This is a genomic window from Parabacteroides sp. AD58 (assembly GCF_023744375.2).
Classification (GTDB): Bacteria; Bacteroidota; Bacteroidia; order Bacteroidales; family Tannerellaceae; genus Parabacteroides; species Parabacteroides absconsus.
Genome location: NZ_CP146284.1, coordinates 1,842,353 through 1,900,023, shown reverse-complemented (window position 1 = coordinate 1,900,023; position 57,671 = coordinate 1,842,353). Strand labels below are relative to the sequence as shown.

Genomic DNA, 57,671 nt, shown 5'->3' with positions numbered 1-57,671 from the left:
GTAGCATGTAGCGTAGGTTTGCGTTTCGCTATCCGTGAAGGTGGCCGTACAGTAGGTGCTGGTCAGATCACAGAATTGGAAAACTAATTTCCATTATATAGAGCCAGTCCTATCATAGGACTGGCTATTTACGGAACTAGCTCAGTTGGTAGAGCACTGGTCTCCAAAACCAGGTGTCGGGAGTTCGAGCCTCTCGTTCCGTGCTAAAAATAACTATTCAATGAAGAAGATATTTGAATATATTAAAGAATCTTATAACGAGCTTGTGTATAAGGTTTCTTGGCCTACAAGAGCAGAGTTGTCAAATAGCGCAGTAGTGGTTATGTTTGCTTCCCTTATCATTTCTGTCGTTATCTTTGTTATTGACATGAGCTTTGAAGGTGTGATGCGTTTCTTCTACGAAAAAATCTTTTAATTAGTGTAAGGGTATGTCTGACGTTCAAAAGAAATTTTATGTTCTTCGTGCTATCAGCGGGAAGGAAAACAAGGCGAAAGAGTATCTGGAAGCTGAAATAAAGAATACTGATTTAGGAGAGTACGTATCGCAGGTGTTGATCCCTACTGAAAAGACTTTTACAGTCCGTAACGGGAAGAAAGTAATGAAAGAACGTGCTTATCTGCCAGGTTATGTATTAGTAGAAGCTGCTTTGGTGGGAGAGGTAGCTCATCGATTGAGAAACATTCCCAATATCATCGGCTTTTTAGGTGGATCGGATAATCCGGTTCCTCTTCGTCCGGCAGAAGTTAATCGTATTTTAGGTACGGTTGATGAAATGCAGGAACAGCCCGAAGATATGGATATCCAATTTGTAGTGGGTGAGAATGTGAAGATCACTTTTGGTCCGTTTAACGGATTTAGTGGTATCATCGAAGAAGTCAATGCCGAGAAACGGAAGCTGAAGGTGATGGTTAAAGTCTTCGGACGGAAAACCCCTCTTGAGCTCGGTTATATGCAAGTGGAGAAAGAATAAGAGCTCTGGTTACGAAAAGTACTTATTCTTTCGGTTATTGATGTTATATATCTAAAATTTTTAGAAAATGGCTAAAGAAGTTGCTGGACAAATCAAATTGCAAATTAAAGGAGGAGCAGCAAACCCTTCTCCCCCAGTAGGACCGGCCTTAGGTTCTAAGGGTATTAATATTATGGAGTTTTGCAAGCAATTTAATGCCAGAACCCAAGACAAGGCTGGTAAGGTATTACCTGTAGTAATTACTTACTATGCTGATAAGTCTTTCGACTTTGTCGTTAAAACTCCTCCAGTAGCAGTTCAGTTGTTGGAAGCTACAAAAGTGAAGAGTGGTTCTGCTGAGCCGAATCGTAAGAAAGTTGCAGAAATTTCTTGGGATCAGGTAAAAACAATTGCAGAAGACAAGTTACAAGATTTAAACTGCTTTACTGTTGAATCAGCCATGAAGATGGTTGCCGGAACAGCTAGAAGTATGGGTATCACTGTTAAAGGGGCATTCCCGGGTAATAATTAATAAACTTCAATTGAAATGAGTAAACTTACAAAAAATCAAAAGTTGGCTTTAGGTAAGATTGAAGCTGGGAAGACTTATTCATTGAAAGAAGCTGCTGCTTTGGTAAAGGAAATTACTACTACCAAGTTTGATGCTTCTGTAGATGTAGACGTCCGTTTAGGAGTTGATCCCCGTAAGGCCAATCAAATGGTAAGAGGTGTTGTTTCATTGCCTCATGGAACTGGTAAGCAGATTCGGGTTCTTGCATTGTGTACTCCAGACAAGGAAGCAGAAGCTACTGCAGCAGGTGCTGACTATGTAGGTTTGGATGAATATATCAATAAGATCAAAGGTGGCTGGACTGATGTTGACGTAATCATCACTATGCCGTCAATCATGGGTAAAATTGGTGCTCTGGGTCGTGTATTAGGTCCTCGTGGTTTGATGCCTAACCCTAAGAGTGGTACAGTTACTAACGAAATCGGTAACGCTGTAAAAGAAGTTAAGCAGGGTAAGATCGATTTCAAGGTTGACAAAGCAGGTATTGTTCACACATCAATCGGTAAGGTTTCATTTAGTGCTGATCAGATTCGCGACAACGCAAAGGAATTTATTTCAGCTTTGATTAAATTGAAGCCGTCTGCTGCTAAAGGTACATATATAAAGAGCATTTATCTTTCAAGTACTATGAGTGCGGGTATTAAAATTGACCCAAAATCAGTTGATGAACTTTAAAAACAATTGAACAACAATGAGAAAGGAAGATAAAGGTGTAATTATAGAACAACTTACTGCTACATTGCAGGAGTATCCTAACTTCTATTTGACGGATATTGAAGCTATCGATGCTGAAACAACAAGCCGTCTGAGAAGAGAATGCTTCAAGAGTGATGTTAAGCTGGTGGTTGTTAAGAACAATTTGCTTAAGAAAGCACTTGAAAATGTAGAAGGTGATTTTTCACCTCTGTATACAGCATTAAAGGGCAATACAGCTGTGATGTTTTCACAAGTTGCTAATGCTCCCGCTCGCCTGATCAAAGAATTTACTAAGGATACAAAGGGTGAAGGTAAACCTCAGTTGAAAGCTGCATATGTACAGGAAAGCTTCTACGACGCTTCATCTTTGGAAGCTTTGGTAAATATCAAGAGCAAAAACGAACTTATTGCAGACGTTATCGCTTTGTTGGAATCTCCGGCAAAGAATGTTATCTCTGCTTTGCAGTCATCAGGACAAACTATCCACGGCTTGTTAAAGACCTTGGAAGAAAGAAAATAATAAATTAATCAAGTAAAAAATAATCATTTAAATCATACAAAAATGGCAGATTTGAAAGCTTTTGCAGAACAATTAGTAAACCTGACCGTAAAAGAAGTTAGTGAATTGGCAACAATTCTGAAAGAAGAATATGGTATCGAACCTGCTGCTGCAGCTGTAGCTGTTGCTGGTCCTGCTGCTGCAGGCGCTGCTGCTGTAGAAGAAAAAACTTCTTTCGATGTAATCCTGAAATCAGCTGGTGCAGCTAAATTACAGGTTGTTAAGGCCGTTAAGGAACACTGTGGTCTTGGTTTGAAGGAAGCTAAAGACTTAGTAGACGCAGCTCCTAGCAAAGTTAAAGAAGGCATTTCAAAAGAAGATGCTGAAGCTTTGAAGAAGGCTTTGGAAGACGCTGGCGCAGAAGTTGAGCTTAACTAATATTTCAAAAACCTGGTAATCAGGGAGTTGGTTAAGAATCTTCGGAGACGGAGATTCTTAACCTTTTTGTGTCTATAATTTCAATAAGTTCAATAAAATCGTTACTAGATGTCTTCAACAGATGTAAATCAAAGAGTTAATTTTGCTTCGATAAAGAATTCTTTACCATATCCAGATTTCCTCGAAGTGCAATTGAAGTCCTTTAGAGACTTCCTGCAACTCGACACGCCTCCAGAGAAAAGAAAGAAGGAGGGTTTGTATAAAGTATTTGCTGAAAATTTCCCTATTGCAGATACACGTAACAATTTCGTGTTGGAGTTCTTAGATTACTATATTGATCCGCCTCGCTATTCAATAGATGAATGTATTTCCCGGGGTTTAACATATAGTGTCCCATTAAAAGCGAAATTAAAATTGTATTGTACTGACCCGGATCATGAAGATTTTGATACGGTTATTCAGGATGTATATTTGGGACCGATCCCATATATGACTGAACGGGGTACTTTCGTAATTAATGGTGCAGAACGTGTTGTGGTATCGCAGTTGCATCGTTCGCCGGGCGTATTCTTTGGACAAAGTGTGCATGCTAACGGTACGAAGTTGTACTCTGCACGTATTATTCCTTTTAAAGGATCTTGGATTGAGTTTGCTACTGACATTAATAATGTGATGTACGCATACATCGATCGTAAAAAGAAATTGCCAGTAACCACTCTTTTAAGAGCTATCGGTTTCGAAAGCGATAAAGATATTCTTGAAATCTTTAACTTGGCTGAAGAAGTTAAAGTAACGAAAGCCAATTTGAAAAAACTGGTTGGCCGTAAGTTGGCTGCTCGTGTGTTGAAAACATGGGTAGAAGATTTTGCTGATGAAGATACGGGCGAGGTTGTTTCTATTGAACGTAATGATGTGATTGTTGATCGTGAATCTGTTCTCGACGACGATAACATAGACGCAATTCTTGAATCGGGTGCACAGAACATTCTGTTGCATCGCGAGGACCAGAACTTGTCTGACTATGCAATTATTTATAATACGTTACAGAAAGACCCAAGTAACTCTGAAAAGGAGGCTGTGCTTTATATTTATCGTCAGCTGCGTAATGCTGAACCGGCTGATGAAGCCAGTGCCCGTGAAGTCATTACGAATCTGTTCTTCTCTGAAAAGCGTTATGACTTGGGCGATGTAGGTCGTTATCGTATTAATAAGAAATTAAACCTTTCTATCAGTGAAGATATTAAGGTATTGACAAAAGAGGATATCATTGAAATCATTAAATATTTGATTGAACTGATCAATTCGAAAGCGATTGTAGATGATATCGACCATTTGAGCAACCGTCGTGTTCGTACAGTCGGTGAACAATTATACAATCAGTTCGGTATTGGTTTGGCTCGTATGTCACGTACAGTCCGTGAACGGATGAATGTGCGCGATAATGAAGTATTTACTCCGATTGACCTGATTAATGCTAAGACGATTTCTTCAGTTGTTAATTCATTCTTCGGAACCAATGCTCTGTCTCAATTTATGGACCAGACAAACCCGTTGGCTGAAATAACACATAAACGTCGTCTGTCAGCCTTAGGTCCTGGTGGTTTGTCAAGAGATCGTGCCGGATTTGAGGTACGTGACGTTCACTATACCCATTATGGCCGTTTGTGTCCTATTGAGACGCCTGAAGGTCCAAATATCGGATTGATTTCTTCTCTTTGCGTGTATGCAAAGATTAATGATCTTGGATTTATTGCAACGCCTTATCGCCGTGTAACCAATGCTCAGGTAGATTTCTCTGAAGAAGGATTACAATACTATACAGCGGAAGAAGAGGAAGGAAAGATTATCGCTCAAGGAAATGCTCCGCTTGATGATGAAGGTCATTTTGTACGCGATAAAGTTAAAGCCAGATTGGAAGCTGATTTCCCGGTAGTATCACCGGAAGAGGTAAATCTGATGGACGTTTCACCGACACAGATCGCTTCAATTGCAGCGTCCTTGATTCCTTTCTTGGAACATGATGACGCGAACCGTGCATTGATGGGTTCTAACATGATGCGCCAGGCAGTACCTTTGTTAAGAACGGATGCCCCTATTGTTGGTACGGGTATTGAAGCACAGGTTGCGCGTGATTCGCGTACGCAAATTATTGCAGAGCGTGAAGGTGAAGTCGTATTTGTGGATGCGACTTGCATTAAGATAAAATATGACCGTACAGAAGATGAAGAATTTGTCAGCTTCGAAGATGCGGTTAAAACATATAATATTCCGAAATGGCGTAAGACAAACCAGTCTACAACCGTTGACTTGCGCCCAATTTGTCATCGGGGTCAACGCGTGAAAGCGGGAGATATTCTGACTGAAGGTTATTCAACTGAAAATGGCGAATTAGCTTTGGGTAAGAATGTTAAAGTAGCATATATGCCTTGGAAGGGATATAACTACGAGGATGCCATTGTGTTGAACGAACGTATGGTTCGTGAAGACTTCTTTACTTCAGTCCACGTAGATGAATACATCCTGGAAGTGCGTGAGACTAAACGTGGTATGGAAGAGCTTACTTCTGATATACCGAATGTAAGTGAAGATGCCACTAAGGATTTGGATGAAAGAGGTATTGTCCGGGTAGGAGCACGAATCGAACCGGGTGATATCTTGATTGGTAAGATCACACCGAAGGGTGAATCAGATCCATCTCCAGAGGAAAAACTGTTGCGCGCTATCTTTGGTGATAAAGCTGGTGATGTTAAAGATGCATCTTTGAAAGCAACTCCTTCTTTGCGTGGTGTGGTTATTGACACTAAGTTGTTCTCTAAAGCCGTTAAAAAGCGTAAAACAAAGGCTACTGAAAAGGCTGTTTTACCGAAGTTGGATGAAGAATACGAAGCAAAGATGGCTGAACTGAAGACCATTTTGGTTAATAAGTTAATGACATTAACTGATGGTTTGACTTCTGTGGGTGTTAAAGATTATATGAATTCTGAAATCATAGCGAAAGGTGCTAAGTTCACTCGTCGCGTTTTGGAAGAATTGGACTTTAATGCTATTCAGGTAAGCGCATGGACAAATGATGATGCCAAGAATGAGCTGATAAAACAAGTAATCTTGAATTATCTGAAGAAATATAAGGAATTGGATGCTGAGTTGCGTCGTAAGAAGTTTGACTTGACTATCGGTGATGAATTGCCTACAGGTATCGTTCAGATGGCTAAAGTTTACATCGCAAAAAAACGTAAGATCCAGGTGGGTGATAAGATGGCCGGTCGTCACGGTAATAAAGGTATCGTATCAAAGATTGTACGACAGGAAGATATGCCATTCTTGGAAGACGGTACTCCTGTAGACATCTGTTTGAATCCGTTAGGTGTGCCTTCTCGTATGAACTTAGGACAGATCTTTGAAGCTGTATTGGGTTGGGCAGGCCGCAATCTGAATGTCAAATTTGCTACGCCTATCTTTGATGGTGCATCTTTGGACGACTTGAATGCTTGGACTGATAAGGCTGGTATTCCACGTTATGGTAAGACTTATTTGTATGATGGTGGTACGGGTGAGCGCTTTGACCAACCAGCAACAGTGGGTGTGACTTACTTCTTGAAGTTGGGACACATGGTTGACGATAAGATGCACGCACGTTCAATTGGTCCGTATTCATTAATTACTCAGCAGCCATTAGGTGGTAAGGCTCAGTTTGGTGGTCAGCGTTTCGGAGAAATGGAAGTTTGGGCACTTGAAGCCTTTGGAGCTGCTCATGTACTGCAGGAAATTTTGACAATCAAGTCTGATGATGTAGTAGGTCGTTCTAAAGCTTACGAAGCAATTGTTAAGGGTGATCCGATGCCACAGCCTGGTATTCCTGAATCTCTGAATGTATTGCTTCATGAATTGAGAGGTCTTGGTTTAAGCTTGACTTTGGAATAATAAATCACATAATATTAAAGTAGGCGAGTCGTATATTGACTTGTCTACTTTTATCAATTGATAACTCTTTATAAACACAAAATATGGCCTTTAGAAAAGATAACAAGATAAAGAGTAACTTTACTAAAATAACCATTGGTTTGGCTTCGCCTGAAGAAATTTTGGAAAATTCAAGTGGTGAAGTGCTCAAACCGGAAACGATTAACTATCGTACCTACAAACCGGAACGTGATGGTTTGTTCTGTGAACGTATTTTTGGTCCTATCAAGGATTATGAATGTCATTGCGGTAAATATAAGCGTATCCGTTACAAAGGTATTGTCTGTGATCGTTGTGGTGTGGAAGTTACTGAAAAGAAAGTCCGTCGTGAACGTATGGGACACATACATTTGGTTGTTCCTATTGCTCACATCTGGTACTTCCGTTCTCTTCCTAACAAGATCGGTTATTTGTTAGGTTTGCCAACCAAGAAACTGGATGCCATTATTTATTATGAACGTTATGTAGTCATCCAGCCAGGATGTGTAGATACCGTTTCTGAATTGGATTTGTTGTCTGAAGAAGAATATCTGGAAATTCTGGATAATCTGCCAAAAGAAAATCAGCTGTTGGAAGATTCTGATCCAAATAAGTTCATTGCGAAGATAGGAGCTGAAGCCGTATATGATTTATTGACACGGCTGGATTTGGATTCGTTATCGTATGAGTTGCGCCATCGTGCCAGCACAGACAGTTCTCAGCAGCGTAAGAATGAAGCGTTAAAACGTCTGCAGGTTGTAGAGTCTTTCCGTGCTTCTAAGGGTAAAAATAAACCGGAATGGATGATTATGAAAGTAATTCCGGTTATTCCGCCAGAGTTGCGTCCGTTGGTTCCGCTGGATGGAGGCCGTTTCGCCACTTCGGATTTGAATGATTTGTATCGTCGAGTAATTATACGTAATAATCGTCTGAAGCGATTGATTGATATCAAGGCTCCTGAAGTTATTTTACGTAATGAAAAGCGTATGCTTCAAGAAGCGGTCGACTCTTTGTTTGATAATTCACGTAAGTCGAGTGCCGTTAAGACAGATGCCAATCGTCCGTTGAAATCTTTATCTGATAGTTTGAAAGGAAAACAAGGACGTTTCCGTCAGAATTTGCTGGGTAAGCGTGTTGACTATTCGGCTCGTTCTGTAATCGTTGTTGGTCCTGAATTGAAAATGCACGAATGCGGTCTGCCTAAAGGCATGGCAGCCGAATTGTATAAGCCGTTTATTATCCGTAAATTGATTGAACGTGGTATTGTGAAAACGGTGAAGTCTGCAAAGAAAATTGTAGATAGAAAAGAGCCTGTTGTATGGGATATCCTTGAATATGTAATGAAAGGCCATCCGGTGTTGTTGAACCGTGCCCCGACATTGCACCGTTTAGGTATTCAGGCGTTCCAGCCTAAATTGATAGAAGGTAAGGCTATACAGTTGCACCCGTTGGCTTGTACAGCGTTCAATGCCGATTTCGATGGTGACCAGATGGCTGTCCATTTGCCGTTAGGAAATGAAGCCGTATTGGAAGCTCAGATGTTGATGCTGGCTTCTCATAATATCCTGAATCCGGCTAATGGTGCTCCTATTACTGTGCCTTCACAGGATATGGTGCTTGGTTTGTATTATATTACCAAGCTGAGAAAAGGCACAAAGGGTGAAGGTCTGATTTTCTATGGACCGGAAGAAGCTACTATTGCCTATAATGAAAAGAAACTGGATATCCATGCTCCAATTAAGGTTTATGTCGATGATTTGGATGAAAATGGTGTGCTGGTAAAGAAGATGGTCGAAACATCTGTGGGACGTTTGATGGTAAATGAGTTTGTTCCTAAAGAGGTCGGTTATCTGAATGAAGTTTTGGGTAAAAAAGCATTGCGTGATATTATCGGTAAAGTAATCAAAGCTTGTGGTGTTGCCCGTACTGCCCAGTTCTTGGATGATATTAAGAATTTGGGATATTATATGGCCTTTAAAGGTGGTTTGTCATTTAATTTGGCAGACGTTCTTATTCCGCCAGAGAAAGACGCTCTTGTAAAAGAAGGTTATGACGAGGTGGAACAGATTATGGCCAATTATAATATGGGTTTCATCACGAACAATGAACGATATAACCAGATTATCGATACATGGACACATGTCAACAGTAAATTGTCAAATATCTTGATTAAGCAGTTGACTGCTGATAATGACGGATTCAACTCTATTTTCATGATGATGGATTCTGGAGCCCGTGGTTCTAAAGAGCAGATTCGTCAGTTGTCTGGTATGCGTGGTTTGATGGCAAAACCGCAGAAGAGTGGTGCAGAAGGTGGACAGATCATTGAAAACCCAATCCTTTCAAACTTTAAGGAGGGTTTGTCTGTGCTGGAATACTTTATTTCTACTCACGGTGCTCGAAAAGGTTTGGCAGATACAGCCTTGAAGACTGCCGATGCCGGTTATTTGACTCGTCGTTTGGTGGATGTTTCACATGACGTGATAATTAACGAAGAAGATTGTGGTACATTGCGTGGCTTGGTTTGTACAGAACTTAAGAATAATGAAGAAGTAATTGCTTCCTTGTACGAGAGAATTCTGGGACGTGTTTCAGTCCATGATGTAATCCATCCACTGACAGGAGAAGTTATTGTAAAAGCAGGAGAAGAAATCCGTGAGGATGCAGCGAAGAAAATACAAGAATCTCCGATTGAGAGCGTAGAAATTCGTTCAGTGCTTACTTGTGAATCGAAGAAAGGTGTTTGCGCTAAGTGCTATGGTCGTAACTTGGCTACCAATCAAATGGTTCAGAAAGGTGAAGTTGTTGGTGTAATTGCTGCCCAGTCAATCGGTGAACCGGGTACACAGTTGACACTTCGTACCTTCCACGTCGGTGGTATTGCATCTAATGTCGCAACCGAGAATAGTGTAGCTTGTAAATATGATAGTGCTTTGTTGGACATTGAAGAGTTGCGTGCTGTTGATGCTGAAGACAATGGCAAGAAATATAAGGTCGTTGTAAGCCGTTTGGCTGAAATGCGTTTGATCGATCCGAATACAAAGATCGTTTTGATGACAAATAATATTCCTTATGGTTCTAAGTTGTTCTTCAATAGTGGCGATCTTATTAAGAAAGGAGATGTTATCATCGAATGGGACCCGTTCAATGCCGTGATTGTATCTGAAGTTTCTGGTAAGATTGAGTTTGAAAGTGTCATTGAAAATGTTACTTATAAAGTAGAAAGTGACGAAACAACTGGTCTGAAGGAAAAGATTATTATTGAATCAAAGGATAAGACAAAAGCTCCTGCTGCTCATATTGTTGATGAGAATGGTAATTATTTGAAGAATTATTCGTTGCCGTTGGGTGCTCACGTTGTTAAAGAAGAAGGTGATTCGATCAAGGCTGGTGAAGTATTGGTTAAGATACCGCGTGCTGTAAGTAAGGCAGGTGATATCACCGGTGGTTTGCCTCGAGTTACAGAATTGTTTGAAGCTCGTAATCCATCTAATCCGGCTGTCGTTTCTGAAATAGATGGTGAAGTTGGATTTGGTAAGATCAAGCGTGGTAATCGTGAAATTACGGTAACTTCTAAATTAGGTGAAGTTAAAAAGTATATGGTTCCGCTGTCTAAACAGCTGTTGGTTCAGGAGAACGATTATATTCGTGCTGGTATGCCGTTGTCTGATGGAGCTATTACGCCTTCAGATATTTTGGCAATCATGGGTCCGACTGCAGTACAGGAGTATATCGTAAACGAAATCCAGGATGTATACCGTCTGCAAGGTGTGAAGATCAATGATAAACACTTTGAGGTGATTGTCCGTCAGATGATGCGTAAGGTTGAAATCGTTGATCCGGGAGATACACGATTCTTGGAACAGCAAGTTGTCGATAAGCTGGAGGTAATGGATGAGAATGATCGTATCTGGGGTAAGAAAGTGGTAACTGATCCAGGTGATTCTCAGACATTGAAGGCAGGTCAGATTGTCACTGCTCGTAAGTTGAGAGATGAAAATAGTATGTTGAAACGTCGTGATATGAAGTTGGTAGAAGTTCGTGACGCTATTCCTGCCACTGCAAACCAGATACTTCAGGGTATTACGCGTGCAGCATTGCAGACTAATAGCTTTATGTCTGCAGCTTCATTCCAGGAAACAACAAAAGTCTTGAATGAAGCCGCTATCAATGGAAAGGTTGATTACTTGGAAGGCTTGAAGGAAAATGTTATTTGCGGACATTTGATTCCGGCTGGTACTGGTCAGCGTGAGTTTGATAAGTTAATAGTTGGTGCAAAAGATGATTTTGACCGGATTATGGCTAATCGAAAGAATGTTGTTGATTTCAATGAAATGGATAAAGACTAAAATTCGTTATTGAAATATTTAAATTAAGGACAGGCTAATTTTCTTTTTAGTCTGTCCTAATTTTTTTTGGAGTAGCCAGTTTTTAAGAATCAATAGTTGAATATTTATTTATTTCGCAAAAATTAGAATAAACTGTTTATTTTCTTTGCTTATAATTTGGTCACTATAAATAATCTCCTTATTTTTGCAGTACAATAAGATTTTGATTAGCACTAAACACTGTTTCGTATTGAGCGTTAAACGAAACAGAGAAAACACAAAGGTATTTTTACATTGGTCTAAAGAATTGAGAATTAAAAACACAACTGGAAAGCGGCTGCTTGTGAAAGTAGCCGCTTTTGATTTATAAGTTGCTGAGTACGAAAATAGAAATTCTGCAGTGTTATACAATTCTTGTTTTTTTGCGTATTATTCCAATTAAGTGTGTATATTTGCAGTGTATAACTTTTATATTTAACAATCATGGAAGAAAATAAAACAACAAACAATGAAATCCAGGTAGAGCTGTCTGATGAAATGGCTCAGGGAACTTATGCTAACTTAGCCATTATCTCACATTCTGCTTCAGAATTTATCTTAGACTTTATTCGTGTTGTTCCGGGTGCTCCGAAAGCTCAAGTTAAAAGTCGTATTATTTTAACTCCGGATAATGCTCACCGTTTATATTTAGCATTACAGGATAATCTGAGAAAATTCGAAGAAATGATGACTGCAGGTAAAGCTCAGGCTGAAAATAAAACAGCAAATTTTCAGGATTTCGTTCCTAAAGGAGATGCTTGAAGAATTAAATAAAAGCATATGAAGGGTATATCGGTCACGATATACCCTTTTTTGTGTTATAAATATTCCTATTTGCTAATTGTTTATTGATTTTGCTGGATTTTTGTTATTTTATTTTTTATCTTTGGAAATCATTACTATAAAGCATATATCATGGATGAACAAATTAAACAAATTGCTGAGCGTCTGATCGGCTTGCGTGAAGCACTGGAGTTAACGCCAGAAGAGGTTGCCAAGACTTGTCATATTTCTGTTGAAGAATATAATCGTATAGAAAGTGGACAGGTGGATATTTCTGTTAGTGTATTACACCAGATTGCCAAAGCTTATGGAGTAGAACTAACTACATTGATGTTTGGAGACGAACCAAAGATGAACTCTTATTTTATTACCCGTAAAAATAAGGGAGTAGCTGTAGAACGAGTTAAAGCTTACAAATATCAGTCGTTAGCAGCTGGTTTTGCTCAGAGAAAGTGTAATCCTTTTATGGTGACTGTTCATCCTAAGCCTGAAGATGAACCTATATATCGAAATTCTCATCCCGGTCAGGAATTCAATTATGTCGTAAGTGGTAGGATGATGATTGAAATTAATGGGAAACAGTTGATTTTAGAGGAAGGTGATAGTATTTATTTTGATTCACAACAGCCGCATGGAATGAAAGCTTTGGATGGAGAGAAAGTTTGCTTCCTTGCTGTTATTTTATAATGTAAAAGATTATGTTAGAAAGATTTGTCGGTCAGACTTCTTTTGTTTCACAAGAAGACTTTAAAAAGAATTTTAAGGTAAAAGTACCCGAAAACTTTAATTTCGGCTATGATGTAGTAGATGCTTGGGCCGAAGAGGAACCTGAGAAAAAAGCTTTATGTTGGACAAATGATAAAGGGGAACATGTTGACTTTACATTTGCCGAAATGAAAAAATATACTGATCAGACTGCTGCCTATTTTCAGTCATTAGGAATTGGGCGAGGTGATATGGTTATGCTGATCTTGAAACGCCGTTATGAGTTTTGGTTTTCTATCATAGCTTTGCATAAATTAGGTGCTGTGGTTATTCCAGCTACACATTTGCTGACAAAGAAAGATATCATCTATAGAGCGAATGCTGCTGATATAAAAATGGTGGTGTGTGCTGGGGAAGAAGTTATTACCAAACATATTCAAGATGCTTTGCCGGAATCACCTACCATTGAGCAGGTGGTTTCTGTGGGTCCGTTTGTCCCTCCAGGATTTCATGATTTTCATAAAGAGTGGGAACAGGTGCCTGCTTTTGTTCGTCCTGTGCATGCAAACAGCAATGATGATATTTCTTTGTTGTATTTTACTTCAGGCACCACAGGTAATCCTAAAATGGTAGCACATGATTTTACTTACCCGCTGGGACATATTACAACAGGTTGTTATTGGCACAATTTACATCGTGACAGCTTGCATTTGACAATTGCTGATACAGGCTGGGGTAAGGCTGTTTGGGGTAAATTATATGGACAGTGGATTGCTGGAGCAACGGTCTTTGTTTATGATCACGAAAAGTTTACACCTGCTGATATGCTTCGCATGATCCAGGATTATAAGATAACATCTCTTTGTGCTCCTCCAACTATTTTCCGCTTTTTGATTCGTGAAGATTTAACGAAATATGATTTATCTTCATTACAATATTGTACTATTGCTGGTGAGGCTTTGAATCCGGCTGTCTATGAGACTTTCTATAAATTGACAGGTATTAAGTTGATGGAAGGATTTGGACAAACCGAAACGACACTAACGATTGCCACTTTCCCGTGGATGGAACCAAAACCTGGTTCTATGGGAATGCCTAACCCGCAATATGAAATAGACTTGGTTCGTCCGGATGGTACATCTGCAGAAGATGGCGAACAGGGACAGATAGTGGTCCGTACGCAGAATGGTAAACCATTGGGTTTATTTAAAGAATATTATCGGGATGCGGAACGTACACGAGAAGCTTGGCATGACGGATTGTATTATACTGGCGACGTGGCATGGAGAGATCAGGATGGATACTACTGGTTTGTTGGTCGTGCTGACGATGTGATCAAAAGTTCTGGATACAGAATTGGCCCGTTTGAAGTAGAAAGTGCTTTGATGACGCATCCGGCTGTCGTAGAATGTGCCATAACAGGTGTTCCAGACGAAATCCGAGGGCAAGTAGTAAAGGCTACAATTGTTTTATCAAAAGAATATAAGGATAAGGCCGGTGATGCTTTAGTTAAAGAATTGCAGGACCATGTAAAACGGGTGACTGCTCCTTATAAATATCCACGTGTGGTTGAGTTTGTAGACGAATTGCCTAAAACTATTAGTGGAAAAATTCGTCGTGTAGAGATTCGGGATAAAGATCATCAGGTAAAATAAAAACAGAATCAGTTAAAATGAGAAATTTCACTTGTGTACAAGATTTAGGGGATTTACAACAAGCCCTTAAAGAAGCGTTTGAGATTAAAAAGGATCGTTTCCAGTTTTCTGAGTTAGGAAAGAATAAAACTCTATTGATGGTTTTCTTCAACTCGAGTTTACGTACTCGTCTGAGTACCCAGAAGGCTGCTATGAATTTGGGTATGAACACGATTGTACTGGATGTAAATCAAGGTGCGTGGAAATTGGAAACAGAACGTGGCGTCATTATGGATGGAGATAAATCAGAGCATCTCTTGGAGGCAATTCCAGTGATGGGCTGTTATTGTGACGTCATTGGTGTTCGTTCGTTTGCTCGTTTCGAGAATAAAGCAGATGATTATAATGAAAAGATATTGAATCAGTTTATTCAGTATTCCGGACGTCCAGTATTTAGTATGGAGGCTGCTACACGCCATCCGTTGCAGAGCTTTGCCGATTTGATAACAATCGAAGAATACAAGAAAACGGCTCGTCCAAAAGTTGTTATGACTTGGGCTCCGCATCCGAAAGCTTTGCCTCAGGCTGTTCCTAACAGCTTTGCGGAATGGATGAATGCGACTGATTATGAATTTGTCATTACTCATCCGGAAGGTTATGAATTAGATCCGAAATTTGTAGGTCATGCCAAAGTTGAATATGATCAGAAGAAGGCTTTGGAAGGGGCTGATTTTGTTTATGCAAAGAATTGGGCTGCTTATCAGGATCCGAATTACGGTAAGGTGATAAATATGGACCGCAGCTGGACGGTTGATACAGAGAAAATGGCTTTGACGAACAATGCCTATTTTATGCACTGCCTACCAGTCCGTAGGAATATGATTGTAACAGATGATGTTATCGAAAGTCCTCAGAGTATAGTTATCCCTGAAGCTGCCAATCGGGAAATTTCAGCACAAACCGTCTTGAAGAAAATTTTGGAAGGTTTAAAATAATGGCAAAATGAAGATAACGCATTCTTAAGAAAAATCTTAAAGGATGCGTTATCTTTTTATTTATAATTGTTCAATATCTTCACTGCTTAAACCGGTAGCTTGTTTGATTTGCTCTATGGGGATTCCTATTGCTTTTAGCTTTTTCGCTATTTCCCGTTTTTCTTCAGCTTTCCCTTCAGCCATACCTTCTATTCGTCCCTCAATTTTTCCTTCTGCTCGACCTTCTATTTTACCTTCCAGTTTGGCCGAATTTAAGACATCGTTTTGTATCATGATTGCATTGATATGCTCATCATAGGCATGTCGTTCTTCGGAACTCATATTATAGTATTGAAGCTTTTCTTTCGCTTCCACCAAACCAGGAGTTGTTGTGTCAGGACGAATGACTCCGTTTTTTAAGTAACTGATCCATTCTTCCAATGGGGTTTTAGCCACCTGATTGAATTCGTTGACACGAATCAGGTAATATTCAGGAAATATTTTAGCCGGTAATTTATGAATAATCGCATTTTCCTGTTTGGTCGAAATAACCAGTTCGTCTTTGGTGTGTACTCCTATAAAATGGTTTTGTCCGTGATATAAATAGTCACTTCCTTTTCCGATATCAAAATACAGGATACTGATGGAGTAGATTTTCTTAACGGCTTGGTATGATTGTCCGAGCGTTATATGTTCGGTAATCGCTTTTGCTACGCCGTAAAGAATTCTTTCCAGATAATACAATTCTCTTGTATTCTGGATTTCTACAATAATAATTTCATCTTTGCTGTCTTTGGCTTTGATGTCTACGCGATTGAATTTGTCATCTTCCGATTGTTGATTTCCTTCACTCTCTAAGATTTCCAGGATGTGAATAGGTTCTTCCAATAACACCGTAAGTAAACCTTCCAGGACAGCAAAATTGGCTTTATCCCGGAGCATTCTCTTCATCGCCCAGTCGAAACGTACATATTTATCCATTGCTATAGTTTTTTGGTTTCCTACAAATTTATGTATTCTTTTTTGATACTCGGCTTTATTTCCTGATTTATTTTAGTCCATTAGCTTAATTTCTATACAATTAAGGCCGATTTAGCGGATGAAGTTTGTATTGGTACGAGCTTCAAAGGCCGGCGGATTGATGCCTGCCTGCTTCCCGGCTTCAATGCATTTGAGCAGCCATGCCATGTTTCTGCCAAGAATACGCATGGTTTGTAAACCTTCGATGTCTTGAGCTACCTCTTCTGGAGTATTTCCATGTACCGTATTCCAGTAATTGGAAGACACGACAGGCATATTACTGATGGTAAAGTATTTATTCAGTTGGTCGAAAGTGGTAGAAGAACCGCCTCTTCGGCAACTGGCGATAGCGGCCGCTGGTTTGTTAGCGAATAATTTGGCACGTCCGTAGAAGGCACGGTCCATAAATGAAGTCAGTGCTCCTGTAGCAGAGGCAAAATGAACGGGTGATCCAAAGATGAATCCATCAGCCTGGGTAACTTTTTCTAAAAACAGATTTACTGAATCTTCCATGCAGCAGCGACCTGTTTCCAAGCAATAATTACAGCCCATACAGCTAGAAAGCGGGCGAATACCAATCCAGAATATTTCCGTTTCAATACCTTGTGCTTGTAATTCCTTTTCTATTTCTTGTAGAGCGGTGAAAGTACATCCTTTGTGATGTGGGCTTCCGTTAACTAATATAACTTTCATGGACCTTATATTTATGAGGTAATTTATATAATGACAAAAAAGCGAGAAAAGTATTATTCTTTTCCCGCTTTTCTTTGAGCCTCTTGTCGGATTCGAACCAACGACCCCGAGATTACAAATCACGTGCTCTGGCCAACTGAGCTAAAGAGGCAGATGGGTAAGCTTGCTACATCGCGCCGCTACAACCAAGTACCCTTGCTACGGTCAAGTCCTGGGGGATTCCGAGGGAGCTTGCCGTGTAGGACTTACCCGAGTGCAAAAGTAGATATAATTTCTGAATCTGCAAGGCATTTTTCCTCATTTCGTTTTATTTTAGTGATAAGTGCTTGACATATCTGATATTATATCTATGTTAAAATATGTATCCTATTTCTTTGAAGTCCCTTTTTCAAGGTTTGATTTGTAGAATTTCCAGGATTTTGTGGAATATTTCTGTATTCTGATAAGCTCCACAGAACTTGGATGAGCCCGGACCGTAAGCAAAGACTGGCACCATGATAGGTGTGTGATCGTCGGTCATGTAACGGGCTGTGATTTTCTTTTTATCTACGTTTCCGTCAACCAGTGTCAAGCCTCCGGTTTCATGATCGGCAGTTACGATTACCAATGTTTCTCCATTCTGGTCGGCAAATCTGAGGGCTTCGGCTACGGCCTGATCAAAACTAAGCGTTTCCAGAACGGAGCCGGGCAAGAAGTTGGCATGGCCGGCATAATCTACTTTCGCTCCTTCAATCATCAGAAAGAAACCTTTGCTGCCGGCGTTCTTCAATTTCTGTATCGCTTTCTGGGTAGCTTCTGCCAGAAGAGGCAAACTTTTTTCAGTGGTAGCTTTGCCCATCCGTTCGTCCACACAGATTTCCTTGTCTCCATTAGTATTCATTTCATCGACCGAGGTAGAGATGACATATTGTTTGGCTAATTCTTCTTTGAGGTTGATGCCGTCTTTCCTGTCTGTAAGGGTCGACATTCCGGAACCGTTGAGCAAGGATAAATTCCCTTTCAATAGCCAACGGGTAATTTCGTCGGTTTGGTCTCTTTCTGTTGTATGTCCGTAAAAGGCCGCTGGGGTTGCGTCAGCTATATTGCCCAAGGTTACGATACCGCAGGCATACTGTCGTGGTGCCAAAATCTCAGTTAGGGAAGGATTGATGCTTCCGTCTTCATTGGCACTGATATAACGGTTACAAGTCGGCTGTCCGGTCGCTATGGAGCTGCCGGCTCCGGCTGAGTCGGTTGTATATTGATCTTTTGCTTGGGTCTTAAGCAGGCCGATGTGTTTCAGTTGCAACATAGTCAATGCCTGGTTGACTGTCTGGGCGGCGCAGATTTGTGCCAGTCCCATGCCATCACCTATCATAAGGATAATATTCTTGGGAGTTCGATCGGCATTATCCGATTGGAAAGTTGGCTGATAGATTTCAACCGGCTGATTCAAGTAACTGGAAGATTGGTCAAACCCCTCAAAAGAACGGGTTGCCTTGTCCAAACGGGTTGCACTGGCCTTTTCTTCCGAAACTTGGACAACTGTTTTTTCTGCCAGTTGCATATTCTTACGGTCGAAGTCCTTGAAGAAGTCTGAGCACAGTTCTGGTTTGTCGGTATTGATAATATCGATTCCCATGTCATGAAATGTATTCCAAGCCGTTACCCCGTCGGGTGTTCCCCAAAAGCGGACCGGTTTTCCCCAGTTGTGTACTTTATGGATGACTTGGTTGATTTTATCTTTTTCTGGAGCAATGATGGCACCTTTTCCGTTCCAGTGTGAATATTTGTCGAACGAATCACTGACTAGTCCGATTCGTTCCAATTGTTCCGGCGTGTAGTCATATTGAGGTCTTCCGTCGAAAAAGATAAAATCCGGATAGTTCTTGAAATCTTCCGGTTTCGGTGTATTACCTGTGATCAGCACTTTTACGGCTTTCGGATTGACCGACGGGTCAAATACTTCGGGATATTGTTGGAGTTTCTTTACCAATAGATCCAATGTAGGATGTTCTTCCGTCTTCAGGTCAATCATCAGTTGCAGCGTATGATCGTTATCGGCCCAGGGTTTTCCCTGATTACGTTTGAACTGGGTTACAATCGGGTTGATGTAAAGCTCGTCGATGGTTAAAGCAGTCGGCAGCTCGTCCCGATCGTGAGCAACCAGCAGCCCCGTCTCGTCGGCATTTGTATAAATATCGGCTTCAATGGAATATACCTGTTGTGAATAAGCCTGGTAAAAAGGAACACGCTGGCAGTAATCATTGTGTGAATGAATATAGATGCGGGATTGCGCAAATAGCGATCCGGCAGAACTGACTGCAATAAGAGCCAGCAGGCTCCATCTTTTGTACATGTTTTTTAGTTGCATTTGTTTATCTGTTTTTAGGATGTAAAGTAAATGATTTTTTATCAACGGGCGATGACTATCAGGTTACATCTTCGTGACAAGATTTTATTCGAAGCTGTTCAGCTTTGTTTTCTGGCAAATTTATAGTAAAAATCGGATATGCGGATCAACTACTTTTGATAAAAAGTAATATGTCGTCAATTTGTCAGTTTTTTCTTTCATTATTAGATAAAGAGTACGGCTAATGGAATCATTTCTTCTCCTATTTTTGTTTTTCACAGACACAATGAAATCCGGAAGATGAGGCGGTTAAGATGTTTTTTGATTACGGCCTTTTTACAGCTGACTGATATTTTGTATTTTTGCATCCATATTTCTAAAACTTAATAATAAGAATAAACACAATGGGTGGTTTTTTCGGTACTATCTCTAAGTCGGCCTGTGCTACTGATTTGTTCTATGGTACGGACTACAATTCACATTTAGGAACCCGTCGAGGCGGTATGGCTACATACGATAAGGAAAATGGGTTTACACGTTCGATTCATAATCTGGAAAATTCTTATTTTCGCACCAAGTTTGAGGCAGCTCTGCCTAAATTCGTAGGAAATGCAGGTATTGGTATCATCAGTGATACAGATGCCCAACCAATCGTTATCAATTCTCATTTGGGTAAATTCGCGATTGTTACGGTTGCTAAGATCAATAATATTGACGAGCTGGAAAAAGAATTGCTCGATCTCAATATGCATTTTTCAGAATTAAGCTCGGGTAAGACCAATCAGACAGAACTGGTTGCTCTTTTGATTACACAAGGCAAGAATTTCGTAGAAGGTATTGAAAATGTTTATAACCGGATCAAGGGTTCTTGTTCGATGCTGTTGCTGACGGAAGACGGTATTATTGCCGCCCGTGATAAATGGGGGCGTACGCCGATTATTATCGGAAAGAAAGACGGCGCCTATGCAGCTACCAGTGAGTCAAGCAGTCTGCCGAACTTAGGATATGAAATAGATAAATTTGTCGGACCGGGAGAGATCATCCGCCTGCGGGCCGACGGATTGGAACAGATGCGGAAACCGAACGAAGGTATGCAGATTTGTTCTTTCCTGTGGGTTTACTACGGTTTCCCGGTTTCCAGCTACGAAGGGAAAAATGTGGAGGAAGTCCGCTTTGCCTGTGGATACAAGATGGGCCAGAAAGATCATTCGGAAGTAGATTGTGCCTGCGGTATTCCTGATTCAGGAGTAGGTATGGCGTTAGGATATGCAGAAGGAAAAGGAGTGCCTTATCATCGTGCCATAGCCAAATATACCCCGACCTGGCCGCGCAGTTTTACGCCGTCAAACCAGGAGATGCGTTCGCTGGTAGCTAAGATGAAGCTGATTCCGAACCGTTCGATGTTGGAAGGCAAGCGGATTCTGTTCTGCGATGATTCTATTGTCCGTGGAACCCAGTTGCGTGATAACGTAAAGATCCTGTATGATTATGGAGCAAAAGAAGTGCACATGCGTATCGCTTGCCCGCCGTTGATTTATGGTTGTCCTTTCATCGGATTTACTTCATCCAAGAGTGATCTGGAATTGATCACACGTCGTATTATTAAAGAACTGGAAGGCGACGAAAACAAGAATCTGGACAAGTATGCAACAACCGATTCTCCGGAATATAAGAAAATGGTTTCTATCATTGCTGAGCGTTTTGGTCTGACTTCTTTGAAATTCAATACGTTGGAGACGCTGATTGAAGCGATCGGATTACCTAAATGCAAGGTATGTACGCATTGTTTCGATGGAAGCAGTCATTTCTAATCCATGATAAACTCTTGGATAAGAGACTGTAATTAATTAAAAATAAATAAGCTTTCGTTTGCATCACCCGGGTGAATTAATTGATTCATATAGCTGAATTGATTGATTCACCCGGGTGATCTGTTTAATTCACTAAGATGAATCAATTAAAAGTAAATCAATTTTTACGTAAATAGTCTTTCGTTTTTCCTTTGTTGATACAAACTTTTCATTAACTTTACCGCGGATTTGATCAGAAGATCAGACGTCTTGTGCCATGAATAATATCAGTTTCAGTGGATTATATACGGAGTACTATAAGCGGTCATTCCTGTTTGTGAAGTCGTATGTCCGCGATGACAGGGTGGCCGAAGATATTGCTTCAGAGGCTTTGATACAATTATGGGAGACTTTGAAGACGGAGACGGTAAATACGCCATTGGCCTTGCTGACGACTATCCTGAAGAATAGGGCACTGAATTACCTGAAGCATCAGGCCATCGAATGGGAAGCGATGGAAAATATCTCCGATAAACAGATGCGGGATACTTCTTATCGGATTGCTACTTTGCAGGCTTGTAATCCGGAAGAGATGTTTTCTTCTGAAATAACCCGGATATTGGAGGATACATTGGCTTCTTTACCCGAACAGACACGTCAGATCTTTATCATGAGCCGTTATGAACAGATGTCGGTGAAGGAAATAGCCGAAACCTTGCACTTGGCTCCCAAAAGTGTGGAATATCATATTACCAAATCATTGAAAGTCCTTCGCGTTGCCTTGAAAGATTATTTGCCTTTGCTGATCTGGTTCTTGTAAATTTAAGCAAACGAAAGTAAACTTTCTTTTGAGTTTACTTGTTCTGAAATAAAAAGCTTTATGGATCGTACCATTAAAACACAGGTGCGCCAGTTGTTGATGGCCTGTTTCTTAGGCTTTTCATTGGGCGCGAAGGGACAAGTGGAGTTAATCTCTTCAGATACATTGCGGATAGATTCATTGCGGGTCGAAGAAATCAAGGTCGGATATGCCGTCGGAAGCCAGCAAACCGTATCGGGGGCTGTCGATAAGGTTTCTGAAAAGCGGATGAATAAAGGATTTGTAACGACACCCTTGGAAGCTTTGAGCGGACAATCGGCGGGTGTCAGTATCTCTTCAGGAGAAAACCGGGCAGCGATGCTGTCGTCGGTACGTGTCAGAGGAACAACTTCTCTGACGGGAGGAAATGATCCCTTGGTAATTATTGACGGGGTATCGGCTGATCTGAGTGCATTGAATACGATTTATCCGGCCGACATTGAGAGTTTCACGATTTTGAAAGATGCGTCCGAGACTGCCCAATACGGATCTCGGGGTGCTTCCGGCGTAATTGAGGTGGCAACCAAGAAAGGGAAAAGTGAATCTTTTCGGGTAAGTTATACGGGAAATTATGGCATTCAGTCGGTTTACAAGAATCTGGAAATGCTTTCTGCCGATGAATTCCGGGCAGTAGCACGGCAACTGAATGTGGATATTCTGGATTTAGGCAACCAGACGAATTTTCCCGAAGAGATTACTCGTTTGGGAGTCATGCAAAATCACCATATCGCTTTTGGAGGCGGGACGAATACAACCAATTACCGAGCTTCTATCGGTATGATGGACCGGAAAGAAGTGGTGCAGAATAATGCGTATCAGAATTTTACGGCGAAGGTGAATCTGTCGCAGAAAGCCTTTCAGGATCGTTTTCAGTTGGATATGGGTTTGTTCGGTTCTTTGCAGAAGAATAATTACCTGACGGATGAACAAAAGACCTTCTATTCGGCGGCTACATTCAATCCGACTTTCCCAAATCATCGGAACGTGAAAACAGGCTCGTGGGATCAGATTACGAATGCCAGTCAGATCACCAATCCGTTGGCTTGGCTGGAGGTGCAGGATGATGAATCGAATGCCCATTTTAATACGCACATGAAACTTTCTCTGTTGCTGAACCGGCATCTGACGTTTTCTGTTTTTGGCTCGTATTCTTATAATGTCATAGAAAATTCGCAGTATCTGCCTACTTCGGTCTGGGCACACGGACAAGCTTACAAAGGGGAAAACAAGACGGAAGACTTGCTTGGCAACATGATGTTGAGCTATGCTAATACCTGGGGAAAGCATAAATTGGATGTCCTGGGATTGGCGGAAGTACAGAAAAAGATTCTGACCGGATTTTATACTACTGTGACCAACTTTACTACCGACCAGTATGGATATAATAACTTGCAGGCTGGTGCTGTCCGCTTGTGGGAAGGAACAGGTTCGTTTTATGAATCACCCCGGTTGGCTTCTTTCCTGGCCCGTATTAACTATGTGTATGACGGAAAGTATGTCTTGACGGCCAATGCCCGCGCGGATGCTTCGTCGAAAGTAGGAGAGAATAACCGTTGGGGATTTTTCCCTTCTACATCACTGGCGTGGATCTTGTCGGAAGAAGGTTTTCTGAAAGACGTCTCGTTTCTGAATAATCTGAAACTGCGTGCGGGTTATGGTGTATCGGGTAATTTAGGAGCCATTGATTCGTATAACTCTTTACAGTTAATGAAACCGAATGGGGTTGTTTCGGTAAACGGAGCACCTACGGTTACGATGGGTGTGATCAGAAATGCCAATCCGGATTTGAAATGGGAAGTGAAGCGGACGGTCAATGTCGGGCTGGATGCCGGTTTCTTCCAGAATCGTCTGATCTTGGCTGCCGATTATTATCGGGCTAAAACGAGTGATATGTTATATCTGTATGATGTGGGTGTACCACCGTTTGCCTATAATAAGTTATTGGCCAATTTAGGCTCGATGGAAAATAGTGGAGTCGAACTGGGCTTGGGCATCACTCCGCTTCAAAAGAAAGATATGGAACTGAATATTAATGTGAATGTTGCTTTCCAGAAGAATAAACTGTTATCGTTGAGCGGTATGTATAACGGACAATATATGTCGGCACCGCAATATACGCCGATAGCCAGCCTGAACGGAGCCGGTTTTCACGGTGGAAACAATCATATTGTATATCAGATAGTAGGAGAGTCGTTGGGTGTTTTCTATTTGCCGCATTGTACCGGATTGGTGGAACAGGCCGACGGCAGTTACCGGTACGAAGTGGCGGACTTGAATGGAAATGGGGTAAATCTGGAGGATGGAGAAGACCGTTATGTAGCAGGCCAAGCTACACCTAAGGCGACGTTGGGCTCGAACTTCAGTTTCCGATACCGCAACTTCGATATCTCCCTGCAGATGAATGGCGCTTTCGGACACAAGATTTATAATGGAACGGCACTGAGTTATATGAATATGGGAAGTTTCCCGGACTATAACGTCATGAAAGGTGCTCCCGAACAGCGGATCAAAGACCAGACCGCTACCGACTATTGGTTGGAAAACGGAGACTATGTCAATTTTGATTATCTGACAGTTGGCTGGAACGTACCTTTGGGGAAACTGAAGAAATATATTCGGTATTTGCGCTTGTCTGCGTCTGTAAATAATTTGGCAACCATAACCGCTTATTCTGGTTTGACGCCAATGATTAATAGTTCGATTGTGAACAGTACACTGGGAGTTGACGATAAACGGAATTATCCGGTGGCCCGTTCGTATTCAATCGGTTTGAATTTCCAATTTTAATGTTTGTCGGGTATGAAGAAGTTCAGTTTGTTTCTATATATAAGTAGTCTTTTCCTGTTAATGGGATGCAGTAAATTCTTGGAAGAACATCCGCGTGATCAGATTTCTGAAGAAGAAGCCTTTGATACGCCAGCCAATATTTATCTGAATACAGTAGCTACCTTATATAATTATATAGGAGGAAATAGTGATAGTCAGGGTCTGCAAGGAACGTATCGTGGCGTATACGACTTGAATACGTTTACGACGGATGAGGCCATGCTTCCGACACGAGGCGGCGACTGGTACGACGGTGGTTTTTGGCAAGGATTGTTCTTGCATCGTTGGGGAACGAATAATTACGCGATCCAGGCGACCTGGGAATATCTGTATAAGGTGATCGTATTAAGTAATAAATCCCTGGAAATCTTACAGACCTTGCAGAAACAACATCCGGAGTACGAGTTGTCACCTTATTTGGCGGAAGTCCGGGCAATCCGTGCCTTATACTATTATTATTTGGTCGATCTTTTCGGGCGTGTGCCGTTGGTGTTGTCGTCGTCTACGCCGATGCAAGATGTAAAACAAAGCGAACGGAGTGAGGTTTTCCGGTTTATCGTGGATGAACTTCAGGCTGCATTACCCGATTTGAGTTTGGAACGAAGTAATTATCCGGGTGATTATTACGGACGGGTAACGCGCCCGGTGGCATTCTTTCTGTTGGCTAAACTGGCATTAAACTGCGAAGTCTATTTGCATGACCGGTGGACGACTACCGCCCGCCCGGATGGAAAGTCGATTTATTTTCAGGTAGGCGACCGTTCCCTGAATGCCTGGCAAACAACGATGGCATATTGTGATTCACTGGCAGTCTGTGGCTACCGACTTTCTCCTGCTTATACCGATAACTTCAAAGTCTATAACGAAGGTTCGGAAGAGAACATCTTTACCATTCCGATGGATAAGAATTTATATACGAATCAAATGCAGAATCTTTTCCGTTCCCGTCATTATAATCATGCCAAGGCGTATGGACTGGGAGGCGAGAATGGATCGAGTGCTACTATCGAAGCCCTTCAGACATTTGGTTACGGAACGGATTCTGTCGATACCCGCTTTGATGCCTGCTATTTTGCGGGAGTTGTATTAGACTTGAACGGTGATACGGTTCGGTTGGATAATGGAACGGTCTTGGAATATCTCCCTTGGGATATTCAGCTGGATCTTTCAGGACTGGCAGCCGAGAAGACGGCTGGAGCGCGGATGAAGAAATACGAAGTAGATAGTCAGGGAACGAAGGACGGAAAATTATCTGACAATGATATTGTCCTTTTCCGGTATGCGGATGCCCTGCTGATGAAGAGTGAGGCCAAAGTGAGAAACGGTGAGAATGGTGACAGCGAACTTAACGAAGTACGCCGGCGGGCAGGCATGCCGGAACGGAAAGCCACGCTTGAGAATATTCTGGCAGAACGTCAGTTGGAATTGGCTTGGGAAGGCTGGCGCCGACAAGACTTGGTTCGCTTTGGTCGGTTTACGAGGACATATAGCAGTCGCCCGCAGTTACCGCAAGAAGAAAATGGTTATACCACTGTTTTCCCGATTCCCGACAATGTACTTACACTGAATAAACAGCTGACACAAAACCCGGGATATTAAAGAAAGACCCGGAAAAAGAGAAAAGCCCTTCGAATCTCTCCGAGGGGCTTTTCTATGTGAGTTAATTCCACGAAAAAGATTCGTGAAGTTTAGAACAAATCTAATTCTGCAATAGCTACTACCTGACCTCCGGCGGCGATACGGGTGGCTTCTATTTTAACGAAGCGGGCTGAAACCGGTTGCTGGAAGTAATGCTGGCGTTTGGTCGGGTCGTTGATCAGATTACCGAATTCAAAATCTTCAACCTTTTTCCAACTCTTGCCATCAGCACTAACATAGAATACTCCTTTTTCCATCATACCTTCGGCATTGACAGTCTGCGGTGTGTAAGCAAATCCCCTGAGCTCGCGTGGAGTTCCTAAGTCGATAGCGATAGACTGCCTGTTGCCTGGCTTGGATAACCAATAGGTAAGAGGCTGTTCATCGAAAGCTAATGTGGCAGCATGCTCTTCTGTTTCGCTGCTAGCCGAGATTAGTTTCCAGTCTTGTTTGATCCATCCGAAATGATCTGACTGCATGGCACCTTCCATCCCATTTAATACAGCAAAGGCCTTTACTTCTCCATTTTCCATCTGGAACGGTTTTGTGTATTTTGTGGATGAAGTAGTCGGAGTACTGCCGTCTGTTGTATAATAGACGGTATATCCTTGACTCAAATTCTTAGAGGCATTTTCTCCGTATTGATTCCATTGGAAGTCTTGCAGTTTGGGCTCAATACGAACATTTCCGGCGAGATCCCGGATAAAGTCCAACTGAGGCGGACGTGCCTGATAGTGATGAGCCGTGATGGTATGGATAGCCGGATTCGCCCGGTTTTCCAGGAAACGGATGCGAATCTTGTCCGTAGTCACATCCGGGAAACGGAGGATGCGTTTGTATCCGATATTGGTCGCTTGGGCAATTTCTTTCCACTGGCCGTCAATCCAGGCATCTACCGCATGTTTCTCAACTCGTTCACTATGCGAAGCGATGGCTTCCTGCAAGAGCAAACGATTGAATGTAATAAGTTGAGGTGTCGAGATTGTGATCTCTTTCTTCTTTCCATCCAATTCGACATAGGTATTCTCGTCATCGTCCAAAACTTCTTTTGGGCCTTTGGCTCCTTCCAATAAGTTCGTACCGTAAGTCTCCCGGATCCGTTTCCCGGCTTCCGTCAGCGAAGCCACGTCGGCTGGTGAGAAACGTCCGTCGCGATTGGGAGGAATATTCAACAGGAAGGTGGAATTACCGCCAACAGCACGCTCGTAAATATCAAACACATCGTCAGCACTTCTAACTTTCTGATGCGTATCGTCGCGGTAGAACCAGCCTTCGCGGATGGAGGTATTCGTTTCAGCCTGTTGGTAATGCAAGTATTTCGCTTTATACAATACCTCGCGACTGCCCAGGTCTTTATCCATCATATCTACGAAAACCGTAGCTGTATCCGGATTGTGCGGATAAGTAATGACGTTCCATTCGGTGTCTCGGGTTTGTCCTGCTTCATTACCGCACCAACGGACATCTTCACGGCCAAAGATAACGGCTTGCGGAGCCAGCGTGTGAATCAATTCCTTCCAGGCGGTATAGTTATACCGTTGTCCGCCTTTCCGCTTCGGATGAGCTCCGTCGAACCATACTTCATAAATAGGACCGTATTCAGTCAGCAATTCAAACAACTGGTTGAGGAAATACTCATTGTAATCATCCACCTCAAACTCAAATTTAGTCTGGTTGGCAAACGGGCGGCCAGGAACTTCACGCGGAATCGTCCTTTTGGTATATTTACTCAGGTTCCCGTATAGACCGTCTGGACTTTCTATCTGGAACAAATCAGCTGGAGAAAGATAAATACCCAGTTTTAATCCATATTTCTGGCAGGAAGCCGATAAGTCTCTTAGGACATCTCCCTTCCCATTCTGAAATGGACTCGACATAATTCCATGAGTCGTGTAACGGCTTTGCCATAATACAAAACCATCGTGATGCTTTACTGTCAGAATAACCATTTTCATACCGGCTGCTTTCAGGGTTTCACACCACTGGTCTGTATCCAGATTCTTCAAGTTGAAGACTTTTGGATCTTCCATGCCAGTTCCCCATTCGCGGCGGGTAAATGTATTGGGACCGAAATGGATAAATGCTATGTATTCATTATGAAGAGCTGCCAACTGGTTTTCCGTTGGAACCACGTGAGCTGCTTTTTCGATAATCATTTCTTTGCTATCGGTAGGCTCGATTGGAATCGTGTTTTGAAACGCCATCTGGTCTTGCTGCTTTGAGCCGCAAGCGGTCAGTAATAAAGTGACACTTAATAAACTCCAAATATTCTTCATCCCATTTTTGTTGTTTAAGTTTGCAATCCGTTTTTATTTGTTAGAACAAAGAAACGGAATATCAGTCATTTCTCCTAATACGAAACAGGCAAAATATACAAGAAAATCGACCTCTTGATTTTTTTTCTGAAAAAAGTGGATTTTTTGTTCAGGGGTTTTTCAGGTTAAATTGTCATATTAATGAAACGGATAAAAAAGATGGATTACGAATTATTACAGCGATATATTGAAGGACGAGTAACGGCAGAAGAAGCAGAGCAAGTTGTCGATTGGCTGGATGCGGATGAAGCGCATGTAAAGGAGTTCATGGCTTTACATAAAGCATTCGACATCTCCGTGATGAACCAATCGGCAGCCCAGATGCTTCAGAAGCGGGCAAAGCAAATGAAGCTTCGTTCGGTTGGCATAGAATTGGCGAAGGTTGCAGCTGTGATTTTGTTGGTATTAGGAATTCAGTATGGGTGGGAGTTCAGACAACCTGAAAGAGATGTAGAAGAGAAACCTCTATACCAAACTTTATATGTACCTGCCGGACAACGGGCTGAACTGATTTTACCGGATAGTACAAAAGTGTGGCTGAATGCCCATTCCAAATTAGTTTATCCATTATCTTTTCAGAAAGATACTCGTTCGGTGGAACTTTCAGGAGAAGCCTTTTTTGAAGTTCGTCGGAATGAAAAGGTTCCATTTGTCGTAAAGACTTCGAAAGTGGATGTAAAAGTATTGGGAACTGAATTTAATGTTTTAGCCTATGAAGAAGAAGCTGACTTTGAAGTGGCTTTATTAAAAGGAAGTGTCTTACTGGAATCATCAAGGTGGCGGGAACCTCATTCGATGAAACCTGGAGAGATGGTTTATTCCAAGGACGGGCAATATTATTCGGAATTTATTCAGAATCCAGATTATTTCAAATGGAAAGAAGGTATGATCTGTTTCCGGAATGAACCGATTTCCAGAATTATGGATAAGTTGTCTTTGTATTTTGATGTGAAGATACAGCATCAGAACCAAGCCTTTTTGAAGGAACGTTATACGGGAAAGTTCCGGAGCAAAGACGGAGTGGAACAGGTGTTGAAGGTTTTACAGATGGAACATCATTTCCATTATGTAAAGGATAACGAACAGAATGTAATAACAATAAAATAAAGTGCCTATGGATAAATGAACGAATAAAACAAGAAGCCGGGTAATGCTGCCACATAACCCGGCTCAAAAAAGTCAGTATTCTGACACTAACGGGAATTAAATCGAATACCAACAAATTAATTGCAACAAAGTTATGAATAAAAAGTTGATCAAGGTATCAAATGCCTTGTTGTTAACCGAATTTAAGCACATTTTTAAACTAATGAAGTTAACCTCATTATTTGGAGTATTATGTGTCTCTTCGGCCTTTGCAGTAAATGTAAATTCACAAAGTCTGAGGGTTAATATCTATGCAAATCAGAAACAGGCGAAAGATGTTATCAAGCAAATCGAAGAGCAGACAGATTATTTGTTTGTCTATAATCATGACAAAGTAAATCTGAACAACACTGTGACGATCCAGGTAAACAACGAAACGGTTGCCGAAGTGTTAAATCAAATGTTCGCTGGAACAGACATTGTTTATGCCATGCAGGGGAATAATATCCTGTTGATGCAGAAAGATGCCGTGGTTCAACAATCCGGAAAAGTTGTAACCGGGACCATCGTTGATCCATCCGGTATGCCTGTTATCGGAGCTAATGTAATGGTTAAAGGAACAACCAATGGAACCATTACCGATATGGATGGTAAGTTTTCATTGGAAGTAGAAGAAGGAGCTACCTTACAAATCTCTTATATCGGTTATGCGAACCAAGAAATTAAAGTTGGAAATCAAAAAACATTGTCCATCACATTAAAAGAAGACGCTGAGGCTTTGGATGAAGTTGTAGTTGTGGGGTATGGAACACAGAAAAAGGTGAATTTGACTGGGGCGGTAAATGTTATATCTGATAAGGATTTAAAGGATCGTCAGTCTTCAACTGTTTCACAACTGTTGCAGGGGGCATCTCCTGGTCTTGATTTTGACATAGGAACACAGGATGGTTTTGAACCGGGAGCTACGATGAATATCTCTATTCGCGGAATGGGTTCATTGAATGGTGGCTCACCTTATGTTGTAATTGATGGTTTTCCTGGTGACTTGAATAACTTGAATCCAGATGATATAGAGTCTATCTCGGTCTTAAAAGACGCTGCGGCATCCGCTATTTATGGAGCAAGAGCGCCCTACGGAGTGATATTGGTCACTACGAAGAAAGCTAAAAAAAACGAGAAAGTGAGTGTCTCTTATACGGGAAATTTGATTGTTAAGACTGCTCAGAAACTTCCGGAAAGCTTGGATTCTTACACTTGGACACGTATCTTGAATGAGGCAGGTGATAATATGGGAGGGCATCCGTTTAGCGATGAGACGATAGAACGGGTAATCGCCTTTCAAAAAGGAGATTTTGAGTATATTAAGAATTCAATTCCGGATTGGCCGGCGGAAGCTACTCATTTTGGAGCGATGCCTGAAGGCGATGTTTGGAATAATGCAAATTTGAATTACGCGAATACGGATTGGTGGGACATCTATTTTGGAAATAGCGTGAACCAGAAACATGATATCTCTTTGCAAGGAGGCTCGGATAAGGTATCGTATTATTTCTCGGCAGGCTATGTGGATGATAATAGTGTGTTGAATTTTGGTACAGACTATTTTAAACGAATCAATACGCTTGGGAAAATAAATGTCTCTATTACCGATTGGTGGGATTTTGGTTATGAGAGTCGATTTACAAAGAAGATTAGAGAAAAACCTAATATGACAAAAGAAGGAGATTATTCGTTCATGTATCGTCATATTTCTAGGAATTATCCAATTACCCCTTTATATGATGGTTATGGTAATTATATGTTTGAATCTCATATTCCTTCCATAGAATCGGGTACGGATAAACAAGATGATATAGATTTATGGAATATTTTTCTAATGGAAATTCGCCCTTTGAATGGTTGGAAAATAAATGCAGATTTTGCTTATAATACTTATAACCAAGAAATTTCAGAAGTAGAGAAATCTATAATTATATATGACATCAATAACAAGCCGTATGTACATGGTGTTAGTATTCCGAACAATTTAACGAGAAGAAAGTATATAAAGAAATATTGGACAACTAATATTTATTCTTCTTATAATTTTAATATTAAAGAGGAGCATGATTTTACAGTTTTAGTTGGTATGCAGTTTGAGAAGGGAAATGAATCTTGGTTACAAGGTTATAAAACTGATTTGATATCAGAAAATGTCCCTTCTTTTCCTACAGCTACTGGTGATGCAGTATTGACTGAGGCCTTAGCACATAACGCTACGGAGAGTTATTTCGCCCGGTTGAATTATAATTATAAAGAGAGGTATTTATTTGAGGCGAATGTTCGGCGGGATGGTTCTTATGTATTCCGAAATGGCAGACGTTGGGGAACTTTCCCTTCTTTCTCCGTGGGATGGAATTTACATAATGAGCCTTTTTGGGAAAATGTAGGACGGTATGTGAATTCGACAAAAATCCGTGCCTCTTGGGGACAGTTAGGAAACCAGAATATTAGTCCGTACAGTGATTTGGCGTTGATGCCAATATCCGCAGATAAATTGAATTGGATATTTGGATATGGCTCTACACGGCCTATGGGATATACTTCAGCTCCAGCTTTGATTAATAGGAACTTGACATGGGAGACCGCTACGACAACCAATGTCGGTTTGGATTTATCATTCTTGGATAATCGGTTAAGTACTACTGCCGATTGGTTTGAGCGGCGGACTACCGATATGGTTGGACCAGCGGAGGCTGTACCCGGCGTGATTGGAGCGGATGTGCCTAAGGAGAATAACGCTACGTTACGAACCCGGGGTTGGGAGGTTAGCTTGAATTGGAAGCATGCGTTGGCGAATGGTCTGTCTTATAATATCGGTGTAAGCTTATATGACTATCGCTCTGTCGTTACCAAATATTTCAATCCTACGGGAACACTATCAACTTGGTATGAAGGCGCAGAGGTTGGTGATATTTGGGGATATACCGTGTATGATCTGTACCGGACGCAAGAGGAGGTGGATTCTTACGTATCCAAGGTGGATTTGACCCATATCGCGGCGAACTGGAACACGGGAGATTTGAAATACGAGGATATTAATGGGGATGGTAAAGTAAATAATGGAGCTAATACGATAGGAGATCATGGGGATATGTCCATTATCGGGAATGATCAGCCCCATTATCAATATACGATTAGCGGAGGTGTATCGTATAAAGGTTTCGACTTCTCCATGCTTTGGCGAGGTGTGGCTAAGAAGGATATGTATTTCTATCGTATGTCGAATATCTTCTGGGGATTTACTAATGGTTGGTGGGAGTCTTGCCTGAATCCGGATCATTTAGATTATTTCAGGGATCAGCCGGGAACGAGATATAGTGGTTTATATGAGGGCGATGCGAATATAAATACGGACGCTTATTGGCCGCGTCCTTATTTGAATGATACGGAGGAGGCTAAAAATAAGAATCACGCGAATACCAGATATTTGCAAAATGCGGCTTATTTGCGTTTGCAAAATGTACAGTTGGGCTATAGCTTCCCGAAGAGTATCACCTCGAAACTTCATTTACAAAAGCTCCGGATTTATTTTTCGGGAGAGAACCTGCTTACATTCTCTAAATTGCCAAATGGTATAGACCCCGTTGCTCCGGTAGGTTTTCCGGAAGGAGGTTCTGGAAACTATATGGGGACTGCAGGCTCTGGACGTTTAACGTATGGAGCTGACCGAATCTATTCCGTGGGTTTAACAGTGACTTATTAATTAATTAATTTGTAGAGTTATGAAAAGAATCTTATTATCTATATTTTTGTTAGGAGCCTTCTGCTCTTGTGAGGATTTTATAGATTTGCAGCCGTTGGATCAAGTTACGATGGATGATTATTGGAGTACTGCGACAGAGTTGGAGTATTATACGAGGCAGTTTTATCCGGCTTTTTGTTCTCAATCGCAGATGTTGGATATGGCTTTCGATAGTGACGATATGATCAATGGTAGTCCGAGTGTTATATTAGATGGTACTCGGACCAAAACTACTGGTAGTTGGATGGGAGAATGGGCGAATATCCGTAAAGTGAACCTTTTTTTCGAGAATTATTCAAAATGCGAGAGCGCTTATAAGGATTATAAACAATATTTAGGAGAGGCTTATTTCTTTAGGGCTTGGTTTTATTTTGATTTGTTAAAGAAATATGGCGATATACCTTGGTATTCCAAAGTGATAGAGTTAGAGGATCAAGAAGCATTGATGCATCCCCGGGATTCGCGAATATTGATCGCCGATTCTATTATATCTGATTTGGACAATGCGATTGCACATCTTAATTTAAGGAAGGATGTAGGAAATAATCGAATTAATAAAGAAGCGGCATTAGCTTTTAAAACAAGGGTTGCTTTATATGAGGGGTCTTGGCAAAAGTACCACGCTAATACGGCGTTTGGAACATCGGATGCTGATCCTAATAAATATTTTAGGGCTTGCATAGAAGCGGCCGAGGAATTAATGCGGGGTGATTATCAGGTAGGACTGTATAGTACAGGTAATACGGAAGACGATTATTTTCATCTTTTTGGATTTGATAATATGTCGGATGTCAATGAGGTGCTTTTATACAAAGCATTTAATGCGACAGAGGGTGCTGGTAATAAAACTCAAAGTTATGTCACCTATAATAATGAGTCCAAGGGAATAACTTGGGATTTAGTTACCTCTTATTTAGATAAAAATGGCGATCTGTATGACTATTTGAATGTGGCGGAAAGTGTAAAAGGGAATGATTTCCTAACCAAAATTGCAGAAGATTGTGATCCTCGATTGAAATCAACGATCTGGATACCAGGAGATTTAATGGCAGCTGAAACTGGGGCTTATTTTACGGGTCCTACAATTGACGGGGGCGCTTTGCAGTTATGTACAACCGGATTTCAGGTAAAGAAGACGGCTAATCCAGAATCTCAAGCTGCGGGAAGGTCTTGGGAAGTTCAAAGCGAGACAGGATTGATAATCTTACGTTATGGTGAGGTACTATTGAATTATGCGGAGGCTAAATATGAATTGGATAAGGTGGTCTCTTATGATGTGTTAAACTTACTGCGTCAGAGAGTGGGTATGCCTGATTTTAAGATCCACTCACAGAGCTTGGACAAAAATTGGGTGGATTATGGGTACCCGGTGTCGGATGAGCTTTATGAGATCCGGAGAGAAAGACGTGTTGAATTAGCATTGGAGGGACAAAGGGACGAAGATTATATGAGATGGGCCGCTTGTGCCTTATTTAAGAATAAACGTCCGAAAGGTTATCCCGTGGATTTGAACCAATATCCAGACTTCGCCTCGAAAGTTGATGAGAATGGATTGCTTGATTATTTTAAAACTGTTATTCCGGATGGTTATCAGTTTCGGGAGAATCAAGATTATTTGTGGTCGATTCCACAAGATGAATTAACACTAAATCCAAATTTGAAACAAAATCCTGGCTGGTAAATTTTAATAAAAATATTATGAGAGAATGTAATGTATTTTGTGCTACTTTGTTAACATTAGCATTAGTAAGCCTTGGCATAAAGGCAAATAGCAAAGAAAATGGAAGTATAGAGCCTTTGAGAAGAACTTCCGAATACACAGTAGCTGCCTACATCTGGCCATCGTGTCATGACGACCCGATGGGTAGAGAGGTGCTGTGGCCGGATGGTACGGGTGAATGGGAGATTATCAAGAAAGGAAATCCCCGATTTCCGGGACATTATCAGCCGAAGGTCCCGTTGTGGGGATATGAATTGGATAATGACCCGAAAGTAATGGAGCGTTGGATTGATTTGGCTACTGATCATGGGGTAAATACTTTTATCTTTGATTGGTATTGGTTTAATAACGGACCATTTCTGGAAAGTTGTTTGAATGACGGATTTCTGAAAGCGCCGAATAATCGGAAGATGAATTTCTATATTATGTGGGCCGATCATGATGTGGCCCGTAATTATTGGAATGTGCATCGGTATAAGGATGATGATTCCCGGTTGTGGAACGGAGCTATTGATTGGCCTAACTTCAAGATAGTGGTACAGCGGGTGATAGAGCAATATTTCAAACAGCCTAATTATTATAAGATAGAGGGTGAACCGGTATTCTCTGTTTTCAGTGTGGATAATTTGATCAAGACGTTCGGCTCTTTGGAAGAAACCCGTAAAGGACTGGATTATTTCCGGGCAGAAGTGAAAAAAGCCGGTTTCCCCGGTTTACATATTCAGTTAATGACGGGAGGAGAACCGAATGATAATTTCTTAAACCAGATAAAGGTTTTAGGAATTAGCAGCTTGACTTTGTATAACTGGGGCGGACCGCATCCGGAAGATTATATCCAATGGGGCACCGAAGCTTTTGAACGTCTGGAGAAATGGAGTGAGGCTGTTTCCATCCCTTATTTCCCGAATGCCTCTATAGGTTGGGATGATACGCCACGTTTCCCTCATAAGACGCAGAAGGATGTGGTTCATTTTAACCAGTCGCCCAGATCGTTTGCTGCCTTTCTACAAAAAGCGAAGGAATATTGTGACAATCATCCCGAACAGCCCAAGCTGATCACCATTTATGCATGGAATGAGTGGGTAGAAGGTGCTTATCTCTTGCCGGATGTAAAGTATGGCTTTGATTACATCCAGGCGGTTAAAGAGATTATGGTCGATAAGCAGTATGAAGTGTATAAGAAAAAATGATATTATGCCAGGCTTTCTAAAAGTCTTGATAGTATCTTCATATACATTTGCGGCTCTTCCTTCCTCAACCAACAACCGGTGTCGCTGTGCATGTCTCCGCCTACCGGCAGACAGAGGCTGAGGCAAGGATAACTCCGATCGTCGGGGGATTGTTTTTCTCCATAAATCCAGGTTTCATCAGGCAGGGCGTCGTGCAGGAAGACACAGGGCTGTTCTGCCTCCTGGATGGAAGAGATGAGTTGATAGGCGGTGAGGAGATCGAAGCCACGGTCGTTTTCGATCGTGAAGGAAACAGCGTCGTCCCAGCCTTCGTTTGTTACATCGAGAACCAGAATGGCTTGCGGATGCCAGGTCTGCTGGTGAAACCAGCGCTTGACTTCCTGAGCTCCTCTGGATTCGATCTCTTCATCTCCGGTAAAGGCGATCAGCACAAGGTCGCCTATTTTGTTTTCCAGCATCAACTGGACTAAGGCTGTATTGGTGGCGCTGTTGTCGAATGTGCCTTTCCAACAGCTATCGGATTCTTCACAGAAACAACGGTCGTATACCGTATCGATGTGAGAGGAAACGAGCAATTGGGCTTTTGCCGGAGTAACATCTTTCTTTCCGTAGATGATGGACAGTTTCCCTTCATACAATACCTCATAAGGAGAATGTTGCAGCAGACTCTTGATTTGTTCCAACCGCCGGGTTTGTGTAAATATTTCTCCGTTGTCTTTACTTTCTACTGTCAGTAAAGGTAATAATTCAGAATAGGTCATAAGACTGTTTTTATCGGTTCAACAGATGTCGGATGGCTGCTATCGGATGATACAGAAGCATACGTGGACCGCTGAATCGCATGACTTCCCGCATCTTTTCCCGCATGGCTGGTTTATAGCAGTGAATCGGGCATTTCTCGCAGGAGGTTTTGTTTTCTCCAAACGGACAATGCTCTAATCGGGAGTAAGCATAATCGAGTAAAGCTTGGCAACTTGGGCATAATTCGGTATTACCTTCTTTCTTCTGGCAATATAATTTAACCATGATGGTAACTATATGTTTTTCTTTCTTAATTCTCGACATTTTTGCCATACAGTAATAAATGCTGTCTGTTAAATCTTCTCTATCTTTGCTGCAAAATTAGAAAACCTTATGGCTTCTTCAAAAGAAATGACGGCTGGAAAGCCGTTGACGCTCATTTTTAGTTTTACATTGCCTTTGCTGCTGGGAAACTTATTACAGCAGACTTATTCTCTGATTGATGCGGCAATCGTTGGAAAGTTTTTAGGTATTAATGCGTTGGCCTCCGTTGGAGCCAGTACTTCTGTCGTTTTTCTGATATTGGGTTTCTGTAACGGCTGTTGTTGCGGTTTCGGTATTCCGGTCGCACAGAAGTTCGGTGCACGTGATTATGAGACGATGCGCCGTTATGTGGCTGTCAGTCTGCAGCTGGCTGTTGTCATGTCTATATCCATTGCTGTCATTACCAGTCTTTTCTGTTCGAATATTCTGCGCATTATGCAGACGCCTGAGAATATATTTGAAGATGCTTACCTGTATTTGCTGGTGACGTTTATCGGTGTGCCGTGTACCTTCTTTTATAATCTGCTGGCCAGTATTATCCGGGCTTTGGGCGACAGTAAGACGCCTTTTTATTTTCTGATATTCTCTACCGTACTCAATGTCTTGTTGGATTTGTTCTGTATTCTGATCTTAGGCTGGGGCGTATTGGGCGCAGGTATTGCTACGGTGATAGCTCAAGGTGTTTCAGCTGTTCTGTGTTATTTTTATATGTACCGTCATTTCCAGATTATCCAGGGAGATAAGAATGATCGGAAATTCCGTCCGAGACTGGCGGGGAATTTATTGGGAATCGGAGTGCCGATGGGATTGCAGTTCTCCATTACGGCAATAGGAAGTATCATGTTGCAGAGTGCGAACAATGCGTTGGGAACAGCTTGCGTGGCAGCCTTTACGGCGGCGGCTCGTGTGAAGATGTTCTTTATGTGTCCGTATGAAAGTTTAGGTATTGCCATGGCGACTTATGTGGGGCAGAACTATGGGGCCGGCAAGCCTGAGCGTGTCTGGCAAGGAATTAAGTCGAGTGTGGGCATGATGCTGATCTATGCAGTGTTTACCTTTACCGTATTGATGCTGGCTTCAAAGCAAGTCTTGTACTTGTTTGTTGATCCGGGTGAGACAGAGATTCTGAAAGATGCCATGCTTTACTTGCATGTGTCTGCCATCTTCTTCCCATTAGTCGGTCTTTTGTGTATTTTGCGTTATTCCATCCAAGGCGCCGGATTCACGAAACTGTCTATGTTCTCAGGTGTAGCAGAAATGATCGCCCGTATATTAGTCAGTTTGTTAGCTGTTCCGGTTTGGGGTTATACGGCGGTTTGTTTAGGCGATGCCACAGCCTGGCTGTTTGCCGACTTGTTCTTGGTTCCTGCATTTTACTATGTATATCAAAAGATTAAGCAGATAAAGCCAGTCTGATTAAATATACGCCGGCTTTTCATGAAAACGAGGGTGTGTCGTAATACGCGATTCACCCTCTTTTCTTTATCAACGATAAGAGCGTAGTTAACTTTTTCAGGCAGCGATATTCTGAAGATAATCTCGATTATTTTGTTCCCAATAGCTTAAATGAGCGGTAATAAGGCCGTAAAGGTGTTTAATTGGCCAATTTATACCCTCTTTATTCATCTTGGTACACATCTTTTTTATATTGAAGGCGATGGCCAGGAAGGAAAAGTCCATGAGAACCTTGTCCTTTCCAAAATGACGGAAGCGCTTGTAGTTCATGTTGAATTTTATCTGTCCAAATACAGCTTCCGGTTCTATGCACCTTTGCCCTCTGTGTTTCAGCCCTTCTTCGGAACAGAGAAGTTCCCGGGCTTTCTGTTTGTATATCCAGAGTCGGTGATTCAGTTCTATCGTCCTGTTTCCTTTAGCTTTAAAACACAGACATCTTAACGGACATCCTTCGCATCTGACAGCCCTATACCTGGCATATTCGACTACATATCCGGATTCGGTTTTCGTATGCCTGGTGCCTGCCCTCTGCATCTTTTGTCCCATTGGACAGACACAGTAATCCTGTTCTTCATTGTAGAAAAAGTTTTCGGCTTTAAAAGGATTCGGTTTAAATCTTGGCCGCTGCTCCATGTGGAAATAATTGTATTTGACGTATGCTTCCATCCCGTTTTCCGACATAAAGTGGTAATTCTCTTCTGATCCGTAACCGGAATCAGCAACCACCGTATGAGCCAACTGGCCGTATCTGTCGGCAAAGGACTTCAGGAAGGGAATCATCGTCAAGGTGTCAGTCGGATTCGGGAAAAGAGAATAATCGATAATGAATTGATTTTCCGTAGCAATCTGAAGATTATATCCGGGTTTTGTCTGACCGTTGCGCATGGCATCCTCCTTCATTCTCATAAAGGTGGCCTCTTTGTCTGTCTTGGAATAAGAGTTGCGGTCCTGAAGATTGTCCAGATGGTTATTGTATTCCTGAAGCTTATCTCTATGTGCTTCCAGTTCTTTCAGCTGCCTGCGTTTCTTTCTCAGTGCAGATTTCTGCTCTTTCGTGGATGGTTCTGAAGCCTGTTCAAGGGCATTGCGTAATTCTCCTGCCATTTCTGTCAGCATGGAAGGGGAAAACTCAATTTCCTCGTTGTTTTCCGAAGCTTTTTCCTGAGCGATGACGTCATCTATTTGGCTTAACAAAACACTGATTTTCTTCATCAGTCGTTCACGGTTTCGCTCAACGCTCTTCCGCCATACAAAAGTATATTTGTTGGCCTTGGACTCAATCTTTGTTCCGTCAATATATTCCACATTCAGACTGATGAAACCTTTGGATGAAAGCAGAAGTACGGTTTGGGTAAACACTTCGTTAATTTCCTTCTTCACCCGGTTACGGAAACGGTTGATAGTAATGAAGTCCGGTTTCTCATAACCGGCTAACCATATGTAATGGATATCACGACGAAGATGCTTTTCTATTTTCCGGCAGGAGTATATATTGTTCATATAGGCATACAAGATAACCTTTAGCATCATCTTGGGATGGTAAGGACTACGGCCGTATTCTTTGTATAACTTCCTGAAACCTTCAAGATTCAGGCTTTCAACCAAAGCGTCAACCATGCGTACAGGATCGTTTTCTGCAATATCTTCATCGATTCTTTGCGGAAAAAGTACCGTTTGGTTGGGAGTGTATGGACGAAAATGTATCTTTGTCATATGTGTAAATCTTTATGCTTAAAGATACAAAATCTTTAGGTAATAACAAAGCCCCAGCTTGTGAAAGTCGGGGCTTTGTGCTAAAAAAGAAGGTGTGCTTTTTGACACACCTTCGTATTAAGACAAAACCTACGAGGAATGCAAATGATTCTCGTAGGTTTTATAATCGATCTTCGTTTATTTTGAAATGAGAGGATTCAAACTTCTATTTTATAGTTTAGTCTTCCGTTTCGGAGAACCATGCCAGGAACATCCTAAGCAGAATACTTCTGATAAGTCAAATCCTTCGGTTGATTCATCCGGGTTCTTGGGAATAACCTGTCCGTCGGCAGTGACATAAACCAGCCGGCGTTCGCCTGCTTCATTCTTTACGTACATGGCGGCGATCTTGCATTGCGGGCACAGTAATTTACGCATAGTTGTCAAAATTTATTTCTTAAATACCAGATAAACGGCTGCTACCAGGAATACGAAAGCCAGGGCATGGTTCCATTTAAAAGACTCACCTTTGAAGGCAATGGTGCTGAATACAACGAATACCACCAACGTGATGACTTCCTGAATGACTTTCAGTTGAATCAGACTGAACGGACCTCCGTTGTCGCGGAAACCGATACGGTTGGCTGGAACCTGGAAGCAATATTCAAAGAAGGCTAAGAACCAGCTGAAGAGGATAACACCTATCAGGGGTAAGTGTTCGAACCAGCTGAATTGTTGTTTCATTTTCAGATGCCCGTACCAGGCACATGTCATGAAGATGTTGGAAATAATCAACATCGCAATGGTTTGTAATGCTTGGAAATTCATATTTATTGTTTATTTCTCTGAGGTAAATAATCCGTTTGTATGTTGGTCATGCTTCCCCACAAACTATACCGGGCTTCGGGATTGATTTCTTCCATGCGCCGGAGCAAGTCTTTCATCTCACTTCGGCTCGAAGCTGTTTCGTAGGGACAGTTCTTGATCTGTTTCTGATACGAGCGCCATGCTGCTACGGCGGTCAGTTCTTTTTCGCTGACCAGGCAGAGCGGACGGATGATTTCCATCTCAAACTTATTCATTTTCAGTTTAGGCGGCATAGTTCCGAAAGCGCCCTGATGAATCAGGTTCATCAAAAGGGTTTCCAGAATATCATCCTGATGATGCCCTAAGGCAATCTTGTTGCATCCGTGGGCTTTGGCTATTTCAAACAAAGCCTTGCGCCGCATCCATGAACAAAGAAAGCACGGTGATTTCCGTTTGTCGGTCGAGGCATCGAAACTGGTTTCATGCAGGACGAAGGGAATATCATACTGGGCGGCCATCCGGCGCAGATAGTCGGTGTCGGAACTGTATGGAATGTTCGTCATGACGATGTGTGCAACTACCAGCGAGAACTTCGGCTGGAAGATACGCGAACGTCGTCCAAGGAATTCCACCAGAGCCAATGAATCCTTTCCTCCCGACAAGCCAATCAATATTTTATCTCCTTCGGCTATCAACTGATAGTCCCGGATTGCCTTTCTGATTTTCTCTTCCACTTTCAGAAAGAGCTGTTCTTCTTCTGTTCGTTTTGCCATATTTCCAAATAACGGCACAAAGATAGAATAAAACACAATTTTATGATTATCTTTGAAGCTGGAATCTATTATAAAAAAGAGAATAAAGAGATGAAACCGTTCGTAACAAAACTGCTTTATACTTTGGGCGTGACTGTCGTTTGCGGTCAGTTGCAGGCTCAGAGTCTGGATCAGGCAAAGAAATTATACAATGAAGGACAATACGCCGAAGCAAAACCCGCTTTTGAGAAACTGGTCAAGCAATCCCCGAGTAATTCGTCATATAATCTCTGGTATGGAGTGTGCTGCTATGAAACGGGTGATCTGGCAGCTGCCGAAAAGTCTCTCTCCTTCGCTGTGAAACGCCGGGTAATAGAAGCCTATCGCTATTTGGGAGAAGTCTATTTCAAAACCTACCGGTTTGAGGATGCCGTAGATATGTACGAACAGTATATCGAATGGCTGGAGAAAAAGAAACGGGAGACGGAATCTGCCGAATTGCGCCTGGATATCCTGCAGGACGCGAAACGCATGATGGATAAGGTAGAGAATATCCAGATTATTGACAGTGTGGTGGTGGATAAGGATGACTTCCTTTCGGCTTATACCTTGAGTGAAGAGAGCGGACGGCTGATGAGTTACGAATCGTTCTTCAAGAAACCGGGTGTTTCATCTTCGGTCTATATGAACCAGAAAGGTGACAAGGTGTATTATGCGCACCCGACAGATGAAAATCATTATTGTCTCTATACGCAGTCTCGTCTGCTGGACCAGTGGGGCGACGAGAAACAGTTGCCGATGAATGTCAACAGCACGGCCGACGATAACTATCCGTTTGTTCTTCCCGACGGAGTAACTCTTTATTATGCTTCCCAGGGAAATGATGCGTTGGGCGGTTATGATTTGTTTGTGACCCGTTATAACATGAATTCGGACTCATACTTGGCTCCCGAACGGCTGGGCATGCCTTTTAATTCACCCTACAATGATTATATGATTGTGTTTGATGAAGTAAAAGGACTGGGCTGGTTTGTTTCAGACCGTTTTCAGCCGGAAGGACAGGTCTGTGTCTATCTGTTTATTCCGAATGAGAATCACGATCGGGTAGAAACAGAAGACGTGGAAGTAAAGCGTTCCAGAGCGGCTGTTCGCTCAATACGCGATTCGTGGGTAGCCGGTGAAGATTATTCCAAGCTGATCCAGCTGGCACATCAGGAAATCCCTTATGGAAAGAAAGAAATTGAGAAAGATTTTGATTTTGTCGTACAAGATAACAGAATCTATTATACATGGGATCAAATAAAATCTCCGGAAGCTAAGTCAATTTATCAGAAAGTTGTATCTTTAAAGCAGCAGATTGCTTCGGATGAGAAAAAGCTGGATGCTCTGCGCCTGGATTATTCGAAGAATCCGGGGAAACGGGAACAGCTGAAGACGCGTATCTTGGATCTGGAAGCTAAGCTCGAGGCGGCTGTTCCACAAGTAAAGGAACTGGAAAAGCAGGCCCGGAATGCTGAAGTCCGTTATCTGAAGAAGTAAAAAACAGGCGTATAATATGAATATGTAACAAATAGATACAACTATGATCACTCAACTGATTATTTTAGCATTCGTCATGCTGGCAGCCGTTATCTTAGGTCTGGCAGAGATATTTTTCTTGCCGGGATTGACGTTGGCCGGGATTGGTGGTGTATTGTTTGCTACCGGAGGCTTGTATTGGGCATACAGTATGGGGATGCTTGTCGGGAATGTAACGCTGATTGCTTCTGCCGTCGTTTTCGTCATCGGTTTTGTCTGGCTGATGCGTTCCCGTTCACTGAATAAATTGGCTTTGCATACAGATGTAGATTCGCGTTTGGAATCCAGTCGCGATCTGGGAATCAAGGAAGGCGATGAAGGCATTACGCTTTCTCGTCTGGCTCCGATTGGGAAAGCTCAGTTTGGTACGGTTTCGGTAGAAGCGAAGTCGGAGACCGAGTTTATCGACGAAAAGACACCTGTAGTGATTGTCCGTGTGGAAGGTTATCATGTAATCGTCCGACGGAAATGATAGCTTATAAATGTTTAAATTATATACGATGATGGACACAACATTTCCTTTAGTGGTAGCAGGAGCGGTCGTTCTGCTGCTGATCATTTTCTTTTACTATGTGCCGTTCCTGCTGTGGATTTCGGCGAAAGTATCAGGGGTAAATATCTCTTTGCTCCAACTGTTCCTGATGCGAATCCGTAAGGTTCCGCCTTATGTAATTACCCAGGCGATGATTGAAGCTCACAAAGCCGGATTGAAAACGCTTACCCGTGATGAGCTGGAAGCACACTATTTGGCAGGTGGTCATGTGGAAAAGGTAGTGCATGCCCTGGTTTCGGCTTCGAAGGCCAATATCGAACTGACCTTTCAGATGGCAACGGCCATTGACCTTGCTGGTCGAGATGTATTTGAAGCCGTACAGATGTCGGTTAATCCGAAAGTAATTAATACGCCTCCGGTAACGGCTGTGGCTAAGGATGGTATTCAGCTGATTGCCAAAGCTCGTGTGACGGTGCGTGCGAATATCAAGCAGTTGGTGGGTGGTGCCGGCGAAGAGACTGTGCTGGCCCGTGTAGGTGAAGGCATCGTTTCGTCAATCGGTTCTTCCGAATCCCATAAATCGGTATTGGAAAATCCGGATTCCATTTCGAAGTTAGTGTTGCGGAAAGGTCTGGATGCCGGAACTGCCTTTGAGATTCTTTCCATTGATATTGCTGATATTGACATAGGTAAGAATATCGGAGCCTATCTGTTGATGGATCAGGCACAGGCCGATAAGAATATTGCGCAGGCCAAAGCCGAGGAACGTCGTGCGATGGCTGTTGCTTTGGAACAGGAAATGAAGGCGAAAGCACAGGAAGCTCGTGCCAAGGTAATCGAGGCCGAAGCTGAAGTACCGAAAGCGATGGCAGAAGCCTTCCGTTCAGGTAATTTAGGCGTAATGGATTACTACCGGATGAAGAATATCGAAGCCGATACTTCCATGCGGGATGCAATTGCAAAGCCGTCTTCAACGGGTTCATCCTCTAAACCTTTGAAAGAATGATAGCGTCATCCGAATTAGTCATTAATGCAGATGGAAGTGTTTTTCATCTGCATGTCAAGCCGGAACAACTGGCCGACCGGGTTATCCTGGTAGGTGATCCGGCGCGTGTTTCGCTGGTCGCTTCTTTCTTTGATACAAAAGAATGCGAAGTGTCGAGCCGGGAATTTCATACGATTACGGGAACGTATCGGGGAAAGAGAATTTCGGCTGTCTCTCATGGCATCGGAACGGATAACATCGATATTGTTCTGACCGAACTGGATGCTCTGGCTAATGTGGATTTCAAGACGCGTACTGTAAAGCCGGAGTTCCGCCAGTTGTCACTGGTGCGCATTGGTACGAGTGGCGGTTTGCAGCCATTTACTCCGATAGGCTCGTATGTGGCTGCTGCCAAATCCATCGGCTTTGACGGTGTATTGTATTTCTATGCCGGAAATGAGAAAGTACGGGATCTGGCTTTTGAACAGGCTTTATTAAGTCAGCTGGACTGGAAACTGGATCGGATCAAACCTTATGTGGTTTCGGCGGATACTTCATTGATAGAACAGATCTGCCAGGATGATATGATTCATGGGGTGACAATCGCGGCCAACGGTTTCTATGGTCCGCAAGGACGCCGGGTTCGTCTGGGACTGGCTGATCCGGATTTGAATCATAAGATCGAATCTTTCTGTTGGGAAAAGTACCAGATCACTAATTTCGAGATGGAAAGCTCATCCTTGTCTGGATTAGCATCCTTGATGGGACATCGGGCTATGACCGTCTGTTGTATTATAGCCGATCGTCTGGGTGGAAATATGAATACGCAATATAAAGATTTAATGCCGGATCTGATTCAGAAAGTCCTGAATCGGATTTGATTGCCAGCGATGCACAACAGGTTTGGGGAAAATCCTGTTGTGCATGAAGCCTGGCTTTTCTCTTCTTATTCCTTCAGAAAACCCTGTCGAATGCTTTGGGTAAAAGATTCTGTTACATCAATCAGTTGTCTGCATTTTATTCCTGTTCTTTTTCTTCTTTTTGGCATCTTCCAGATCCCGGATGATTGTCATATCCATGATATCGCTGTAAACCTCTGTTGTGCGGATACTCTGATGTCCGAGCAGCTTTTGTACAGTAGTCAGCTGTACTCCGTTATATAATAATAAGGTAGCACAGGTATGCCGTGCCGTATGAAATGAGATGTGTTTATTTGCATGAGCTTTTTTGGCCACCATTTTCAATTGTTTGTTGGTTGCAGAGTTGCTGGTTGTAGAAAGTCCGAATAATGAAGTCTTGAAATTAAGATGACCATATTTCTTGTAAATCCCGACTGCTTTTCCGTCGAACAGCATGTATATGGGTAATTTGATGTGTACGCCCGTCTTCAGACTTTTAAAGATTAACCACCATTTTCCGTCAATAAGTTGGAAATTCTCTTGTCGGAGCCGGGTGATGTCTGAGAAACGGAGACCTGTATAACAACTGAACAGAAACATATCCCGGCAGCGGTTGATGCCTCTGTAGTTTCGGGAAGGAAGAGCTTCTATCTTCTTAAGTTCATCGGGCGTGAGATGATTACGGGTAGAAGCCTGTGTTTTGATCTTGTACCTGCGGAACGGATATTGCTTCGGATTGATCAGATCTTTGTTGATGGCGGTGTTGATGTGCCGCTTCAACTGCTTCAGGTGCTTGGCAATGGTATTCTTGTGGTAAGCAAGAGACTCCATGTACGCCTCGAAGTCACAGACAAACTGATAATTGATGTCATTAAAGCTGATACTTGGTTTGAATCGCCTGAGAAGGTTGATGGTCGATTCATGATTCTTTCGGGTCGATTCTTTCATCTCATGGCTGGTGATTTCCTGTTTGATGAAGGCAATGAATGACTTGTCTTTCTCATTCTCCGCGTAATTGGCTGGAGTGGAGTCAAACGGGCTGGACGAACGGTAGAAGGTGTAACAAATGTCTGTTACTGAATACTGTATATTTCCCATACTATTAAATTTTAAGGAGAAGAGACGTTTCTTCTCTTTGGTTAGAATGGGTTTAGTAATCAAAAAGATTATTCTTACAGCTGGGAAAGCTATAAGAATAATCTTTTTTATAGATGTTTAACCAGCTTAAATGTCTGGTTAACACAGGCCGGCAATTCATGCGGATAGTGTGTTACATAGATCAGCGTCTTGCCCGGGCGTTCACAGAACTGCTCAATGATGGCTGCGGCTCGTTTCTTATTGCTGACATCCAGTCCGTGCAGCGGTTCATCCAGGATAATCAGATCCGGGTCTTTTACAAAGGCTCGTGCCAGTAAAGCCAGTCGCTGTTCACCCGACGATAAGGTCAGGAAAGAACGGTCTTTCAAGTGTTCGATGCCGAATACCCGCATCCATTTCAAGGCTCCTTCGTTCTGCTCTTCATTGCATTTCCGGAACAGACCGATTGAATCGAAATAACCGGAACCTACAATCTGGAGTGTCGGAACATTCTCCATATAATACAAATGCATCTCCGGAGAAACATATCCGATCCGTTTCTTGATTTCCCAGATACTTTCGCCTGAACCTCTTTTCTTGTCGAATAGGTAGAGCGTATTGGCATACGATTGTGGATTATCGGCATAGACCAGACTTAGTAAGGTAGATTTGCCGGCGCCGTTCGGACCAAACAAGGCCCATTTTTCGCCGTTCCGCACTTCCCAGTCCAGGTCTTTCAGGATTGTCCGTTTCCCGTAGCGGATACATACGTGTTCCATTCGGAAAGTGACTTCGTGGGTGGCTGGCTGTTTGTTCTTGTCGACCGGAAGTTCGATGTTCTTCCAATCTTGTTCCGGGAATAACTGCTGGATGAAGTCGGTATCTGCCAGAAAGGCTTCCCGGGTCATGGGCGGATAACATTTCTTCCCGGCAACGGGCAATACATGCGTAATCATATCCGGAATATCAGCCGGATTAGATAAGAGCAGAATGACTTGTACGCCGTGCAGTTTCGACAGCTGTCCGAGCATATCTACCAGCAGGTCGCGTGACGGAGCATCCAGTCCGATAAATGGATTGTCGAGGATTAATACTTCCGGGCGGCTTAACAGTGTGCGGACGATCAGGAATTTCCGGAGTTCTCCGCTTGAGAGGTAAATCAGTTTCTTGGGCAGCAGGTCTTCGATGCCGAAGATATGCAGGACTTCTTTCAGATTGTCGGTCCCTTCGTATTCAGATAATGTCTCGGCAACGGTAGGAACATCATCTGCTTCGGTGGCATGCCAGCGTTGCTGGTAATAGCTGTTCCGGCAGTCGGCCAGCGAATAAATGTCTTTGAACGCAATGCTTTTGATGATGTCGCTGACTTTCCCTTCCCGGTTGTAGCGTACTTCTCCTTCCCGAAAGGCGAACTTGCGCTGCATGATGTCGGCGATCAGCGTCTTTCCGCCACCATTCGGACCAATTACGGCCCATTGTTCTCCTTCGCAGATCCGCCATTCAACGGGATCGGCAAAACGAAGCTCGGGCAGTCGGGTGACTACTTGACTGATATGAACAATTTCTTTTTCCATACGAATGGTTAATGAACGCGGGTTCCTGTATTCTTGTGTATTTCGGAAGCTTGGGTGATAATGACTTGTTTCACTCCGGCATCAATGGCCTGGAATGCGTTTTCCAATTTAGGAATCATACCGCCTTGGATGATGCCTTCGTCTACATATTTCTGGAAAGAAACGCGGTCGATTTCAGGAATGACGCTCTCGTCGTCTTGCTCATTTAGTAAAACGCCTTTCTTTTCGAAGCAGAACATCAGCGTTACGTCAAAGTATTTGGCTAAAGCCTTGGCAGCTTCGCCGGCAATGGTATCAGCGTTGGTGTTGAGCATGTGCCCTTGTTTGTCGTGTGTCAGCGGAGCCAGTACCGGGACGATACCTTGTTTGATCAGTGAAGCCAGTACATCGGCGTTGACTTCTTTGACATCGCCCACAAAACCATAATCTACATCTTTTACCGGGCGTTTGTATGAGCGCATGATGTTCATGTCGGCACCGGTCAGCCCTAAGGCATTGACTTGTAATGCCTGGAGTCCGGCTACAATATTCTTGTTTACTAATCCGCCGTACACCATCGTTACGACTTTCAGCATCTCAGCATCCGTGATGCGTCGTCCGTTTACCATCTGGCTCTCGATGCCCAGCTGTGAAGCTATCTTGGTAGCCGAGCGTCCTCCTCCGTGAACCAGAACTTTGTAGCCGTCAATGGAAGAAAAATCACGGAGCAATTGTTGCAGCGTATCGGGTTCTTCCACGATTTTACCACCTACTTTAATCAGGGTTAATTTTTCCATTGTGAAAATATTTTGTAAGATTTTTGCCCCAAAGGTAAGAAAAAAAGAAAGAAATCTCTATATTTGCACCGTCTTGCGGCAGTAGCTCAGTTGGTAGAGCATCAGCTTCCCAAGCTGAGGGTCGCGGGTTCGAGTCCCGTTTGCCGCTCTATTCAGTGAATAAGCAGTTATCTATGATTAGGTAGCTGCTTTTTTTATGGACTAAACTTTAGCGGATAGAAGTTTGAAATCCGTTTGGAAGTAGCTTTATCACAGTTGTCGAAAAGCTTTATCACAATTGTCAAAAAGCTTTTTCATAGATATGGTAAAGCTTTACGACATCTGTCAAACAATTAAAAGCTCGTAGCTTTTATACTGATTTGCAGGGTGAATCGCTTGCTATGCTATTTAGAAGAATGGAGAAACGTCTTTGTTAAAGATTCTATTTGATGTTCGTATTAGCTTAAAAAATGTACCTTTGCGAATTAGAAATAATAAAGAGTGTGTGTATGAAGAATTTATTGTGTAATGCTATTTTACTATTTGGTTTAAGTTCAAATATTATGGTACAGGCAGAATCAAATCCATTTTTTGGAAAATACAAAACTCCGTTTGAGACGCCTCCATTCGACAAAATTAAGACGGAACACTATGAACCGGCTTTCAAAAGAGGCATCGCTGAGTTAAAGGAAGAGGTTGATAAGATTGCCAATAACGCCGAACCCGCTACATTCGAGAACACAATTGTGGCATTGGAACGGAGCGGTGAATTATTGAGCCGGGTGAGTGGCGCCTTCTTCAATGTGTTGAGTGCAAACGCCAATGACGAGATGATGGAAATCTCTCAGCGAATTTCTCCTGATCTGACGGAAAGTTCGAATAATATTTATTTGAACGAAAAGCTTTTTGCCCGTGTTAAGGCCGTTTATGACCAGCGTCAGTCGTTGAATTTATCCATCGAAGATGCCCGCTTATTAGACGAAACCTATCGGGCCTTCCAGGAAAGCGGAGCCACCTTGAGTGCAGAAGATAAAGAGAAATACCGGGCTTTGAGTACGGAGCTGAGTCTGTTGTCTTTGCAGTTCGACCAGAATGCGCTGAAAGACCAGAACCGGTTTGAGATGTTGCTGACTGACGAGAAAGATATCGCCGGCCTGCCGGAAAGTATCCGTGAGGCAGCCGCTCATCTGGCTAAGGAGAAAGGAAAAGAAGGCTGGTTGTTTACCTTAGATGCGCCGAGCTACGTGCCTTTCATGCGTTATGCCGATTCCCGCGCGCTGCGTGAAAAGATGTATCGTGCTTATATGAGTACAGGCAACAAAGGTGATGAATATGATAATAAGGAAATCATCCGGAAACTGGTGAACGGACGTTTGGCTCTGGCCCAGTTAATGGGTTATCCTAATTATGCCGCATTCGAGTTATCGCATAAGATGGCCAAGAATACGGATAATGTATATAAGTTGCTGAATCAGTTGCTGGATGCCTATAAGCCGGTAGCCATCAATGAATATAATGCGGTACAGGGATTTGCCATGGGAATGGAACAACAGAATATGCAAGTCATGCCTTGGGACTGGAGTTATTATTCAGAGAAACTGAAAGACCTGCGCTTTAAGGTGAACGACGAAATGACCCGTCCGTATTTCCAGTTGGAGAATGTCAAGAAAGGTGTATTCGGACTGGCTACCCAGTTGTATGGCCTGACATTCAAGGAAAACAAGAAGATCCCTGTTTACGACAAAGAAGTACAGGCTTATGAAGTGTATGATGCGGAAGGCAATTTCAAGGCTGTGCTGTATACCGATTTCTTCCCGCGCGAAGGAAAACAGTCTGGTGCCTGGATGAATGGCATCCGCTCACAGTACCGCGATGCGAAAGGCAAGGATGTTCGTCCACAGATCATCATTGTCATGAACTTCACCCGTCCGACTGATACGAAACCTTCTCTGCTGACTTTCGATGAGGTTGAAACCCTGTTGCATGAGTTTGGTCATGCCCTGCATGGTATCTGTGCCAACGGAACGTATGCAAGCCTTTCCGGTACGAGTGTTTATCAGGACTTTGTGGAACTGCCTTCTCAGATCATGGAGAACTGGCTGACCGAGAAAGAATATCTGGATCAGATTGCCGTTCATTACCAGACCGGCGAGAAGATACCGCAGGAGCTCGTACAGAAGCTGATCGATGCTTCCAATTTCAACACCGGATATGCCTGCTGCCGTCAGGTAAGTTTCGGTTTGCTGGATATGGCTTGGCATACAATTACGGAACCGTTCGAGGGCGATGTCGTAGCCTTCGAGAAGAAAGCCTGGGCTCCGGCTGCCGTTGTTCCGGAAGTTCCCGAGGCTTGCATGAGTACCAGCTTCGGTCATCTGTTTGCCGGTGGTTATGCAGCCGGATATTATGGTTATAAATGGGCAGAAGTGCTGGATGCAGATGCCTTCTCGGTATTCAAGGAAAAAGGAATTTTCAACAAGGAAGTAGCCAAATCTTTCTATGATAATATCCTCTCAAAAGGTGGAACGGAAGATCCGGCTGTCTTGTATAAACGATTCAGAGGACAGGATCCAACCATCGATGCCTTGCTAATTCGTAATGGTATTAAAAAATAAGCGGATAAAGAAGTAGCAGTTGAGGCAAATTGATTAATTTTGTGCCTTGATTGTTACGGTAGAATATGCAAAAGGCGTACCGGACAACAAACGGTACGCCTTTTTGGTTAAAAATATAAGACAATGATCAATAAGACAGACAAGCAACACGAACTGGACAAGCGGTATTTGCGCATGGCTTCTATCTGGGCTGAAAACTCATACTGCAAAAGAAGGCAGGTAGGAGCATTGATCGTAAAAGACCAGATGATTATTTCTGATGGGTATAACGGAACGCCTTCCGGGTTTGAGAATGTTTGTGAGGATGAAAACAATGTAACTCTTCCTTATGTATTGCATGCCGAGGCCAATGCCATTACGAAAGTGGCTGCTTCGTCGAATAGCAGTAAAGGGGCTACGATTTACGTAACTTCGGCTCCGTGTATAGAGTGCTCTAAGCTGATTATACAGTCGGGAATCGTCCGGGTAGTTTATTCGGAAAAGTATCGGACGGAAGAAGGATGTGATTTATTGAAGAAGGCAAATATACAGGTTGATTATATAGACTTAAACGAATAAAGGACACGTCTTATGGACAAAAACAAGCGAATGACTATCTGGTTGCCGGTGATTATTGCAGCCAGTATCGCGTTGGGTATATTTATTGGTAATTATTATTGGCTCTCTAATCAGGGACGGAAAAGACATTTTCTGTCGGGCAACAAGATTGATGCCATTCTTGACATCATAGAAGAGCAGTATGTCGATACGGTAAATATGTCGGAGCTGATTGAAGGTGCTGTGCCGAAGATTTTCAGTGAGCTGGATCCGCATTCTGTTTATATCTCGGCAGAAGATGCTTCGGCTGTCTCGGAAGATCTGGAAGGTTCTTTCAGCGGTATCGGTGTTTCTTTCAATATGCAGACCGATACGATCCTGGTAACGGGCGTAGTTCCGGGCGGACCGTCGGAAAAGGCCGGACTGAAGCTGTTTGACCGTATTGTAACCATCAATGATTCGGTGTATGCCGGTATGAAAATGAACCCGGACAATGTGAAGAAGGTTTTGCGTGGTGCCAAGAACAGTACCGTTAAACTAGGTATCAAGCGAAATGATAATCCGGAATTGTTTTATGTTGAGGTAACTCGAGGTGATGTCCCGGTAAATACGGTTGATGTTTCGTATGTGGTAAGCGAAGGCATCGGATATATCAAAGTAAGCAAGTTCGGCCGCACGACCTATAATGAGTTTATCACGGCCATTGCCAAATTGAAACAACAGAATTGCCAGTCGTTTATTATTGACTTACGCGGAAACACGGGAGGATATATGGATGCAGCCATCAATATGGTGAATGAATTCATGCCGGAAGGCCGCCTGATTGTGTATGCAGAAGGAAAAGCTTTTCCCCGTTTTGATTCGTATGCAAACGGAACCGGAACGTGTAAAGAGAATCCGGTTGTCATTCTGACGGATGAAATTTCGGCTTCGGCCAGCGAGATTGTCTCCGGAGCTATTCAGGATAATGACCGCGGATTGATTATTGGCCGGCGTACTTATGGAAAAGGACTGGTTCAGTCGCCGATTAAACTGAATGACGGTTCTGAAATTCGCCTTACAGTGGCCCGTTATTATACACCTTCAGGACGATGCATTCAGAAGCAATATAAATTAGGGGAGGCAGAAGACTACGATCAGGATATTTACAACCGCTACATGCATGGTGAATTTGATTCGGCCGACAGTATAAAACTGGATGCTTCGTTGCAGTACCAGACCGTGGGTGGCCGTACGGTTTATGGCGGCGGCGGTATTATGCCGGATATCTTTATCCCGCGTGATACAAGCGGAATCACTTCTTATTTTTCGAATATCATCAATAGCGGTGTCTTGTATTTGTATGCGTTGGATTATTCGGATAAAAACAAGGAGAAATTCTCTTCCTTCAAGGATTATAAAGAATTGTGGGCTTACCTGAAACAGCAGCCGTTGGTTTCTAACTTCACCAATTATGCGGTTACACAGGGGATAAGGAAACGTCCGAACCTGATTGCTATTTCATACAAACTAATTGAGATACAGCTGCAGGCTTATATTATCCGGAACTTCTTTGAGGATGACGGCTTTTATCCGGTATTCTTGAGCGATGATATTACAATCAAGAAAGCGGTTGAGGTATTAAAATCCGGAAAAGCTTATCCGATTGCATTGGATACAGAAAAAAGCTTGTAGGCATGCACGAAGAGAAACAACAGCTGCGGCACGAAATAGCCCGGCAAAAGAAATTATATTCACCCGAACAGTTACAAGACTGGTCGGATCAGCTCATGAGCCTGTTGGAACAAACTGAATTGTTCCGGCAGGCTCATGCCGTTGCTTGTTACCATGCTTTGCCGGGAGAAGTACAGACGGCCGCTTTTCTCGAACGCTGGTACCGGAAGAAACGTCTGGCCTTGCCGGTAGTGCAGGGCAATGATTTATTACTCTTGCCTTATACCGGACCGGATTCTGTCAAGAAAGGTGCTTTCGGGATTATCGAACCCATTGTCACTCCGCAGTCTGTATCCATCGAAAAGGAAATTGATCTGATCATTGTTCCGGGCGTAGCATTCGACCGCCGATTAAACCGAATGGGGCGGGGAAGAGGCTTTTATGACCGTTTGTTGTCAACCTTGTCTGTTCCGAAGATAGGCATCGGGTATTCTTTTCAGCTGCGAGATCAAATTCCGGTAGAAGACTTTGATAAAAAGATGGATCTGGTGATTACCGAGCGCGAAATCATCGGATGACTAAGTCGAACAGATAGCCGGAACCTAACTCTTTATTGATGCTGTCTCTCAGCTTATCTTTGCAGAGCAGCAGTTCAGAGCGGAGTACAGCCGACTTCATATATACATATAAGATCCGGTCACGGATGTACATGTGGCTTGTATATTGTTGGGCCATCGGTCCTAATACTTTGGGCCATGTCCGTTCGATACGGGCTTCCATGATCTTTTCATAGATTTCCGGATTGTCTTCAAAGAAGTCGCGGAGTATTTCTCCAAGGGTTTGTACGTTGGTTCGTCTCATTTCATGCCTCTTTTAAGGGTTTAATGCAGCCTTGTTCCACTTCGAATAAGGCAAAATCATGATTCATGGTTTCCAGTATTTTATCCAGATACTTGCGGTTGGTATCGGTAATGAAGATTTGTCCAAACTGTTCATCACTGACCAGCCGGATAATCTGTGCGACACGTTCTGCATCCAGTTTATCGAAAATATCATCCAGTAACAGCAAAGGAGCTGTCGTTCCCTGTTGTGCGAGGAGCGAATACTGAGCCAGTTTCAAGGCAATGAGGTAAGTCTTTTGCTGGCCTTGCGAGCCGACGCGCCTGATCAGCGCATCATCCAGTTTCATTTCCAGTTCGTCCTTGTGAATTCCGGATGTCGTATAGCCGATCACCCAGTCTCTTTCCCGGGTGTTTCGTAACTTTTCCTCCAAAGGTGTCTCTTCCAATTGAGAGATATAATGCAGATTAACCGATTCGGCCGAGCAGCAGATCTGCTGGTGGAACTGGTTGAACAGAGGAACCAGCTTTTCTACCAATAGCTTTCTCTTCTGGAAAATCTGTTCTCCATACATTGCTAATTGCATTTCCAAGGCCTCAAACAAGGATGTATCCCGACTTTGTTCTTTCAGCAATGTATTCCGCTGCAAGAGGGCTTTGTTGTATTGGATGAGGGCATGCAGGTAATTTTTATCTTGCTGGGAAATGATCAGATCCATAAACCGGCGTCTTTCTTCACTTCCTCCTTGTATCAGTTCCGTATCGGCCGGCGAGATCATGACCAGAGGCAACAGACCGATGTGTTCCGACAGCTTTCCGTATTCTTTCTTGTTGCGCTTAAACTGCTTTCTCTGTTTATGCCGGATACCGCAAAACAATTCTTCCGTCCGTCCGTCGTAGTCATAGATGCCTTGCAGTACACACATGTCCTGATTATTCCGGATAATCATACTGTCGGGCGTATTGATGTGGCTTTTGCAGAACGACAGATAATAAATGGCATCCATGAAATTGGTTTTGCCCATTCCGTTTTTTCCGAAGAAGCAATTGATCTTGGGTGAAAAATCGACTTCTGCCTGGACTATGTTTTTGTAATTCAGAATAGAAAGCTGTTTCAGTACCATTGAATTGATTTTAGTGCTTACAAAAGTAAAAAATATACTTGTATATATCGATTATGTCGGCAAAAAAAACTACTTTTGCGCTTTGAAGCTAAAAAAGGCTTTGGGCATAAGAAAAGATTAATAAAATAACTATAAACAAATTATGGCTACTAAAGAAAAGGAAACCGTAGAAGTAGAAGAACTTGTTTCGAGATCGGAACTATTTATTGAAAGCAATTCAAAGAAGATTATCTTTGGTATTTTGGCGATTGCCGTGATTGTGGGTGCATTTTTAGGTTATAAGCATGGATATGTAATGCCTCAGCAGAAGAAAGCGGCTGCAGCCATGTTTAAGGGAGAACAATATTTTGCCCGTGATTCTTTCCAGCTGGCCCTGAATGGTAACGGCGCCGATTATGAGGGTTTTGCCGCTATTGCCGATGAATATGGTTTTACGGATGCCGGTAATCTGGCCAAAGCTTACGCCGGAATCTGTTACTTTAAGTTGGGTGATAATGAAAAGGCCATCGATATGCTGAAATCTTTCAGTGCAAGTGATCAGATGGTTTCTCCGGCAATTGTCGGATTGATTGGCGACTGCTATGTAAATGCCGGAAATGTAAAAGAAGGAATCAGTTATTTTGAAAAAGCCGCTAAAGAGGCCAATAATGAAGTAATCAGTCCGATCTATTTGAAGAAGGCCGGTATTGCTTACGAATCTTTGCAGCAATATGCAGATGCTGTTAAATCGTACACACAGATTAAAGAAAAATACTTTAATTCAATGGAAGCAGCCGATATCGATAAATATATTGCCCGTGCGACTGCTTTGGCAAAATAACTGTTAGATAAGATTATTGTTAAACTTGATAGAAATGAGGATGCCCTTGCTTGATGAAAACAGGAAAAGGCATCCTCTTTTTGTTTTTATTCATTATAGTAATTATGGCTACAGCTTATCAGAATTTATCAGATTATGATTT

At 42.5% G+C, this 57,671-nt stretch carries 47 protein-coding genes and 3 tRNA genes (2 of these 50 running past the window's edge); 34 read left to right on the top strand and 16 right to left on the bottom strand.

Annotated elements, in window-relative coordinates; translation table 11 throughout:
- The 14 genes from tuf to NEE14_RS08240 all read left to right on the top strand — a co-directional run.
- Window positions 1-87, top strand: the 3' portion of a protein-coding gene (tuf, locus tag NEE14_RS08305; protein WP_251967775.1) for an elongation factor Tu. It extends 1,101 nt beyond the left edge of the window; the window shows 87 of its 1,188 coding nt (coding positions 1,102-1,188); the start codon falls outside the window, past its left edge; it ends in the stop codon at window positions 85-87.
- Between the two features lie 43 nt (window positions 88-130).
- A tRNA-Trp gene (locus NEE14_RS08300) sits at window positions 131-203 on the top strand.
- 17 nt (window positions 204-220) lie between these two features.
- Window positions 221-415, top strand: coding sequence for a preprotein translocase subunit SecE (gene secE / locus NEE14_RS08295; protein ID WP_022454903.1), 195 nt, complete (start codon window positions 221-223; stop codon window positions 413-415).
- Between the two features lie 13 nt (window positions 416-428).
- Complete coding sequence (gene nusG, locus NEE14_RS08290; protein ID WP_022454902.1) at window positions 429-971, top strand: transcription termination/antitermination protein NusG; 543 nt, start codon at window positions 429-431, stop codon at window positions 969-971.
- A gap of 67 nt (window positions 972-1,038) precedes the next feature.
- Window positions 1,039-1,482, top strand: coding sequence for a 50S ribosomal protein L11 (rplK, locus tag NEE14_RS08285; protein ID WP_022454901.1), 444 nt, complete (start codon window positions 1,039-1,041; stop codon window positions 1,480-1,482).
- A gap of 15 nt (window positions 1,483-1,497) precedes the next feature.
- Window positions 1,498-2,196 (top strand): 50S ribosomal protein L1, encoded by a 699-nt coding sequence (rplA, locus tag NEE14_RS08280; RefSeq protein ID WP_251967776.1) that lies wholly within the window; start codon window positions 1,498-1,500, stop codon window positions 2,194-2,196.
- A gap of 16 nt (window positions 2,197-2,212) precedes the next feature.
- On the top strand, window positions 2,213-2,737 hold the full coding sequence (gene rplJ, locus NEE14_RS08275; protein WP_022454899.1) for a 50S ribosomal protein L10: 525 nt from the start codon (window positions 2,213-2,215) through the stop codon (window positions 2,735-2,737).
- Window positions 2,738-2,779: 42 nt separating this feature from the next.
- On the top strand, window positions 2,780-3,154 hold the full coding sequence (rplL, locus tag NEE14_RS08270; RefSeq protein WP_022454898.1) for a 50S ribosomal protein L7/L12: 375 nt from the start codon (window positions 2,780-2,782) through the stop codon (window positions 3,152-3,154).
- A gap of 108 nt (window positions 3,155-3,262) precedes the next feature.
- Window positions 3,263-7,075 (top strand): DNA-directed RNA polymerase subunit beta, encoded by a 3,813-nt coding sequence (gene rpoB, locus NEE14_RS08265; protein WP_251967777.1) that lies wholly within the window; start codon window positions 3,263-3,265, stop codon window positions 7,073-7,075.
- 83 nt (window positions 7,076-7,158) lie between these two features.
- Window positions 7,159-11,442, top strand: coding sequence for a DNA-directed RNA polymerase subunit beta' (gene rpoC / locus NEE14_RS08260; protein WP_251967778.1), 4,284 nt, complete (start codon window positions 7,159-7,161; stop codon window positions 11,440-11,442).
- Between the two features lie 462 nt (window positions 11,443-11,904).
- Window positions 11,905-12,222 (top strand): DUF3467 domain-containing protein, encoded by a 318-nt coding sequence (locus NEE14_RS08255; protein ID WP_251967779.1) that lies wholly within the window; start codon window positions 11,905-11,907, stop codon window positions 12,220-12,222.
- Window positions 12,223-12,375: 153 nt separating this feature from the next.
- Window positions 12,376-12,930 carry a helix-turn-helix domain-containing protein gene (locus NEE14_RS08250; protein WP_251967780.1) on the top strand — a complete coding sequence of 185 codons (555 nt, stop codon included), beginning with the start codon at window positions 12,376-12,378 and terminating at the stop codon, window positions 12,928-12,930.
- Window positions 12,931-12,941: 11 nt separating this feature from the next.
- Complete coding sequence (locus NEE14_RS08245) at window positions 12,942-14,603, top strand: AMP-binding protein (RefSeq protein ID WP_251967781.1); 1,662 nt, start codon at window positions 12,942-12,944, stop codon at window positions 14,601-14,603.
- A gap of 17 nt (window positions 14,604-14,620) precedes the next feature.
- Window positions 14,621-15,577, top strand: coding sequence for an N-acetylornithine carbamoyltransferase (locus NEE14_RS08240; protein WP_251967782.1), 957 nt, complete (start codon window positions 14,621-14,623; stop codon window positions 15,575-15,577).
- 60 nt (window positions 15,578-15,637) lie between these two features.
- Here NEE14_RS08240 and NEE14_RS08235 read toward each other — a convergent pair whose 3' ends face one another.
- From NEE14_RS08235 to NEE14_RS08220, 4 genes are all read right to left on the bottom strand, one after another.
- Complete coding sequence (locus tag NEE14_RS08235) at window positions 15,638-16,537, bottom strand: Rpn family recombination-promoting nuclease/putative transposase (protein ID WP_251967783.1); 900 nt, start codon at window positions 16,535-16,537, stop codon at window positions 15,638-15,640.
- A gap of 111 nt (window positions 16,538-16,648) precedes the next feature.
- Window positions 16,649-17,269 (bottom strand): flavodoxin family protein, encoded by a 621-nt coding sequence (locus NEE14_RS08230; protein WP_251967784.1) that lies wholly within the window; start codon window positions 17,267-17,269, stop codon window positions 16,649-16,651.
- A gap of 77 nt (window positions 17,270-17,346) precedes the next feature.
- A tRNA-Thr gene (locus NEE14_RS08225) sits at window positions 17,347-17,420 on the bottom strand.
- A gap of 237 nt (window positions 17,421-17,657) precedes the next feature.
- Window positions 17,658-19,607, bottom strand: coding sequence for an alkaline phosphatase (locus NEE14_RS08220; protein WP_338578835.1), 1,950 nt, complete (start codon window positions 19,605-19,607; stop codon window positions 17,658-17,660).
- 398 nt (window positions 19,608-20,005) lie between these two features.
- On the opposite strand from NEE14_RS08220, the gene NEE14_RS08215 reads away from it, so the two are divergent.
- The 4 genes from NEE14_RS08215 to NEE14_RS08200 all read left to right on the top strand — a co-directional run bounded on the left by NEE14_RS08215 (window position 20,006) and on the right by NEE14_RS08200 (window position 26,675).
- The gene (locus tag NEE14_RS08215) at window positions 20,006-21,412 is read left to right on the top strand and encodes an amidophosphoribosyltransferase (protein ID WP_251967786.1); all 1,407 of its coding nucleotides are present in this window, start codon (window positions 20,006-20,008) and stop codon (window positions 21,410-21,412) included.
- 256 nt (window positions 21,413-21,668) lie between these two features.
- The gene (locus tag NEE14_RS08210) at window positions 21,669-22,211 is read left to right on the top strand and encodes an RNA polymerase sigma-70 factor (protein WP_251967787.1); all 543 of its coding nucleotides are present in this window, start codon (window positions 21,669-21,671) and stop codon (window positions 22,209-22,211) included.
- A 60-nt stretch (window positions 22,212-22,271) separates the two neighbouring features.
- Window positions 22,272-25,037: a SusC/RagA family TonB-linked outer membrane protein gene (locus NEE14_RS08205; protein ID WP_422394690.1), complete on the top strand. Its 2,766-nt coding sequence runs from the start codon at window positions 22,272-22,274 to the stop codon at window positions 25,035-25,037.
- A gap of 12 nt (window positions 25,038-25,049) precedes the next feature.
- Window positions 25,050-26,675, top strand: a complete 1,626-nt coding sequence (locus NEE14_RS08200) for a RagB/SusD family nutrient uptake outer membrane protein (RefSeq protein ID WP_251967788.1) — start codon at window positions 25,050-25,052, stop codon at window positions 26,673-26,675.
- An 89-nt stretch (window positions 26,676-26,764) separates the two neighbouring features.
- Here NEE14_RS08200 and NEE14_RS08195 read toward each other — a convergent pair whose 3' ends face one another.
- Window positions 26,765-28,990, bottom strand: a complete 2,226-nt coding sequence (locus tag NEE14_RS08195) for an alpha-L-fucosidase (RefSeq protein WP_251967789.1) — start codon at window positions 28,988-28,990, stop codon at window positions 26,765-26,767.
- Window positions 28,991-29,170: 180 nt separating this feature from the next.
- Between NEE14_RS08195 and NEE14_RS08190 the strand changes: the two genes are divergently transcribed.
- The 4 genes from NEE14_RS08190 to NEE14_RS08175 all read left to right on the top strand — a co-directional run bounded on the left by NEE14_RS08190 (window position 29,171) and on the right by NEE14_RS08175 (window position 36,809).
- Window positions 29,171-30,136 carry a FecR domain-containing protein gene (locus NEE14_RS08190; RefSeq protein ID WP_251967790.1) on the top strand — a complete coding sequence of 322 codons (966 nt, stop codon included), beginning with the start codon at window positions 29,171-29,173 and terminating at the stop codon, window positions 30,134-30,136.
- Window positions 30,137-30,338: 202 nt separating this feature from the next.
- Window positions 30,339-33,860 carry a TonB-dependent receptor gene (locus NEE14_RS08185; RefSeq protein ID WP_251967791.1) on the top strand — a complete coding sequence of 1,174 codons (3,522 nt, stop codon included), beginning with the start codon at window positions 30,339-30,341 and terminating at the stop codon, window positions 33,858-33,860.
- Between the two features lie 19 nt (window positions 33,861-33,879).
- Window positions 33,880-35,580, top strand: a complete 1,701-nt coding sequence (locus NEE14_RS08180; RefSeq protein ID WP_251967792.1) for a RagB/SusD family nutrient uptake outer membrane protein — start codon at window positions 33,880-33,882, stop codon at window positions 35,578-35,580.
- Between the two features lie 17 nt (window positions 35,581-35,597).
- Window positions 35,598-36,809 carry a glycoside hydrolase family 99-like domain-containing protein gene (locus tag NEE14_RS08175; protein WP_251967793.1) on the top strand — a complete coding sequence of 404 codons (1,212 nt, stop codon included), beginning with the start codon at window positions 35,598-35,600 and terminating at the stop codon, window positions 36,807-36,809.
- A 2-nt stretch (window positions 36,810-36,811) separates the two neighbouring features.
- On the opposite strand, the gene NEE14_RS08170 is transcribed toward NEE14_RS08175, so the two are convergent.
- Window positions 36,812-37,570 (bottom strand): hypothetical protein, encoded by a 759-nt coding sequence (locus NEE14_RS08170; RefSeq protein ID WP_251967794.1) that lies wholly within the window; start codon window positions 37,568-37,570, stop codon window positions 36,812-36,814.
- A 10-nt stretch (window positions 37,571-37,580) separates the two neighbouring features.
- Window positions 37,581-37,883 carry a nitrous oxide-stimulated promoter family protein gene (locus NEE14_RS08165; RefSeq protein WP_251967795.1) on the bottom strand — a complete coding sequence of 101 codons (303 nt, stop codon included), beginning with the start codon at window positions 37,881-37,883 and terminating at the stop codon, window positions 37,581-37,583.
- A gap of 60 nt (window positions 37,884-37,943) precedes the next feature.
- Here NEE14_RS08165 and NEE14_RS08160 point away from each other — a divergent pair, with 60 nt between their 5' ends.
- Complete coding sequence (locus NEE14_RS08160; protein WP_251967796.1) at window positions 37,944-39,290, top strand: MATE family efflux transporter; 1,347 nt, start codon at window positions 37,944-37,946, stop codon at window positions 39,288-39,290.
- A gap of 96 nt (window positions 39,291-39,386) precedes the next feature.
- Here the strand turns inward: NEE14_RS08160 and NEE14_RS08155 are convergent, their stop codons facing one another.
- The 4 genes from NEE14_RS08155 to NEE14_RS08140 all read right to left on the bottom strand — a co-directional run bounded on the left by NEE14_RS08155 (window position 39,387) and on the right by NEE14_RS08140 (window position 42,601).
- Window positions 39,387-41,042 carry an IS1182 family transposase gene (locus tag NEE14_RS08155; RefSeq protein ID WP_338578715.1) on the bottom strand — a complete coding sequence of 552 codons (1,656 nt, stop codon included), beginning with the start codon at window positions 41,040-41,042 and terminating at the stop codon, window positions 39,387-39,389.
- A gap of 210 nt (window positions 41,043-41,252) precedes the next feature.
- A complete protein-coding gene (locus NEE14_RS08150; RefSeq protein WP_251968698.1) occupies window positions 41,253-41,459 on the bottom strand; it encodes a hypothetical protein in 207 nt (68 codons plus the stop codon).
- A gap of 12 nt (window positions 41,460-41,471) precedes the next feature.
- Window positions 41,472-41,849 carry a DMT family protein gene (locus tag NEE14_RS08145; RefSeq protein ID WP_251968697.1) on the bottom strand — a complete coding sequence of 126 codons (378 nt, stop codon included), beginning with the start codon at window positions 41,847-41,849 and terminating at the stop codon, window positions 41,472-41,474.
- Between the two features lie 2 nt (window positions 41,850-41,851).
- The gene (locus NEE14_RS08140) at window positions 41,852-42,601 is read right to left on the bottom strand and encodes a tRNA 2-thiocytidine biosynthesis TtcA family protein (RefSeq protein WP_251968696.1); all 750 of its coding nucleotides are present in this window, start codon (window positions 42,599-42,601) and stop codon (window positions 41,852-41,854) included.
- Between the two features lie 90 nt (window positions 42,602-42,691).
- On the opposite strand from NEE14_RS08140, the gene NEE14_RS08135 reads away from it, so the two are divergent.
- Genes NEE14_RS08135 through NEE14_RS08120 form a run of 4 tightly spaced genes read left to right on the top strand, consistent with a single transcriptional unit; the run spans window position 42,692 to window position 46,517 of the window.
- Complete coding sequence (locus NEE14_RS08135) at window positions 42,692-44,119, top strand: tetratricopeptide repeat protein (RefSeq protein WP_317259028.1); 1,428 nt, start codon at window positions 42,692-42,694, stop codon at window positions 44,117-44,119.
- Between the two features lie 43 nt (window positions 44,120-44,162).
- Window positions 44,163-44,630 (top strand): NfeD family protein, encoded by a 468-nt coding sequence (locus tag NEE14_RS08130; protein ID WP_251968694.1) that lies wholly within the window; start codon window positions 44,163-44,165, stop codon window positions 44,628-44,630.
- A gap of 31 nt (window positions 44,631-44,661) precedes the next feature.
- Window positions 44,662-45,657: a flotillin-like protein FloA gene (gene floA / locus NEE14_RS08125; RefSeq protein ID WP_251968693.1), complete on the top strand. Its 996-nt coding sequence runs from the start codon at window positions 44,662-44,664 to the stop codon at window positions 45,655-45,657.
- Window positions 45,654-46,517 (top strand): nucleoside phosphorylase, encoded by an 864-nt coding sequence (locus NEE14_RS08120; RefSeq protein WP_251968692.1) that lies wholly within the window; start codon window positions 45,654-45,656, stop codon window positions 46,515-46,517. The genes floA and NEE14_RS08120 overlap by 4 nt, the downstream gene beginning before the upstream one ends.
- 117 nt (window positions 46,518-46,634) lie before the next feature.
- On the opposite strand, the gene NEE14_RS08115 is transcribed toward NEE14_RS08120, so the two are convergent.
- From NEE14_RS08115 to argB, 3 genes are all read right to left on the bottom strand, one after another.
- Complete coding sequence (locus NEE14_RS08115; protein WP_251968691.1) at window positions 46,635-47,633, bottom strand: site-specific integrase; 999 nt, start codon at window positions 47,631-47,633, stop codon at window positions 46,635-46,637.
- A 107-nt stretch (window positions 47,634-47,740) separates the two neighbouring features.
- Window positions 47,741-49,186, bottom strand: coding sequence for an ATP-binding cassette domain-containing protein (locus tag NEE14_RS08110; RefSeq protein ID WP_251968690.1), 1,446 nt, complete (start codon window positions 49,184-49,186; stop codon window positions 47,741-47,743).
- Window positions 49,187-49,194: 8 nt separating this feature from the next.
- Window positions 49,195-49,962 carry an acetylglutamate kinase gene (argB, locus tag NEE14_RS08105; protein WP_251968689.1) on the bottom strand — a complete coding sequence of 256 codons (768 nt, stop codon included), beginning with the start codon at window positions 49,960-49,962 and terminating at the stop codon, window positions 49,195-49,197.
- A 75-nt stretch (window positions 49,963-50,037) separates the two neighbouring features.
- Here argB and NEE14_RS08100 point away from each other — a divergent pair.
- The 5 genes from NEE14_RS08100 to NEE14_RS08080 all read left to right on the top strand — a co-directional run bounded on the left by NEE14_RS08100 (window position 50,038) and on the right by NEE14_RS08080 (window position 55,324).
- Window positions 50,038-50,110, top strand: a tRNA-Gly gene (locus NEE14_RS08100).
- Window positions 50,111-50,450: 340 nt separating this feature from the next.
- Window positions 50,451-52,556, top strand: a complete 2,106-nt coding sequence (locus NEE14_RS08095) for a M3 family metallopeptidase (protein WP_251968688.1) — start codon at window positions 50,451-50,453, stop codon at window positions 52,554-52,556.
- Window positions 52,557-52,679: 123 nt separating this feature from the next.
- Window positions 52,680-53,114, top strand: coding sequence for a deoxycytidylate deaminase (locus NEE14_RS08090; protein WP_251968687.1), 435 nt, complete (start codon window positions 52,680-52,682; stop codon window positions 53,112-53,114).
- Between the two features lie 12 nt (window positions 53,115-53,126).
- Entirely contained in the window at window positions 53,127-54,767 is a 1,641-nt protein-coding gene (locus NEE14_RS08085; RefSeq protein WP_251968686.1) for a S41 family peptidase, read from the top strand.
- Between the two features lie 2 nt (window positions 54,768-54,769).
- Window positions 54,770-55,324 carry a 5-formyltetrahydrofolate cyclo-ligase gene (locus NEE14_RS08080; RefSeq protein WP_251968685.1) on the top strand — a complete coding sequence of 185 codons (555 nt, stop codon included), beginning with the start codon at window positions 54,770-54,772 and terminating at the stop codon, window positions 55,322-55,324.
- Here NEE14_RS08080 and NEE14_RS08075 read toward each other — a convergent pair.
- On the bottom strand, window positions 55,314-55,607 hold the full coding sequence (locus NEE14_RS08075) for a DUF721 domain-containing protein (RefSeq protein WP_251968684.1): 294 nt from the start codon (window positions 55,605-55,607) through the stop codon (window positions 55,314-55,316). The two genes, NEE14_RS08080 and NEE14_RS08075, sit on opposite strands and share 11 nt — an antisense overlap.
- Window position 55,608: 1 nt before the next feature.
- Complete coding sequence (gene recF / locus NEE14_RS08070; protein WP_251968683.1) at window positions 55,609-56,709, bottom strand: DNA replication/repair protein RecF; 1,101 nt, start codon at window positions 56,707-56,709, stop codon at window positions 55,609-55,611.
- Window positions 56,710-56,851: 142 nt separating this feature from the next.
- Between recF and NEE14_RS08065 the strand changes: the two genes are divergently transcribed.
- Window positions 56,852-57,529, top strand: coding sequence for a tetratricopeptide repeat protein (locus tag NEE14_RS08065; protein WP_251968682.1), 678 nt, complete (start codon window positions 56,852-56,854; stop codon window positions 57,527-57,529).
- Window positions 57,530-57,633: 104 nt separating this feature from the next.
- Window positions 57,634-57,671: the 5' end (the start) of a 6,7-dimethyl-8-ribityllumazine synthase gene (ribH, locus tag NEE14_RS08060; RefSeq protein WP_251968681.1), read on the top strand. The gene runs 457 nt beyond the window's last position; the window shows 38 of its 495 coding nt (coding positions 1-38); its start codon is at window positions 57,634-57,636; its stop codon lies beyond the right edge, outside the window.

What these genes read in the sequence shown, in the direction of transcription:
- rplL (WP_022454898.1), top strand. Translation starts at nt 2,780, where the DNA reads ATGGCAGATTTGAAAGCTTTTGCAGAACAATTAGTAAACCTGACCGTA.
- NEE14_RS08180 (WP_251967792.1), top strand. Translation starts at nt 33,880, where the DNA reads ATGAAAAGAATCTTATTATCTATATTTTTGTTAGGAGCCTTCTGCTCT.
- rplA (WP_251967776.1), top strand. Translation starts at nt 1,498, where the DNA reads ATGAGTAAACTTACAAAAAATCAAAAGTTGGCTTTAGGTAAGATTGAA.
- NEE14_RS08065 (WP_251968682.1), top strand. Translation starts at nt 56,852, where the DNA reads ATGGCTACTAAAGAAAAGGAAACCGTAGAAGTAGAAGAACTTGTTTCG.
- NEE14_RS08185 (WP_251967791.1), top strand. Translation starts at nt 30,339, where the DNA reads ATGAAGTTAACCTCATTATTTGGAGTATTATGTGTCTCTTCGGCCTTT.
- NEE14_RS08235 (WP_251967783.1), bottom strand. Translation starts at nt 16,537, where the DNA reads ATGGATAAATATGTACGTTTCGACTGGGCGATGAAGAGAATGCTCCGG.
- rpoC (WP_251967778.1), top strand. Translation starts at nt 7,159, where the DNA reads ATGGCCTTTAGAAAAGATAACAAGATAAAGAGTAACTTTACTAAAATA.
- NEE14_RS08135 (WP_317259028.1), top strand. Translation starts at nt 42,692, where the DNA reads ATGAAACCGTTCGTAACAAAACTGCTTTATACTTTGGGCGTGACTGTC.
- NEE14_RS08145 (WP_251968697.1), bottom strand. Translation starts at nt 41,849, where the DNA reads ATGAATTTCCAAGCATTACAAACCATTGCGATGTTGATTATTTCCAAC.
- NEE14_RS08160 (WP_251967796.1), top strand. Translation starts at nt 37,944, where the DNA reads ATGGCTTCTTCAAAAGAAATGACGGCTGGAAAGCCGTTGACGCTCATT.
- NEE14_RS08205 (WP_422394690.1), top strand. Translation starts at nt 22,272, where the DNA reads ATGGATCGTACCATTAAAACACAGGTGCGCCAGTTGTTGATGGCCTGT.
- NEE14_RS08140 (WP_251968696.1), bottom strand. Translation starts at nt 42,601, where the DNA reads ATGGCAAAACGAACAGAAGAAGAACAGCTCTTTCTGAAAGTGGAAGAG.
- NEE14_RS08230 (WP_251967784.1), bottom strand. Translation starts at nt 17,269, where the DNA reads ATGAAAGTTATATTAGTTAACGGAAGCCCACATCACAAAGGATGTACT.
- NEE14_RS08085 (WP_251968686.1), top strand. Translation starts at nt 53,127, where the DNA reads ATGGACAAAAACAAGCGAATGACTATCTGGTTGCCGGTGATTATTGCA.
- NEE14_RS08095 (WP_251968688.1), top strand. Translation starts at nt 50,451, where the DNA reads ATGAAGAATTTATTGTGTAATGCTATTTTACTATTTGGTTTAAGTTCA.
- NEE14_RS08110 (WP_251968690.1), bottom strand. Translation starts at nt 49,186, where the DNA reads ATGGAAAAAGAAATTGTTCATATCAGTCAAGTAGTCACCCGACTGCCC.
- NEE14_RS08150 (WP_251968698.1), bottom strand. Translation starts at nt 41,459, where the DNA reads ATGCGTAAATTACTGTGCCCGCAATGCAAGATCGCCGCCATGTACGTA.
- NEE14_RS08200 (WP_251967788.1), top strand. Translation starts at nt 25,050, where the DNA reads ATGAAGAAGTTCAGTTTGTTTCTATATATAAGTAGTCTTTTCCTGTTA.
- NEE14_RS08075 (WP_251968684.1), bottom strand. Translation starts at nt 55,607, where the DNA reads ATGAGACGAACCAACGTACAAACCCTTGGAGAAATACTCCGCGACTTC.
- NEE14_RS08175 (WP_251967793.1), top strand. Translation starts at nt 35,598, where the DNA reads ATGAGAGAATGTAATGTATTTTGTGCTACTTTGTTAACATTAGCATTA.
- NEE14_RS08130 (WP_251968694.1), top strand. Translation starts at nt 44,163, where the DNA reads ATGATCACTCAACTGATTATTTTAGCATTCGTCATGCTGGCAGCCGTT.
- NEE14_RS08155 (WP_338578715.1), bottom strand. Translation starts at nt 41,042, where the DNA reads ATGACAAAGATACATTTTCGTCCATACACTCCCAACCAAACGGTACTT.
- NEE14_RS08115 (WP_251968691.1), bottom strand. Translation starts at nt 47,633, where the DNA reads ATGGGAAATATACAGTATTCAGTAACAGACATTTGTTACACCTTCTAC.
- NEE14_RS08120 (WP_251968692.1), top strand. Translation starts at nt 45,654, where the DNA reads ATGATAGCGTCATCCGAATTAGTCATTAATGCAGATGGAAGTGTTTTT.
- rplJ (WP_022454899.1), top strand. Translation starts at nt 2,213, where the DNA reads ATGAGAAAGGAAGATAAAGGTGTAATTATAGAACAACTTACTGCTACA.
- rplK (WP_022454901.1), top strand. Translation starts at nt 1,039, where the DNA reads ATGGCTAAAGAAGTTGCTGGACAAATCAAATTGCAAATTAAAGGAGGA.
- NEE14_RS08245 (WP_251967781.1), top strand. Translation starts at nt 12,942, where the DNA reads ATGTTAGAAAGATTTGTCGGTCAGACTTCTTTTGTTTCACAAGAAGAC.
- NEE14_RS08165 (WP_251967795.1), bottom strand. Translation starts at nt 37,883, where the DNA reads ATGGCAAAAATGTCGAGAATTAAGAAAGAAAAACATATAGTTACCATC.
- NEE14_RS08250 (WP_251967780.1), top strand. Translation starts at nt 12,376, where the DNA reads ATGGATGAACAAATTAAACAAATTGCTGAGCGTCTGATCGGCTTGCGT.
- NEE14_RS08255 (WP_251967779.1), top strand. Translation starts at nt 11,905, where the DNA reads ATGGAAGAAAATAAAACAACAAACAATGAAATCCAGGTAGAGCTGTCT.
- recF (WP_251968683.1), bottom strand. Translation starts at nt 56,709, where the DNA reads ATGGTACTGAAACAGCTTTCTATTCTGAATTACAAAAACATAGTCCAG.
- NEE14_RS08210 (WP_251967787.1), top strand. Translation starts at nt 21,669, where the DNA reads ATGAATAATATCAGTTTCAGTGGATTATATACGGAGTACTATAAGCGG.
- secE (WP_022454903.1), top strand. Translation starts at nt 221, where the DNA reads ATGAAGAAGATATTTGAATATATTAAAGAATCTTATAACGAGCTTGTG.
- NEE14_RS08240 (WP_251967782.1), top strand. Translation starts at nt 14,621, where the DNA reads ATGAGAAATTTCACTTGTGTACAAGATTTAGGGGATTTACAACAAGCC.
- NEE14_RS08170 (WP_251967794.1), bottom strand. Translation starts at nt 37,570, where the DNA reads ATGACCTATTCTGAATTATTACCTTTACTGACAGTAGAAAGTAAAGAC.
- nusG (WP_022454902.1), top strand. Translation starts at nt 429, where the DNA reads ATGTCTGACGTTCAAAAGAAATTTTATGTTCTTCGTGCTATCAGCGGG.
- NEE14_RS08090 (WP_251968687.1), top strand. Translation starts at nt 52,680, where the DNA reads ATGATCAATAAGACAGACAAGCAACACGAACTGGACAAGCGGTATTTG.
- argB (WP_251968689.1), bottom strand. Translation starts at nt 49,962, where the DNA reads ATGGAAAAATTAACCCTGATTAAAGTAGGTGGTAAAATCGTGGAAGAA.
- NEE14_RS08195 (WP_251967789.1), bottom strand. Translation starts at nt 28,990, where the DNA reads ATGAAGAATATTTGGAGTTTATTAAGTGTCACTTTATTACTGACCGCT.
- NEE14_RS08190 (WP_251967790.1), top strand. Translation starts at nt 29,171, where the DNA reads ATGAAACGGATAAAAAAGATGGATTACGAATTATTACAGCGATATATT.
- floA (WP_251968693.1), top strand. Translation starts at nt 44,662, where the DNA reads ATGGACACAACATTTCCTTTAGTGGTAGCAGGAGCGGTCGTTCTGCTG.
- NEE14_RS08220 (WP_338578835.1), bottom strand. Translation starts at nt 19,607, where the DNA reads ATGTACAAAAGATGGAGCCTGCTGGCTCTTATTGCAGTCAGTTCTGCC.
- NEE14_RS08080 (WP_251968685.1), top strand. Translation starts at nt 54,770, where the DNA reads ATGCACGAAGAGAAACAACAGCTGCGGCACGAAATAGCCCGGCAAAAG.
- rpoB (WP_251967777.1), top strand. Translation starts at nt 3,263, where the DNA reads ATGTCTTCAACAGATGTAAATCAAAGAGTTAATTTTGCTTCGATAAAG.
- NEE14_RS08215 (WP_251967786.1), top strand. Translation starts at nt 20,006, where the DNA reads ATGGGTGGTTTTTTCGGTACTATCTCTAAGTCGGCCTGTGCTACTGAT.